Origin of the sequence: Asticcacaulis sp. AC460 (assembly GCF_000495795.1) — a bacterium.
Taxonomy (GTDB): Bacteria; Pseudomonadota; Alphaproteobacteria; order Caulobacterales; family Caulobacteraceae; genus Asticcacaulis.
On record NZ_AWGD01000021.1, the window covers coordinates 1 to 57671 of the forward strand.

General features: G+C 61.6%; 47 protein-coding genes and 1 pseudogene (1 of these 48 running past the window's edge). 31 read left to right on the forward strand and 17 right to left on the reverse strand.

Annotated elements, in window-relative coordinates:
* From ABAC460_RS36345 to rpoC, 3 genes are all read left to right on the forward strand, one after another.
* The coding region (locus ABAC460_RS36345) for an NAD-binding protein (protein WP_023453628.1) at positions 1–942 on the forward strand (942 nt) is incomplete at its 5' end.
* 412 nt (positions 943–1354) lie between these two features.
* A complete protein-coding gene (gene rpoB, locus ABAC460_RS36350; protein ID WP_023453629.1) occupies positions 1355–5431 on the forward strand; it encodes a DNA-directed RNA polymerase subunit beta in 4077 nt (1358 codons plus the stop codon).
* Positions 5432–5517: 86 nt separating this feature from the next.
* Positions 5518–9705, forward strand: coding sequence for a DNA-directed RNA polymerase subunit beta' (gene rpoC / locus ABAC460_RS36355; RefSeq protein WP_023453630.1), 4188 nt, complete (start codon positions 5518–5520; stop codon positions 9703–9705).
* Positions 9706–9988: 283 nt separating this feature from the next.
* On the opposite strand, the gene ABAC460_RS36360 is transcribed toward rpoC, so the two are convergent.
* Together ABAC460_RS36360 and ABAC460_RS36365 are read right to left on the reverse strand one after the other, a co-directional pair.
* Entirely contained in the window at positions 9989–11995 is a 2007-nt protein-coding gene (locus ABAC460_RS36360) for an AsmA family protein (protein ID WP_023453631.1), read from the reverse strand.
* 167 nt (positions 11996–12162) lie between these two features.
* Positions 12163–13347 carry an NAD(P)/FAD-dependent oxidoreductase gene (locus tag ABAC460_RS36365; protein ID WP_031236803.1) on the reverse strand — a complete coding sequence of 395 codons (1185 nt, stop codon included), beginning with the start codon at positions 13345–13347 and terminating at the stop codon, positions 12163–12165.
* A 106-nt stretch (positions 13348–13453) separates the two neighbouring features.
* Here ABAC460_RS36365 and ABAC460_RS36370 point away from each other — a divergent pair, with 106 nt between their 5' ends.
* On the forward strand, positions 13454–13759 hold the full coding sequence (locus tag ABAC460_RS36370; protein WP_023453633.1) for an SCP2 sterol-binding domain-containing protein: 306 nt from the start codon (positions 13454–13456) through the stop codon (positions 13757–13759).
* Positions 13760–13764: 5 nt separating this feature from the next.
* Here the strand turns inward: ABAC460_RS36370 and ABAC460_RS36375 are convergent, their stop codons facing one another.
* Positions 13765–14457: an MBL fold metallo-hydrolase gene (locus ABAC460_RS36375; RefSeq protein ID WP_023453634.1), complete on the reverse strand. Its 693-nt coding sequence runs from the start codon at positions 14455–14457 to the stop codon at positions 13765–13767.
* 277 nt (positions 14458–14734) lie between these two features.
* On the opposite strand from ABAC460_RS36375, the gene ABAC460_RS36380 reads away from it, so the two are divergent.
* The 3 genes from ABAC460_RS36380 (at position 14735) to ABAC460_RS36390 (ending at position 19664) form a co-directional block, all read left to right on the forward strand.
* Positions 14735–16309, forward strand: a complete 1575-nt coding sequence (locus ABAC460_RS36380) for an amino acid permease (RefSeq protein ID WP_023453635.1) — start codon at positions 14735–14737, stop codon at positions 16307–16309.
* Positions 16310–16373: 64 nt separating this feature from the next.
* Positions 16374–18833 carry an ATP-dependent helicase HrpB gene (hrpB, locus tag ABAC460_RS36385; protein WP_023453636.1) on the forward strand — a complete coding sequence of 820 codons (2460 nt, stop codon included), beginning with the start codon at positions 16374–16376 and terminating at the stop codon, positions 18831–18833.
* A gap of 174 nt (positions 18834–19007) precedes the next feature.
* Entirely contained in the window at positions 19008–19664 is a 657-nt protein-coding gene (locus ABAC460_RS36390; RefSeq protein WP_023453637.1) for a glutathione S-transferase family protein, read from the forward strand.
* A gap of 133 nt (positions 19665–19797) precedes the next feature.
* On the opposite strand, the gene ABAC460_RS49715 is transcribed toward ABAC460_RS36390, so the two are convergent.
* The 3 genes from ABAC460_RS49715 to ABAC460_RS36400 form a co-directional block, all read right to left on the reverse strand.
* Positions 19798–19974 (reverse strand): hypothetical protein, encoded by a 177-nt coding sequence (locus ABAC460_RS49715; RefSeq protein ID WP_023453639.1) that lies wholly within the window; start codon positions 19972–19974, stop codon positions 19798–19800.
* A 284-nt stretch (positions 19975–20258) separates the two neighbouring features.
* On the reverse strand, positions 20259–21050 hold the full coding sequence (locus ABAC460_RS36395) for a TrmH family RNA methyltransferase (protein WP_023453641.1): 792 nt from the start codon (positions 21048–21050) through the stop codon (positions 20259–20261).
* 4 nt (positions 21051–21054) lie between these two features.
* Positions 21055–21969: a class I SAM-dependent methyltransferase gene (locus tag ABAC460_RS36400; RefSeq protein WP_031236804.1), complete on the reverse strand. Its 915-nt coding sequence runs from the start codon at positions 21967–21969 to the stop codon at positions 21055–21057.
* Between the two features lie 121 nt (positions 21970–22090).
* Between ABAC460_RS36400 and ABAC460_RS36405 the strand changes: the two genes are divergently transcribed.
* From ABAC460_RS36405 to ABAC460_RS36415, 3 genes are read left to right on the forward strand one after another with little or no spacing between them, the layout of a single operon-like run.
* Positions 22091–22909, forward strand: coding sequence for an ABC transporter substrate-binding protein (locus tag ABAC460_RS36405; protein ID WP_031236805.1), 819 nt, complete (start codon positions 22091–22093; stop codon positions 22907–22909).
* Positions 22909–23904 (forward strand): FecCD family ABC transporter permease, encoded by a 996-nt coding sequence (locus tag ABAC460_RS36410; protein ID WP_023453644.1) that lies wholly within the window; start codon positions 22909–22911, stop codon positions 23902–23904. The genes ABAC460_RS36405 and ABAC460_RS36410 overlap by 1 nt, the downstream gene beginning before the upstream one ends.
* Positions 23889–24665, forward strand: a complete 777-nt coding sequence (locus ABAC460_RS36415; RefSeq protein ID WP_031236806.1) for an ABC transporter ATP-binding protein — start codon at positions 23889–23891, stop codon at positions 24663–24665. Before ABAC460_RS36410 ends, ABAC460_RS36415 begins: the two co-directional genes overlap by 16 nt.
* A gap of 58 nt (positions 24666–24723) precedes the next feature.
* Here the strand turns inward: ABAC460_RS36415 and ABAC460_RS36420 are convergent, their stop codons facing one another.
* Positions 24724–27102, reverse strand: a complete 2379-nt coding sequence (locus ABAC460_RS36420; RefSeq protein ID WP_023453646.1) for a lytic transglycosylase domain-containing protein — start codon at positions 27100–27102, stop codon at positions 24724–24726.
* Positions 27103–27261: 159 nt separating this feature from the next.
* Between ABAC460_RS36420 and dapA the strand changes: the two are divergent.
* Both dapA and smpB read left to right on the forward strand, forming a co-directional pair.
* A pseudogene (gene dapA / locus ABAC460_RS36425) lies at positions 27262–28152 on the forward strand (4-hydroxy-tetrahydrodipicolinate synthase); the annotation flags it as partial.
* 240 nt (positions 28153–28392) lie between these two features.
* Positions 28393–28866 carry an SsrA-binding protein SmpB gene (gene smpB, locus ABAC460_RS36430; protein ID WP_023453648.1) on the forward strand — a complete coding sequence of 158 codons (474 nt, stop codon included), beginning with the start codon at positions 28393–28395 and terminating at the stop codon, positions 28864–28866.
* Here smpB and ABAC460_RS36435 read toward each other — a convergent pair.
* Genes ABAC460_RS36435 through ABAC460_RS36445 form a run of 3 tightly spaced genes read right to left on the reverse strand, consistent with a single transcriptional unit; the run spans position 28849 to position 30454 of the window.
* Positions 28849–29478 carry a uracil-DNA glycosylase gene (locus ABAC460_RS36435; RefSeq protein WP_023453649.1) on the reverse strand — a complete coding sequence of 210 codons (630 nt, stop codon included), beginning with the start codon at positions 29476–29478 and terminating at the stop codon, positions 28849–28851. The two genes, smpB and ABAC460_RS36435, sit on opposite strands and share 18 nt — an antisense overlap.
* Positions 29465–29851 (reverse strand): VOC family protein, encoded by a 387-nt coding sequence (locus ABAC460_RS36440; RefSeq protein WP_023453650.1) that lies wholly within the window; start codon positions 29849–29851, stop codon positions 29465–29467. Before ABAC460_RS36440 ends, ABAC460_RS36435 begins: the two co-directional genes overlap by 14 nt.
* An 18-nt stretch (positions 29852–29869) precedes the next feature.
* A complete protein-coding gene (locus ABAC460_RS36445; protein WP_023453651.1) occupies positions 29870–30454 on the reverse strand; it encodes a LabA-like NYN domain-containing protein in 585 nt (194 codons plus the stop codon).
* A 31-nt stretch (positions 30455–30485) separates the two neighbouring features.
* On the opposite strand from ABAC460_RS36445, the gene folK reads away from it, so the two are divergent.
* On the forward strand, positions 30486–31016 hold the full coding sequence (folK, locus tag ABAC460_RS36450) for a 2-amino-4-hydroxy-6-hydroxymethyldihydropteridine diphosphokinase (protein WP_023453652.1): 531 nt from the start codon (positions 30486–30488) through the stop codon (positions 31014–31016).
* On the opposite strand, the gene ABAC460_RS36455 is transcribed toward folK, so the two are convergent.
* Positions 30998–31984 carry a DMT family transporter gene (locus ABAC460_RS36455; RefSeq protein WP_023453653.1) on the reverse strand — a complete coding sequence of 329 codons (987 nt, stop codon included), beginning with the start codon at positions 31982–31984 and terminating at the stop codon, positions 30998–31000. The two genes, folK and ABAC460_RS36455, sit on opposite strands and share 19 nt — an antisense overlap.
* 179 nt (positions 31985–32163) lie before the next feature.
* Between ABAC460_RS36455 and ABAC460_RS36460 the strand changes: the two genes are divergently transcribed.
* Positions 32164–32685: a thermonuclease family protein gene (locus ABAC460_RS36460; RefSeq protein WP_052012750.1), complete on the forward strand. Its 522-nt coding sequence runs from the start codon at positions 32164–32166 to the stop codon at positions 32683–32685.
* A gap of 106 nt (positions 32686–32791) precedes the next feature.
* Here ABAC460_RS36460 and ABAC460_RS36465 read toward each other — a convergent pair whose 3' ends face one another.
* The 3 genes from ABAC460_RS36465 to leuA all read right to left on the reverse strand — a co-directional run bounded on the left by ABAC460_RS36465 (position 32792) and on the right by leuA (position 35664).
* Positions 32792–33409, reverse strand: a complete 618-nt coding sequence (locus ABAC460_RS36465; protein ID WP_023453656.1) for a GNAT family N-acetyltransferase — start codon at positions 33407–33409, stop codon at positions 32792–32794.
* Positions 33410–33913: a hypothetical protein gene (locus ABAC460_RS36470; protein WP_023453657.1), complete on the reverse strand. Its 504-nt coding sequence runs from the start codon at positions 33911–33913 to the stop codon at positions 33410–33412. It lies immediately after the preceding gene.
* 77 nt (positions 33914–33990) lie between these two features.
* Complete coding sequence (gene leuA / locus ABAC460_RS36475) at positions 33991–35664, reverse strand: 2-isopropylmalate synthase (protein WP_023453658.1); 1674 nt, start codon at positions 35662–35664, stop codon at positions 33991–33993.
* Between the two features lie 179 nt (positions 35665–35843).
* On the opposite strand from leuA, the gene rpoZ reads away from it, so the two are divergent.
* From rpoZ to ABAC460_RS36545, 14 genes are all read left to right on the forward strand, one after another.
* On the forward strand, positions 35844–36203 hold the full coding sequence (gene rpoZ / locus ABAC460_RS36480; protein ID WP_023453659.1) for a DNA-directed RNA polymerase subunit omega: 360 nt from the start codon (positions 35844–35846) through the stop codon (positions 36201–36203).
* 123 nt (positions 36204–36326) lie between these two features.
* A complete protein-coding gene (locus ABAC460_RS36485; RefSeq protein ID WP_023453660.1) occupies positions 36327–38609 on the forward strand; it encodes a RelA/SpoT family protein in 2283 nt (760 codons plus the stop codon).
* Between the two features lie 189 nt (positions 38610–38798).
* Positions 38799–39386, forward strand: a complete 588-nt coding sequence (gene pyrE, locus ABAC460_RS36490) for an orotate phosphoribosyltransferase (RefSeq protein WP_023453661.1) — start codon at positions 38799–38801, stop codon at positions 39384–39386.
* 4 nt (positions 39387–39390) lie between these two features.
* Positions 39391–40152 (forward strand): pyridoxine 5'-phosphate synthase, encoded by a 762-nt coding sequence (locus tag ABAC460_RS36495; protein WP_023453662.1) that lies wholly within the window; start codon positions 39391–39393, stop codon positions 40150–40152.
* Positions 40149–40538 carry a holo-ACP synthase gene (acpS, locus tag ABAC460_RS36500; RefSeq protein ID WP_023453663.1) on the forward strand — a complete coding sequence of 130 codons (390 nt, stop codon included), beginning with the start codon at positions 40149–40151 and terminating at the stop codon, positions 40536–40538. The genes ABAC460_RS36495 and acpS overlap by 4 nt, the downstream gene beginning before the upstream one ends.
* A 176-nt stretch (positions 40539–40714) precedes the next feature.
* Positions 40715–41626 (forward strand): signal peptidase I, encoded by a 912-nt coding sequence (gene lepB, locus ABAC460_RS36505; RefSeq protein WP_031236809.1) that lies wholly within the window; start codon positions 40715–40717, stop codon positions 41624–41626.
* A gap of 60 nt (positions 41627–41686) precedes the next feature.
* Entirely contained in the window at positions 41687–42397 is a 711-nt protein-coding gene (gene rnc, locus ABAC460_RS36510; RefSeq protein WP_023453665.1) for a ribonuclease III, read from the forward strand.
* Positions 42394–43347 (forward strand): GTPase Era, encoded by a 954-nt coding sequence (gene era, locus ABAC460_RS36515; RefSeq protein WP_023453666.1) that lies wholly within the window; start codon positions 42394–42396, stop codon positions 43345–43347. Before rnc ends, era begins: the two co-directional genes overlap by 4 nt.
* Before the next feature lie 13 nt (positions 43348–43360).
* Positions 43361–44095 carry a DNA repair protein RecO gene (recO, locus tag ABAC460_RS36520; RefSeq protein WP_023453667.1) on the forward strand — a complete coding sequence of 245 codons (735 nt, stop codon included), beginning with the start codon at positions 43361–43363 and terminating at the stop codon, positions 44093–44095.
* 78 nt (positions 44096–44173) lie between these two features.
* The gene (locus ABAC460_RS36525) at positions 44174–44641 is read left to right on the forward strand and encodes a hypothetical protein (RefSeq protein WP_023453668.1); all 468 of its coding nucleotides are present in this window, start codon (positions 44174–44176) and stop codon (positions 44639–44641) included.
* Between the two features lie 60 nt (positions 44642–44701).
* On the forward strand, positions 44702–45103 hold the full coding sequence (locus ABAC460_RS36530) for a GFA family protein (RefSeq protein WP_023453669.1): 402 nt from the start codon (positions 44702–44704) through the stop codon (positions 45101–45103).
* A gap of 48 nt (positions 45104–45151) precedes the next feature.
* Positions 45152–47365 carry a DNA topoisomerase IV subunit A gene (gene parC, locus ABAC460_RS36535; RefSeq protein ID WP_031236810.1) on the forward strand — a complete coding sequence of 738 codons (2214 nt, stop codon included), beginning with the start codon at positions 45152–45154 and terminating at the stop codon, positions 47363–47365.
* 45 nt (positions 47366–47410) lie between these two features.
* The gene (locus ABAC460_RS36540; RefSeq protein WP_023453671.1) at positions 47411–48619 is read left to right on the forward strand and encodes an MFS transporter; all 1209 of its coding nucleotides are present in this window, start codon (positions 47411–47413) and stop codon (positions 48617–48619) included.
* A 151-nt stretch (positions 48620–48770) separates the two neighbouring features.
* Positions 48771–51908, forward strand: a complete 3138-nt coding sequence (locus tag ABAC460_RS36545) for a calcium-binding protein (protein WP_023453672.1) — start codon at positions 48771–48773, stop codon at positions 51906–51908.
* Positions 51909–52116: 208 nt separating this feature from the next.
* Here the strand turns inward: ABAC460_RS36545 and ABAC460_RS36550 are convergent, their stop codons facing one another.
* Both ABAC460_RS36550 and ABAC460_RS36555 read right to left on the reverse strand, forming a co-directional pair.
* Entirely contained in the window at positions 52117–52845 is a 729-nt protein-coding gene (locus ABAC460_RS36550; RefSeq protein WP_023453673.1) for an arginyltransferase, read from the reverse strand.
* 93 nt (positions 52846–52938) lie between these two features.
* Positions 52939–53847 (reverse strand): flagellar motor protein MotB, encoded by a 909-nt coding sequence (locus tag ABAC460_RS36555; RefSeq protein ID WP_023453674.1) that lies wholly within the window; start codon positions 53845–53847, stop codon positions 52939–52941.
* Positions 53848–53992: 145 nt separating this feature from the next.
* Here ABAC460_RS36555 and ABAC460_RS36560 point away from each other — a divergent pair, with 145 nt between their 5' ends.
* The 3 genes from ABAC460_RS36560 to ABAC460_RS36570 are packed head-to-tail and all read left to right on the forward strand — an operon-like array spanning position 53993 to position 57374.
* Entirely contained in the window at positions 53993–54478 is a 486-nt protein-coding gene (locus ABAC460_RS36560; protein ID WP_031236811.1) for a flavin reductase family protein, read from the forward strand.
* A complete protein-coding gene (locus ABAC460_RS36565; protein WP_023453676.1) occupies positions 54475–55341 on the forward strand; it encodes an NAD(P)-dependent oxidoreductase in 867 nt (288 codons plus the stop codon). The genes ABAC460_RS36560 and ABAC460_RS36565 overlap by 4 nt, the downstream gene beginning before the upstream one ends.
* Before the next feature lie 59 nt (positions 55342–55400).
* Positions 55401–57374 carry an ArnT family glycosyltransferase gene (locus tag ABAC460_RS36570; RefSeq protein ID WP_023453677.1) on the forward strand — a complete coding sequence of 658 codons (1974 nt, stop codon included), beginning with the start codon at positions 55401–55403 and terminating at the stop codon, positions 57372–57374.
* Here ABAC460_RS36570 and ABAC460_RS36575 read toward each other — a convergent pair whose 3' ends face one another.
* On the reverse strand, positions 57375–57671 hold the 3' end of the coding sequence (locus ABAC460_RS36575; protein WP_023453678.1) for an SEL1-like repeat protein. It continues 1185 nt past the right edge of the window; only the last 297 of its 1482 coding nucleotides appear in the window; its start codon lies off the right edge, out of view; it ends in the stop codon at positions 57375–57377. It lies immediately after the preceding gene.

Sequence of the window (57671 nt, forward strand, 5' to 3'; positions counted from 1 at the left end):
CTGGGCGCCTTCTTTGCCGGCATGGTGATGCGCGAGTCGAAGTTCGCGCACCGGGCAGCGGAAGAGTCGTTGCCGTTGCGCGATGCGTTTTCCGTGCTGTTCTTCGTATCGGTCGGGATGTTGTTCAATCCGATGGTGTTGGTCGAGGCGCCTGGTGCTGTGCTCGCCGTGGTGGCGATTATCATTCTGGGTAAGGGGTTGGCGGCGGCGGTTTTGGTGTTGGGCTTCCGCTATCCGCTGAAGACGGCGTTGATGGTCTCGGCTGGGTTGGCGCAGATCGGCGAATTCTCGTTTATTATGGCGGGCTTGGGCGTATCTCTTGGTCTGCTGCCTCAGGAGGGGATGAACCTGATCGTCGGCGGGGCTTTGATTTCCATCGCCATCAATCCGTTCCTGTTCAATGCGGTCGATCCGGCGCGCAACTGGCTGGGCCGGGTTGCGTTTTTCCGCAAGCTGGAGACGCGGGAGGAGCCCTTGGCGGAGCTGCCGCAGGTTACGGACGAGCGGTATCTGAAGGGCCAGGTGGTTTTGGTGGGGTATGGACGGGTCGGGCGGCTGATCGCTGATGTTTTGGCGGCGCAGGCCATTCCGTGTGTCGTCGTTGAGGAAAACCGCGAGCGGGTTGAGGATTTGCGCGGTGAGGGGAAGCCGGCGGTTTATGGTGACGCGTCGCAAGTCGAGGTGCTGCTCCAGGCCCATATCCTGAATGCGGCCATGCTGGTCGTGGCGACGCCGGACCTGCTGAATGTCCGCCAGATGGTCGAGGCGGCCCGCAGCGTCAATCCGGCGATCGAGATTGTACTTCGTACGCATAGCGAGGGTGAGGAAGAATTCCTGCGCAAGGAGAAGCTGGGGACGATCTTTTATGGTGAAGGGGAGTTGGCCAAGGGGATGACGGCTTTTATCCTGGAGCGATTCCACGCCAAGCCGGCAGCGGCGTAGTTCAGGGCATCCCGGCGACCGTAAGAATACCCCTCCACCCCTTCGGGGTCCCCCTCCCCACATGTGGGGAGGAGAAGATTTTCTGCCGCAATTTTGCCTTGATTCTCGCGGGTTTAGGCCGTCAAGAAAATTATTGATAAACGCTCTTTACGAACGGGGATAAGTGCGGTATGGCACGCTCCCCCTTAAGGCGTATTGCGTCTGAGTGGGACCCGCAGGCCGGCCTTATGCTCTTTCCGTCGGCGAAGGGTTTGGTTCCCAAAGAACCATAAACAATAGCGTCTTTGGCCAAAAGCCAAAAAAGAGCAGGCGCAAGGCAAGCTTTTGGTCCCTGGACGGGGCCTTCAACAAACCTCGCGCGCAGTCACAACTGCCTAACAATTTTCTCCAAGCGTTCACGCAAGGAACTGCAATGCCCTTAACCTTCACGCAGAAGAAGCGGATCCGGAAGTCTTTCGGCCGCATCCCCGAAGCCATTCAGATGCCGAACCTCATTGAGGTCCAGCGTTCGTCCTACGAGCAGTTCCTGCAACGCTTCGTCCGTGTCGCCGATCGCGTCGAAGACGGTCTCGAAGCGGTGTTCCGGTCGGTCTTCCCCGTGAAGGACTTCAACGAGCGCGCCACCCTGGAATATGTCTCGTACGAGTTCGAAGAGCCCAAGTACGACGTCGAGGAATGCATCCAGCGCGACATCACCTATGCCGCACCGCTGAAGGTCAAGCTGCGTCTGATCGTGTTCGAAACGGATGAGGACACCGGCGCCCGCTCCGTCAAGGACATCAAGGAGCAGGACGTCTATATGGGCGATATCCCGCTGATGACCGAGAAGGGGACCTTCGTTGTCAACGGCACCGAGCGCGTCATCGTCTCGCAGATGCACCGTTCGCCGGGCGTCTTCTTCGATCACGACAAGGGCAAGACCCACTCGTCGGGCAAGCTGCTTTTCGGTGCTCGCATCATTCCGTACCGCGGTTCGTGGCTCGACTTCGAGTTTGACGCCAAGGACATCCTCTATGTCCGTATCGACCGCCGCCGCAAGCTGCCGGCGACCTCCTTCCTGTTCGCCCTTGGCATGGACGGCGAAGAGATTCTGAAGACCTTCTACGAAGTCGTGCCCTACGAAAAGCGCGATGCCGGCTGGGTCACGCCGTACAAGTTCGAGCGCTGGCGCGGTGTGAAGCCGGAATTCGACCTGGTCGACGCCGATTCCGGTGAAGTGGTCGCGCCTGCCGGAACCAAGATCTCGGCGCGCAGCGCCAAGAAGCTGGGCGACACCGTCAAGTCGCTGCTGCTGTCGCAAGACGCCCTGATCGGCCGTTACCTGGCCGGCGATGCCGTCAACTATTCGACCGGCGAAATCTATGCCGAAGCCGGTGATGAGCTCGACGCCGCCTCGGTCAAGGCGCTGGAAGAGAACGGCTTTACCACAGTTGACGTTCTGGACATCGACCATGTCACGGTCGGGCCGTACATGCGTTCGACCCTGCGCGTCGACAAGAACAGCTCGCGCGAAGACGCCCTGTTCGACATCTACCGCGTCATGCGCCCGGGTGAGCCGCCCACGATCGAAGCCGCCGAGGCGATGTACAACTCGCTGTTCTTCGAACTGGAGCGCTACGACCTGTCGAGCGTCGGCCGCGTCAAGATGAACATGCGCCTTGAGCAGGACGTCGCCGACAGCGAGCGCGTGCTGCGCAAGGACGATATCCTGAAGATCCTCAAGATCCTGGTCGGCCTGCGCGATGGTCGTGGTGAAATCGACGACATCGACAACCTGGGCAACCGCCGGGTCCGTTCGGTCGGCGAACTGCTGGAAAACCAGTACCGTGTCGGCCTGCTGCGCATGGAACGCGCCATCAAGGAGCGCATGTCCAGCGTCGATATCGACACCGTCATGCCGCACGACCTGATCAACGCCAAGCCGGCTGCCGCCGCCGTGCGTGAATTCTTCGGTTCGTCGCAGCTGTCGCAGTTCATGGACCAGACCAACCCGCTGTCGGAAATCACCCACAAGCGCCGCCTGTCGGCCCTTGGGCCTGGTGGTCTGACCCGTGAGCGCGCCGGCTTCGAAGTCCGCGACGTTCACCCGACCCACTACGGCCGTATCTGCCCGATTGAAACGCCGGAAGGCCCGAACATCGGCCTGATCAATTCCCTGGCCACCCACGCCCGCGTCAACAAGTACGGCTTCATTGAAAGCCCGTACCGCAAGGTCGTCGACGGCGCCGCCCAGGAAGAGGTCGTCTACATGTCGGCCATGGAAGAATCCAAGCACGTCATCGCCCAGGCGAACATCGTACTTGATGGCGAGAAGAAGATCGTCGAGGACCTGGTCCAGGGCCGTGTCAACGGCGAACCGGGTCTGCAGCAAGCTTCTACCGTCGACTTCATGGACGTGTCGCCGAAGCAGGTCGTTTCGGTCGCCGCCGCCCTGATCCCGTTCCTGGAAAACGACGACGCCAACCGCGCCCTCATGGGTTCGAACATGCAGCGTCAGGCCGTGCCCCTGGTCAAGTCGGATGCGCCGTTCGTCGGTACCGGCATGGAAGAGGTCGTGGCCCGTGACTCCGGCGCTACCGTGGCCGCCCGCCGTTCGGGCGTCGTGGAACAGATCGACGGTACCCGTATCGTCGTGCGCGCCACCGAGGAAACCGATCCGACCAAGCCGGGCGTCGATATCTATCGCCTGTCGAAGTTCCAGCGTTCCAACCAGAACACCTGTATCAACCAGCGTCCGATCGTCAAGGTCGGCGACAAGGTGGCTTCGGGTGACATCATCGCCGACGGTCCGTCGACGGACCTGGGCGATCTGGCCCTGGGCCGCAACGTCCTGGTCGCCTTCATGCCGTGGAACGGCTACAACTTCGAAGACTCGATCCTGATCTCGGAACGCATCGTGCGCGACGACATCTTCACCTCGATCCACCTCGAGGAGTTCGAAGTCATGGCCCGCGACACCAAGCTGGGGCCGGAAGAAATCACCCGCGACATTCCCAACGTCGGCGAAGAAGCCCTGCGCAACCTCGACGAAGCCGGTATCGTCGCCATCGGCGCCGAAGTCCAGCCGGGTGACATCCTGGTCGGCAAGGTGACGCCGAAGGGCGAAAGCCCGATGACTCCGGAAGAAAAGCTGCTGCGCGCCATCTTCGGTGAAAAGGCCTCCGACGTCCGCGACACCTCCCTGCGCCTGCCGCCGGGGGTTGCCGGCACCGTGGTCGAAGTCCGCGTCTTCAACCGTCACGGCGTTGAAAAGGACGAACGCGCTCAAGCCATCGAGCGTGCCGAAATCGAACGTCTGGGCAAGGACCGCGACGACGAACTGTCGATCCTGGAACGCAACATCTACGGCCGCCTGAAGGAAATCCTGCTGGGCAAGAACGCCGTCTCGGGTCCGAAGGGCCTGGGCCGCGGTGAAGTCACCGAAGACAAGCTGGGCGAAATCTCGCGCGGCCTGTGGTGGCAGATCGCCCTGGAAGACGAAAAGATCATGTCCGAGATCGAGGCCATGAACCGTCAGTTCCAGGACGCCCGCAAGCGTCTGGACCGCCGCTTCGAGGACAAGGTCGAGAAGCTGCAGCGTGGTGACGAACTGCCGCCGGGCGTGATGAAGATGGTCAAGGTGTTCGTGGCGGTGAAGCGCAAGCTGCAGCCGGGCGACAAGATGGCCGGCCGTCACGGCAACAAGGGGGTTATTTCCAAGATCCTTCCGGTCGAGGACATGCCCTTCCTGGCCGACGGCGAGCACGTCGACATCGTTCTGAACCCGCTGGGCGTGCCGTCGCGCATGAACGTCGGTCAGATCTTCGAAACCCACCTCGGCTGGGCCTGCGCCAATATCGGCAAGCAGATCGGCCAGATGCTCGAAGACTGGCAGAACGGCGGTCAGCGCCAGGCCCTGATCGATCACCTGCAAACGGTGTACGGCAAGGACCAGGAACTGCCCGAGTCCGACGAAGACCTGATGGAACTGGCCCGCAACCTGACCCGCGGCGTGCCGATCGCCACTCCGGTGTTCGACGGCGCCCACATCAACGACATCGAAGACATGCTGGAACTGGCAGGTCTCAACCGTTCGGGCCAGTCGATCCTGTTCGACGGCCAGACCGGTGAGCAGTTCAAGCGTCCGGTCACCGTCGGCATCATCTACATGCTGAAGCTGCACCACCTGGTCGACGACAAGATCCACGCCCGCTCCATCGGGCCGTACTCGCTCGTCACCCAGCAGCCCCTGGGCGGCAAGGCCCAGTTCGGCGGACAGCGCTTCGGTGAAATGGAAGTCTGGGCGCTGGAAGCTTACGGCGCCGCCTACACCCTCCAGGAAATGCTCACCGTCAAGTCCGACGACGTGGCGGGCCGCACCAAGGTTTACGAGGCCATCGTCCGCGGTGACGACAGCTTCGAAGCCGGTATCCCGGAATCGTTCAACGTCCTTATCAAGGAAATGCGGTCCCTGGGCCTCAACGTCGAGCTGGAGAATGGGCAGTCGTAAGAAAAGGCAAGGGGCCGGAAGGCCCCTTGACCCCATGACTCGCCCGAACCGTTAAATTTAGTGCCAAGGCACATCGGAGTACTGGAATGAACCAGGAAGTCCTCAATATTTTCAATCCGGTCCAGGTCGCCCCGACCTTCGACCAGATCCGCATCACCCTCGCCAGCCCGGAGAAGATCCTCTCGTGGTCGTTCGGCGAGATCAAGAAGCCCGAAACCATCAACTACCGGACCTTCAAGCCGGAACGTGACGGCCTGTTCTGCGCCCGTATCTTTGGCCCGACCAAGGACTACGAATGCCTGTGCGGCAAGTACAAGCGCATGAAGTACAAGGGCATTATCTGCGAAAAGTGCGGCGTTGAAGTGACGCTGTCGCGGGTGCGTCGTGAGCGCATGGGCCACATCGAGCTGGCCTCGCCCGTCGCTCACATCTGGTTCCTGAAGTCGCTGCCGTCGCGGATCTCGATGATCCTCGACATGGCGCTGAAGGACGTCGAACGCGTTCTGTACTTCGAGAACTATATCGTTACGGAACCGGGACTTACCTCGCTGAAGCTCAACCAGCTTCTCACCGAGGATGAGTATTTCCGTTGCCAGGAAGAGTTCGGCGACGACAGCTTCACCGCCGAAATCGGCGCCGAAGCCGTCCGCAACATGCTGATGGCGATGGAGCTCAACGAGATCGCCGAAAAGCTGCGTGCCGACCTGGTCGACAACACGTCGGAAATGAAGGGCAAGAAGCTCTCCAAGCGTCTGAAGCTGATCGAAAGCTTCATCGAATCCGGCAACCGTCCGGAATGGATGATCCTGACCGTCGTGCCGGTCATCCCGCCGGAACTGCGTCCGCTGGTGCCGCTGGACGGTGGCCGTTTCGCCACCTCCGACCTGAACGACCTGTATCGCCGCGTCATCAACCGCAACAACCGTCTGAAGCGTCTGATGGAACTGCGCGCGCCGGACATCATCATCCGTAACGAAAAGCGGATGCTGCAGGAATCGGTCGACGCCCTGTTCGACAACGGCCGTCGCGGCCGTGTCATCACCGGCGCCAACAAGCGTCCGCTGAAGTCGCTCGCCGATATGCTGAAGGGTAAGCAGGGCCGCTTCCGCCAGAACCTGCTGGGCAAGCGCGTCGACTATTCCGGCCGTTCGGTTATCACCGTCGGTCCGGAACTGAAGCTGCACGAGTGCGGCATCCCCAAGAAGATGGCGCTGGAACTGTTCAAGCCGTTCATCTACGCCCGTCTCGACGCCAAGGGCCTGTCCGGCACCGTCAAGCAGTCGAAGCGCATGGTCGAGCGTGAACAGCCCCAGGTGTGGGATATCCTCGAAGAGGTCATCCGCGAACACCCGGTCATGCTGAACCGCGCCCCGACCCTCCACCGTCTCGGCATCCAGGCCTTCGAGCCCAAGCTGATCGAGGGCAAGGCCATCCAGCTGCACCCGTTGGTCTGTTCGGCCTTCAACGCCGACTTCGACGGCGACCAGATGGCCGTGCACGTTCCGCTCTCGCTGGAAGCCCAGCTGGAAGCGCGCGTCCTGATGATGTCGACCAACAACATCCTGTCGCCCGCCAACGGCCGCCCGATCATCGTACCGTCGCAGGACATCGTCCTGGGGCTGTACTATCTGTCGCTGACTAAGGAAGGCGAACAGGGCGAAGGCATGATCTTCTCGGACCTCAACGAGGTCCAGGCCGCGCTCGACGCCGGCGCCGTGTCCATGCACGCCAAGGTCAAGTGCCGCTTTACGCAGAAGGATCCGGACGGCATCGTGCGCACCAAGGTGGTCGACACCACCCCGGGCCGCATGAAGATCGGCGCCCTGCTGCCGTATAACGAAAACATCGGCCTGAAGGTCCTGGATCGCACCCTGACCAAGAAGGAAATCGGCAACCTGATCGACATCGTCTACCGCCACTGCGGTCAGAAGGCGACGGTGATCTTTGCCGACCAGATGATGGCGCTGGGCTTCAAGGAAGCTGCGCGCGCCGGCATCTCGTTCGGCAAGGACGACATCGTCATCCCCGACACCAAGAAGGGGATCGTCGAAGAAACCCGTCACCTGGTCGAGGAATACGAGCAGCAATACGCCGACGGCCTGATCACCAAGGGCGAAAAGTACAATAAGGTGGTCGACGCCTGGTCCAAGGCGACCGACCGCGTTTCCGACGAAATGATGAAGGAAATCTCGCGCAAGCATAAGGGTGCCGACGGCCGTGAACTGGAGATCAACTCGATCTACATGATGGCCAACTCGGGCGCCCGCGGCTCGCAGGCCCAGATGAAGCAGCTGGGCGGCATGCGCGGCCTGATGGCCAAGCCGGACGGTTCGATCATCGAGACCCCGATCATCTCGAACTTCAAGGAAGGTCTGTCGGTTCTCGAATACTTCAACTCGACCCACGGCGCCCGTAAGGGTCTGGCCGACACCGCGCTGAAGACCGCTAACTCCGGTTACTTGACCCGCCGCCTGGTCGACGTTGCCCAGGACTGCATCATCATGGAAACTGACTGCGGCACGACCCGGGGCATCACGCTCAAGGCCGTCGTCGAAGGCGGTGACGTGCTGGTCTCGCTGGGCAATCGCGTCCTGGGCCGCACCACGGCCGAGGACATCAAGGACACCGGTTCCGGCGAAGTTGTGGTCGATGCCGACACCTATATCGACGAAAACGTCGCCGAAGCCATCGAGGCGTCGGGCGTGCAGTCGGTGAAGGTCCGTTCGGTCCTGACCTGCGAAGCCGATCTCGGCACCTGCGCCTACTGCTATGGTCGTGACCTGGCCCGCGGCACCCGCGTCAACATGGGTGAAGCGGTCGGCGTCATCGCCGCCCAGTCGATCGGTGAGCCGGGCACCCAGCTGACCATGCGTACCTTCCACATCGGCGGCACCGCCACCGTTGCGGAACAGTCCTTCCACGAAACGACCTCGGACGGTGTCGTGAAGGTCTCGGGCGGCAACACCGTCCGCGGCACCCACGGCGATCTGATCTCGATGTCGCGGAACCTGATGATCACCATCCACCACGACGGCAAGGACCGCGAGACCTACAAAGTCGGCTACGGTTCGCGCCTGCGCGTCGAGGAAGGCTCCCAGGTCAAGAAGGGCCAGCGCCTGGCCGAGTGGGACCCGTACACCACCCCGATCATCACCGAAGTCGGCGGTAAGGTCCGTTATGAAGACCTGACCGACGGCCAGTCCGTCCGTGAAGAAACCGACGAAAGCACCGGCATCACCAACCGTGTGGTCGTCGACTGGCGCGGTTCGGCCAAGTCGGCCGACGTCCGTCCGGCCTTCGGCATCATCGACGACGCTTCGGCGTACAAGAAGATGTCGTCGGGCGCCGATGCCCGCTACATGCTGCCGGTCGGGGCCATTCTGTCGGTCGGTAACGGCGACGAGGTCCGGCCGGGCGACATTCTCGCCCGTATCCCGACCGAAGGCGCCAAGACCCGCGACATCACCGGCGGTCTGCCGCGCGTCGCCGAACTGTTCGAAGCCCGCCGTCCGAAGGATTGCGCCGTCATCGCCGAAATGGATGGCCGCGTCGAATTCGGTCGCGACTACAAGAACAAGCGCCGCATCAAGATCACGCCGGAGGACGGTTCGGAGCCGGTCGAGTTCCTGATCCCGAAGGGCAAGCATATCTCCGTCCATGACGGCGATATCATCCAGCGCGGCGACTACATCATCGACGGCAACCCGGATCCGCACGATATCCTGCGCATCCTGGGTGTCGAAGCCCTGGCCGAATACCTGGTCAACGAGATCCAGGAAGTCTATCGCCTGCAGGGCGTGCCGATCAACGATAAGCATATCGAAGTGATCGTGCGCCAGATGCTGCAGAAGGTGGAAATCCTCGACGCCGGCGACACCGGTCTGATCAAGGGCGACCACCTCGACAAGACCGAAGTCGATGCCGAAAACATCAAGGCGGAAAAGCGTGGCGGCCGTGCGGCCCTCACCCAGGCCGTCCTGCTGGGCATCACCAAGGCGTCGCTGCAAACCCGCAGCTTCATCTCGGCGGCATCGTTCCAGGAAACCACCCGCGTCCTCACCGAGGCTTCGGTCCAGGGCAAGATCGATACCCTGGATGGCCTGAAGGAAAACGTCATCGTCGGCCGTCTGATCCCGGCCGGCACCGGCGCCTATCTGCGCTCGCTGCAACGTATCGCTACCAAGCGCGACGAGCAGCTGTCGCATCAGCGCGAAGAGTCCATGGAGCCCCTGCCGGCGGAAGTTCTGCTGGAAGGCCCGGTCGCCGGCGAGTAATCGCAGGCATTGGCTTTGGATACACAGAACCCCCGGTTCCGGCCGGGGGTTTTTTGTTGCCGTACCTTGAAGAATATGGGGGTAGGCAATGGAAACACCGGCGGGCCAAATCCCCCACCGTCTCATTTGCTTCCAGCAAATGATCCACCTCCCCGCATAGCGGGGAGGGATAAGTTATTTATAATGCTCAATTTTTAGGTTTACGTCATCTCCATCACTCAGGGGAAATGGCCGTTGAAGTGTATGGAGCAGTAGGCCCATGGTGAGGAGAGCGGTGAGGCAGTTACCGTGCACCTTTGGCGCGGGCGGTGCCTTCCAGGGCAGCGCAGTTGGCGTTTTTGGCGTAGTCGAGATTGACGAACGGCAGGACCGTCTGGAACACGACCGCCAGACCGCCCTGGACGATGGCCGGCTTGGGGTCGATGCCGAACTTGGGTGCCGCCAGGTTGCCGCCGATGATGATCGGCGCATTGACGTGGGTCAGGCGGAACTTCTTCGGCTTGCCTTTCAGCACCAGGTCCAGGCGTTCATTGGCCAGGTTGATCGTGCCCTTGCCCGTTACCTGGACGACTTCGGTATCGAGGACCAGTTGCTGCGATTGCAGCACGCCGTTGGTCAGCTTGAAATTGGCCACGCCGCAGCGGATAGGCGTTTCCTTCTTCGACTTCGACAGCAGAAGGAAGACGCCCTTGGTGGGGTTGACGCCCATCAGCTCGGCCAGGCTTTGGCGCACCGTGCCATCTGGCATGACGATGGCAACCTGGCCATTGGCGGTCGAGGCGGCCTTATGGACCGAGTTGCCGGTGCCGGTCGCCTGGACACGGGCGCTCAAAGAGCCTTCGGCCGGCGGGCGGCCGCGGAAATAGGGCACGAAATCCTGAAGGCGGACATTTGTCAGGCGCAGGTCGATCGTATTGGTCTGGGTGTCGGTGCGGGCGTCGATCTTCGCCGTGCCTTGCAGGCGCCCTTGCGGGAAGGAAATATCGATCGGGTTGAGGTTCAGCAGACCCTTTTTCAGGTCGACGCCGAGGCTGACCGCGCGCATGGGCAGGTTGGGTGTGGCGCGGACGGATATGGCTTTGTAGGTGACGTCGGCGTCCATGCCGCGAACGCGGGCGACGTCCAGCGGCGCATCGGGCAGCAGGCGGCGCGAGGTGCTGGCGCCCGACGGGGTGGCTGTGACGTCGGCGCCTTGCGGTGTATTCGCGGCGGTCGCCCCAAAAACGGCGCCCAGGTCTTGGAAGTCCAGGCTTTTTGAGGCGAGTTCGCCGATCAGGTAAGGACGGCCGTCCTTCTGCAGTTCGACCTTGAGCGCGCCGTGCAGGTCGCTGCCGCCGACTTTGCCGTTGATGCCGTTGATATGGTAGATGCGTTCGTCGCGCGTGACCTTGGCCGAGATGCGGTAGGCCGGGGTGTTGGGCAGGGTCAGGCCGGTCAGGTAGTACAGGTCGGCCAGGTTGCCGCCATTGACCGCGACATTACCTGTCAATTGGCCCAGGTTGAACGGCCGGGTAACCTGGCCCGTTGCCGTGAGATAGGTGTTGCCGGCGCGGGCCTTGATTTCGAGCGGGTAGGGGCGATCGGTGCGGATATTGAGCAGCGGCCCGCCGGCGGCTTCCAGCTCGAAGACCTTGCCGTTGAGATTGCCGTCGCCTGTCAGTTGGAAGGCCTGACGGTTGGCGGTGGCTGTTTCATGGGCGTTGACCGTGCCTTTGAAGGTGATGCCGCGCTGCATACTGTTGAATACGATCGTACCGTCGCGGATGATGAAGTTCTTGATCGGCGGCAGCTTGGTCGGCTCGCCCTTCTTCGTGCCGTCGCTGAAGTCCCAGTTCGCGCGGCCTTGGGCGTCCTGGTAGAGAAAGACATTGGGTTTCGTGACTTCCAACCGCGGCAGGACAAGCCGGCCGATGAATAGCGGCAACAATTCGGTCTGAACGGCCAGGTTTTGGATGTCGGCGACGTGCTGGGTCTTTCCGGTTTTCAGCGCCCAGTCGGGTTCTGCGATCTTCAGGCCGCCCACCGTGGCCGACGGGGTGAAGCTGAACAGGTGGACGCGGAGATTGCCTTCGATGGCAACTGGGCGGTGCAGTTTGCCGGACGCAATCGACGACACGATGCCGCGCGCCCAGTTCCAGTTGGGGTTGGCCAGGGTAATGATGATCGCGATCAGGATAAGGACGATGGCGCCGAGGATGATACGCGTCAGCATCGGCATGCGCTTCAAGGCCGCGACGATGGCGTGGGGAAGGGCCTTGAGCCATTTCCAGAACCCTTTTGCCCAGGCCATGACCAAATTGCGGCCTTGTCTTAGCCGGTCGGACATACTGGTGGGATGGTCCTTGTGTGGCCCTAAGGACGTGTTTCTGCTGCTCATGACACAAGCAGGTTGGGCGAGGGGGTGTCAGGAATCGATCCGAAAAGTGCGGGAGATTCCTTGGCAATGCGTAGGGAGGATTATACGGCTTGCCCGGCGGCCCAGCCCGATGACCAGGCCCATTGGAAATTATATCCACCTAACCAACCGGTTACGTCGACACATTCACCTATGAAGTAAAGTCCGGGGACCAGCTTGCTTTCCATGGTCTGGGAGGAAAGGCCATCGGTGTTGACGCCGCCCAGGGTGACTTCCGCCGTGCGGTAGCCTTCGGTGCCCATGGGCGTCAACGTCCAGCGGTTAATCGCGCCGGCCAGGGTTTGGAGCTCGACTTTCGACAGGTCGGCCATGCGCTTTTCGGCAGGCAGGGCGAAAATCTGCAACCATTGTTCGGCCAGGCGCTTGGGCAGGATTTCGCTGGCGATGGTGGTCAGCATCGCCTTGGGACGGTCGCGTTTTTTCTCCAGCAAGACCGCCATGGCGTCCTGGCCGGGCAGCAGGTCGACGATCACCGGTTCGCCCAGGTTCCAGTAACTGGAGATTTGCAGGACCGATGGCCCGGACAGGCCGCGGTGGGTGAACAGGAAGCCGTCATTGAACTTCGTCTTGCCTGCCGTGATAGAGGCTTCCAGCGAAACGCCGGAGAGGCCGCCCAGGGTGGCGAGTTTGTCGTCGCCCAGGGTAAAGGGCACCAGGCCAGCGCGGGTGTCGACGATGTCGTGGCCGAACTGGCGGGCGATTTCATAGGCCAGTCCGGTGGCGCCCATCTTGGGTATGGACAGGCCGCCGGTGGCGATCACCAGACGCGAACCGGCGAGGGTGGTCCGCGAGGTTTTGACTTCGAAACCGTGGTCAGTCTGCGTGACGCCGGTAATCTCGGTCTTCAACCACAATTCTCCGCCGGCTGATTCGAGGTCGTCCAGCAGCATGTTGATGATATCGCCAGCGCCGTTTTCGCAGAACAACTGGCCTTCGGTCTTTTCGTAATAGGGGATGCCGCGTTTGATCACCCGGTCGAGAAAGTGCCACGGCGTGAACCGTTTCAGCGCCGAGATGCAGAAATGCGGGTTCTGCGACAGGAAGTTCTTCGGCGTCGTCTTCAGGTGCGTGAAGTTGCACTTGCCGCCGCCGGAGATGCGAATCTTCTCAGCCGGTTTGGCGGCGTGGTCCAGTACGACCACCTTGCGGCCGCGGCGGGCGGCTTCGATCCCGCACATCAAGCCCGCGGCGCCTGCGCCAAGAATAATAACATCATAAGATTTCACGTAACGACTCCGGAATCACGGCCTGTTGACCTTGCGTCTATCTTGCCGTGCACGGAAATTTCGCTAAGGTCGCGCGCATCAATAGGCCTTCACCAGGAGAAACGCCATGTCCGATCTCGAAACCATCACGCAAAAAATCGCTTCGGCCGTCGGCGAGAACTCGGGCCTGGGTAAGGTCGTCAAGTTCGACTTCGGCGATGACGGCAAGATCCTGATCAATGCGGCCAACGTCCCGAACGTGGTCAGCAATGAGGATGGGCCGGCGGATACCACGATCCAGATCAGCATCGACGACCTGAAGTCCATGGCGGCCGGCGCGCTGGACCCCATGATGGCTTTCATGATGGGCAAGATGAAGGTTCACGGCGATATGTCGGTGGCTCAGAAGCTGGCGCCGCTGTTGAAGGGGTAAGGGGTTTAGCCCGGGCCCTGGGTATTGGGCCCGGCTTTTCCCACGACGCGGTCGGCGACGTAAGGGTTGCGTTGCCGTTCCTGGTGGAAACTCGACATCGGGCCGTGGCCGGGCACAAAGCGGACATCGCCCAGGGGCCATAGTTTCTGCGTGATCGAATGGATCAGGTCGGCGTGGTTGCCGCGCGGAAAGTCCGTACGGCCGATCGAGCCGGCGAACAGCACGTCGCCGACCTGGGCGAACTGTGACGGCGCGTGATAGAAGATGACGTGACCCGGCGTATGGCCCGGGCAGTGGATCACGTCCCAGGTGGTTTCGCCCAGTGTTACCGTGTCGCCGTCCTTCAGCCAGCGGTCGGTGACGAAACTGCGCATGTTGGAAATGCCGTAGCGCGCGCCCATGCTCGGGATGCTGTCGATCCAGAACTGGTCGTCCTCGTGCGGGCCTTCGATGGCGACGCCGGTGCGTTCCTTCAGTTCCGCCGCGCCGCCGGCATGGTCGGCATGGCCGTGGGTGATCCAGATCTTGTCCACCGTCAGGCCGCGTGCGGCGATTTCCTGAAGGATCGGATCAAGATCGCCGCCCGGATCGATGATGGCCGCCTTGTTGGTCCGGGTGCACCAGACGACCGTGCAGTTCTGCTGCAAGGGCGTCACGGGAGCGATGAACAGGCGGATGGGCGGTTCGGTCTGGGTCATAAGGTCACTCATTCAGGGCCATTCGCTTATGCCGTGCCGACAGTGCGGAATCAAATCATGTAGGTAGGCGTGCGCGATTTTCCAGTCGCCGCCTGTGGGCAAGTTCTGCTACGATCAGGCGAAAATGCGGGAATGTTTTTATGTTTTCAAAGTCTTGAGTGGAAATTTTGACCCTCCGCAAAGATGGTTGCGGTTCCAACTTTTGCGTTATAGTCTCGATTACCAAACATGCGCCCGGGGGCGTTATGTCGCACGATAAAAATCACAAAGGTGAAGAATGAATAGTTGGCGCATCAAGTCGCTGGACGCGATCCTCGCGACAGCGGAGAAAAAGTCGCTACACCGCTCACTAGGGGCATTCCAACTGACCATGCTGGGGATCGGGGCCATTATCGGCACCGGTATCTTCGTCCTCACTGCCGCCGCCGCGCAAAAGGCCGGTCCGGGCATGATGCTGTCCTTCGTCGTCGCAGGCTTCGTCTGCGCCGTCGCCGCCCTGTGCTACTCCGAACTGGCGTCGATGGTGCCGGTGTCGGGTTCGGCCTATACCTATACCTATGCCGTGATGGGCGAACTGATGGCGTGGATGGTCGGCTGGGCGCTGATCCTGGAATATGCCGTTGCCGCTTCGGCCGTTTGCGTCGGCTGGTCCGGATACATTATGGGCCTGGTTCAGAATTCGACGGGGTTTGCGTTACCGGAATTCCTGAGCGCCGGTCCGACCTGGTCGATGAATGGTTTCATTCCGGCCGCTGATTTCACCCACGGTTTCATCAACCTGCCCGCCGTCGTGGTGGCTGCGGCCGTAACCTGGCTGCTGGTCATCGGTACCAGCGAAAGCGCCATGGTCAATGCCGTCCTGGTCTGCATCAAGATTGTCGCCCTGACCACCTTCATCGTGCTCAGCCTGCCGATGATCAATGGCCAGAACTTCACCCCCCTGATGCCAACCGGTCTGTTCGGGCATGATGGTCTGGGGGTTATCGGCGCCGCCGCTTCGATCTTCTTCGCCTATGTCGGTTTCGACGCCGTCTCCACGGCCGCCGAAGAAACCAAGAACCCGCAAAAGAACGTCCCGATCGGCCTGATCGGCTCGCTGGGTATCTGCACCATCTTCTATCTGCTGGTCGCCGCCGGCGTCATCGGCACGGTCGGGGCCCAGCCGGTCTCAGTCAACGGGATTGTCCTGTCGCCCGACTCCGCCGAGTTCACCGCAACCTGCCGCGCGCTGACCGAGGCCGGCAACGCGCCGATCGTCTGCTCGCGTGAAGCCCTGGCCGAAGTGTTGCGTAAGATCGGCTTCGAGCAGATCGGCAACCTGATCGGCCTGGCCGCTTCGATTGCTCTGCCCAGCGTTATCCTGATGATGATCTACGGCCAGACCCGTATCTTCTTCGTCATGGCCCGTGATGGACTGCTGCCTGAGAAGCTCTCGGACGTTCATCCGAAGTGGAAGACGCCGTGGAAGGTGACCATCTTCACCGGTATCTTCGTCGCCATCGCCGGCGCCTTCTTCCCGGTCGGGCAACTGGCGGATATTTCCAACTCCGGTACGTTGTTCGCCTTCTTCATGGTCGCGATTGCCGTGCTGGTGTTGCGTAAGACCGATCCGAACCGTGTGCGCCCGTTCAAGACGCCGCTGGTCTGGATCGTTGCACCGCTGGCTATTGTCGGGACCTTGGGCCTGTACCTGAACCTGCCCATGGTCGCCAAGCTGGTGTTGCCGATCTGGGGCGCTATCGGTCTGCTGATCTACTTTGCCTATAGCCGTGGCCACAGCCATGTCGGGCGGGGGCTGACCGAAGTCCATGAGGATGATGCGGATCTGCCGCCCCCTCCGGGCACCACGTAATAAGGAAGAGGCGCCCTTCACCGGGCGCCTTTTTTCTTGGGCGGATGTCTGCTAGGTCAACGCCATGCTGCCCGTCGAAGAGATATTTCCGGACCTCAAGGCCTTCCTGGGCGATAACACCACGGCGGTGATCATCGCGCGGCCCGGCGCCGGCAAGACCACGGGCGTGCCTTTGGCCTTGTTGAACGAACCGTGGCTGGAGGGACAGTCCATCGTCCTGCTGGAGCCGCGGCGATTGGCGGCGCGAGCGGCGGCGGCGCGCATGGCTGAGACTCTGGGCGAACAGGTGGGGCAGACGGTCGGTTTCCGGGTCCGCGGCGAATCGAAGATGAGCGCCAAGACCCGCATCGAGGTGGTGACCGAAGGTATCTTCTCGCGCCGTATTCTCGATGATCCCGGATTGGACGGCGTCGGCTGCGTTATCTTCGATGAGTTTCACGAGCGGAGCCTGGATGCCGACCTGGGCCTGGCCTTTGCCCGCGACAGCCAGACGGTGTTGCGCGACGATCTGCGGCTGCTTATCATGTCGGCGACCCTGGATGGGGAGCGCATATTGGGCTTGCTGCCCGATGCCCGTAGCTTCCAGTCGGTTGGACGCAGTTTTCCGATCACCACCCACTATCTCGGCCGAGACCAGGGCAAGATGATGGAGGCCGATATCGCCCGGCACGTAGCGCGTCTGAGCCAGAAGCTGGCGGCGGACCGCGCCGAGACGATGTTGGTGTTTTTGCCGGGGCAGGGCGAGATTCATCGCGTCGGGCGGTTTCTGGATGAAGCCGGGGTGGCGCCGGATATCGAGGTTCACAAGCTGTTCGGCGCCATGGATTTCCGCGATCAGGCACGAGTGTTGGGGCGTAACAATGCCGGGCACCCCAAGATTGTGTTGGCAAGCGCCATCGCCGAGACCTCGCTGACCCTGGACAAGGTCAGCATGGTGGTCGATTGCGGGCTGTCGCGGTTGGGGCGGTTCGACCCGGCGCGCGGGGTGACACGGTTTGTCACCGAGCGCGTGTCCAAGGCCTCGGCCGATCAGCGCCGTGGCCGTGCCGGACGGACACAGGCCGGGGATGCGTACCGGTTATGGGACGAGGAACAGGACCGGTCGCTGATTCCGTTCGCCAAGCCGGAAATCCTCGAAACCGACCTGTCGCAGTTGGCGCTTTCGTTGCGGCTTTGGGGAGCGAAGTCGACGGAAGGTCTGACGCTTTTGGATCATCCGCCCAAGGCTGCCATGGCCGAGGCGGTCAAGCTGTTGCAGGCGCTGGGGGCGCTGGACGGGCAGGGCGATATTACGCCCCACGGCCGCCGGGTGGCGCAGCTGCCCATGGCGCCCAGACTGGCCAATATGTTGTTGAAGGCGGCCGAGAACGGGGCAGCGGAAGCGGGCGCGAACCTAGCGGTGTTGTTGTCGGAAAACGGCCTTGGTGGCAACATGACCGATCTCGATCTGCGGCTGGAAGGGCTGGCGCGGGATCGCACGCCCAAGGTGGTCCAGGCGCGGCAACTGGCCCAGGGATGGGCACGACAGGCGCAAGCGTTGGTAAAGCGGAATCAAAAGGTTACGGTGCATATCTCACACCTGTTGTTAGCCGAGGCCTTTCCGGAGCGGATCGCCAAGGCGCGCGGCAAACCCGGTGAATTCGTCATGGCCAATGGCCGTGGCGTCTATGTCGACGAGCATGATCCGCTGGCGCGGCAGGCCTATGTTGCGGTCGGCGATGCGGGGGGCGGCAAGGACCGCGACCGTATCCTGCTGGGGGCGGGATTGTCAGAGCAGGATATACTGAGCCTGTTCGGTGATCGGCTGGAGCGCGGGACGGTGCTGGATAAGAGCAGCGGCCGGTTCCGGGCGTTCGAACAGTTGCGCTTTGGGGCTTTGGTTTTGTCTTCCAAGCCGCTGGAAAAGGTGCCGGCGGAGTTGTTGCTTCATGCGGAAGCTGAGGAGATCCAGGCCAAGGGATTGAAGGCGCTGAATTTGTCGGAAGGTGGTCAGAGTTTTCGGGCGCGGGTGGAGTTTGTACGCAGCCAGGATGAGTCGTGGCCAGACCTGTCGGACGAAGCGCTGTTGGCGGGTTTGGAGACGTGGCTTGGGCCCTATGCCGCCGGAAAGTCGATGCTGTCGCTGTCGGGCCAGCAGGTCTCTGAGGCGTTGCGGGCGATTCTGACGCATGAGCAGCAGCGCGGTCTGGACAAGCTGGCGCCGGAAACCTTGCGAATGCCGACGGGATCGAACATGCGGATCGATTACGAGGCGGAGGGCGGGCCGCGGGTCGAGGTCCGGGTTCAGGAGCTTTACGGGACCGCGGTGCATCCGACGGTGGGGCCATCGAAGATTCCGGTGACGTTGGCGCTGTTGTCGCCGGCGCATCGGCCTATCCAGATCACCAAGGATCTGCCGGCTTTCTGGAACGGGTCGTGGAGCGATGTGCGCAGCGATATGAAGGGGCGGTATCCGCGTCACGTCTGGCCGGAAAATCCGCGCGAGGCCGATCCGACGACAAGGGCTAAGCCCAGGGGGACGTGAACCGGTTGGCGGGAATCGCGTATAAGGTTTCAGGTGTCGGTGATTGGCCGCTAAGAGGACCCCTCCGTCTCGACGCGTTTCGCCCCAAAAGGGGGCTCACTTGCTCGCCACCTCCCCATCTACGATAGGGAGGAGAAGGAAGTAAGGATTCAGCTGTTTTCGACGGGAGCCTTTATGATCACTGTGCACCATCTCGACAATTCGCGTTCGCAACGGGTGTTGTGGCTCCTGGAAGAGCTGAACCTGCCGTATGAGATCAAGTTCTATAAGCGCGATCAGCGCATGATGGCGCCGCCGGAGTTGAAGGCTGTGCATCCTTTGGGAAAGTCGCCGGTGATCACGGATGTCCCCGGAACGATCGCCGAAAGCGGCGCGATCATCGACTATCTGGTCGGCGCCTATGGGCCGCAACTGGCGCCACCGCCGGGGATGCCGGAACGGTTGCGCTATAATTACTGGATGTATGCCGCCGAAGGCAGTTTCATGCAGCCGCTGGTTTTGAAGCTGATTACGATGCAGATTCGGAAAAGGGTGCCGTTCTTTATCCGGCCGATTGCGTCGGGAATTGCTTCAGCGATCGAGAAGCAGATGGTCAATCCGAATATCGCCGCCAATGCGGCGCTTTGGGAAAGCACACTGGCGTCGTCGCCGTGGTTCGTCGGCGACTCGTTTACCGCTGCAGATATCATGATGAGCTTCCCACTGGAAACGGCCACCAGCCGGGGCGGGTTGGGCGACAAGCCGTACATCAAGGCCTGGCTGGAGACCATTCACGCCCGGCCGGCTTACCGCCGCGCTTTGGAACGCGGCGGGGCCTATGCCTACGCGTGATTAGCGGCTCTGGGTGAAGTTGTCGGGGCCGCTGTCGTCGATGATGATACAGGCTGAAAGGCTGGAAGCCAGCAGAGCGGCGACGACAAGGCGGATGGCGATGGATTTCATGATAATACCCCTGAGTTGGTGATTAGAAGCTGCCGGTTTCGGCGGGTTTTTCGTCGGTCGCCGGGGCATCCCGGTGATGGCCGTGATGGAAGTCGCCATCGTCGTCAGCAACGACGATCAGGCAGCCGGACAGGCTGAGCGCCGCCGCCGCAACGAGCGTAAGTTTAACGGCAAGGGCCGTCGTCTTCGAGAGTGTCATGGTTTAGCCCCTTAGGTCAAAATGCCCCGCATGAGATGACGGTAGGGTTCTATCGATGAACCGGACATGAACCGATTTCACCTTAAATCTTTTTAATTTTCCAGAGGTTATGCGACTATGTTTAAGACGGAAAGTCGCCGGATTGGGGAATTTGTCGGGAAATTGGGGTGTATGCAGCGCAAGATGACGGCGGGACAAATCCCCCACCGTCTCATTTGCTTCCAGCAAATGATCCACCTCCCCGTATAATGGGGAGGGATAAGTAGTTGGTAGTACTCGCCTTTTTACAGGCCGGCGGCGGCGTAGATCATGATGCCCGTCGCGACCGACAGGTTCAGGCTGTCGGCGCGGCCCTTCATCGGAATCTTTACATGCGTGTCGCAGGCCGCCGCGATCTCCGGCGTCAGCCCAGACTGTTCCGTCCCCATCAGGATCAGGGTCGGGCGGCGATAGTCGGCCGTGCGGTGATTATGGGTGGCGCTCAGCAAGGTACCGACGACTGAACCTGTCCAGCGCGCACGGTCGGCCAGGAACTCCTCGCGCGTGCACTTCACCACCGGCAGGGCGAAGACCGAACCCATGGTCGCGCGAACGGTTTCGACGCTGAACGGGTCGACACAGTCGCCGATCAGGATGACCCCACCGATGCCAGCTGCGTCGGCTGTGCGGATGATGGTGCCGAGGTTGCCCGGGTCGCGGACCTGTTCCAACGCCACCCAGACATCATTGGTGTTCGGGTCGATGTCCTTCAGCGATTTAATCTGCTGGGCAAAGACCGCGACGACCATTTGCGGGTTGTCCTTACGCGAAATCTTTTCGAGAATTTCGCGGGTTACCTCCAGAACTTCACCATTCGCTGCAAGCGTTTCGCGGATGGCGCGGTCCAGCATGGGGTGGCGGTCGTCCGACTTGCCGAACACCAGGACTTCCGGCGCGAAGCCCTGGTCCAGGGCGTCGATGATGATCTTCAGGCCCTCGGCCAGGAAACGGCCGGTCTCTTCGCGTTCCTTGCGCATATGCAGGGCGCGGATGTCCTTGACGGTCTGGTTGGTCAGGGAGGTGATCGGCTTGATCATGAGGTCAGCCCTGCCAGCGCGCAAAGAACGAAAGGCCGATTTCGCGCGGCGCCACGTCGGCTGGTTTCTGCCCCTTGGGCGGCTTGGCGTCTTCGCGCAGGGTCAGTTCACCGAAATCGACTTGACCGTTGCGAGGGCCTACCGCTTCGGCGACCAGGTGCGCCAGGGCCGGGCCGGAAACCCGGGCGGCATAGGCGTTGAGCAGCAGGAAGGCGGCATCGTCGCTCAACAGTTGAGCGCACATGTCGACCATTTCGGGCAGGTCCTCGAACAGGCGCCAGACTTCGCCGGTCGGGCCGCGGCCGTATTTCGGCGGGTCGAGGATGATGCCTTCGTACTTGGAGCCGCGTTTGACTTCGCGCTGGACGTATTTGCGGGCGTCCTCGCAGATCCAGCGGATCGGGGCTTCGGCCAGGCCTGAGAGCGCGGCATTGTCGCGCGCCCAGCCGATGGCTTTTTTCGAAGCGTCGACATGGGTGACCTTCGCGCCGGCCGAGGCGGCGACCAGGCTGGCGACGCCGGTATAGCCGAACAGGTTCAGCACGCGCATACCCGGGCGGGCGGCGACGGCCTGTTTCTGCCACGCCCAGTTGGCGGCCTGTTCCGGGAAGAAGGCGAGGTGGCGGAAATTGGTGAAGCGGCCATGGAACTTGACGCCGTCCCAGCCCAGCGGCCATTGTTCCGGCGGTTTACGCGAAAAGGTCCAGCGGCCTTCGTCTTCATCGCCGGCGGGGTCGAAATCGGCGTCGGCGCGCTCCCAAAGTTCCGGGTATTTCGGCGTCCACCAGCATTGCGGTTCAGGGCGAACCACCAGGAAGTCGCCATAGCGTTCCAGCTTGCGGCCAAACCCTGAGTCGACCAGGGCATAGTCGCTCCAGGCTTCGGTGCGCAGCAGGGTTGGTGTGTCGGAAATGTTCATGGCTTCGCCATACGGCCAAGGGCGCGTGGTCGCAAGATACAAAAAACACGTGTAAGAGTTCGCGTCTGCGAAGAATCCTTGTAGACGCCGTAATGGGGCAGTCGGGAGCGGCACAGAGACAATGCGAATCAGGTGGTTACAGCATGTTCTCGCCGGCATAAGCGCTGGCCTGATGCTGGGCGCCGGTGTGGCTCAGGCCGCCAATCCGCCCCGGGTCGTGTCTTTGGACGGCTGCGCCGACCAGTATGTCCTGGGGCTGGTGCCGCAAGCCGATATCGTAGCGGTTTCTGATCGCGCCGCCTTGCCGGACTCCTATTTTCGCGACCGCGTCGGGACGATCCGTCGGGTCAAGCCGTATCTTGAGACCATCCTGGCGCTGGAGCCTGATATCGTCGTGCGCACCTGGGGTGGGGATCTCAGGCTGTTGCAGCGGCTGCAGCATCACGGCATCAAGGTCGTCAATATCAACGATGTCTACAATTACGACCAGGCGCGCGAAGAGCTGTTCCGGGTCGGCGACGAGGTCGGACAGCCGGCCAGCGCCCGCATCGAGGCGCACCGGTTCGAGGAAGCGTTGGACAACATCCATAATATCGGCCGCGGCCGCTCTGTCCTCTACTACAGCCCGTCCGGTTACAGCGCCGGGCCTGACACCATGGTCGGCGATATCCTGACGCGGCTGGGGTTCCGGCTGGAGACCCAGACAAAGGGCTTTTTCTTCCTGTCGCCCGAAGTGATGTTGACCAAGAAGCCGGACGTGTTTGCCCTGGCGTTTTTTGACGACAAGGTGTCGATGCGACGCGTGCCCGGCCGCAGCCCGGTCGTGCGCAAGGTCATCGCTGACCGGCCAAACCTGGTTTTGCCGTCGCGCGCCATGGCCTGCAGCGGCTGGTTCACCGCCTACGATATCGAAAGCCTGTCTCTGGTGGGGTTCCGTTGATGCACGTTTCGACCTCCGCCCTGAATATCGGACTGGCCGTGACCACCGGCGTGCTGGTGATCGCCCTGATGCTGTTGGGGGATGTGCCGCTGAGCCTGCATGCCTGGGGCGATGCCCTGATCCATCCCGGTTCGCTGGGCGCCGAGGTGGTGTGGGGTATTCGCCTGCCGCGCAACCTGACCGCCGTTGGAGTCGGCGCCATGCTGGGGATGAGTGGCGCGCTGATGCAGGGCCTGCTGCGTAATCCGCTGGCCGAGCCGGGCTTGCTGGGGGTTTCGGCCGGGGCCGGTCTGGCGGCGTCGATCGCCATCGTCTTCGGGCTGGGCCTGGTGCCGTTTGCCGTCGAAGGCTTCGCCATGGTCGGCGCTACTGGGGTCGCGGTGCTGCTGCTGCTGTTCGTACAGCGTTTTCCGCAGCGCCAGGCCTTGATCCTGCTGGGCGTTGGGCTGTCGGCCCTGTGCGGGGCTCTGATGGCGCTGGTATTCAACCTGTCGCCATCGCCGGTGACCACGGCGGAAATCCTGAGCTGGACCATGGGCAGCGTACAGAACCGGAGTTGGTTCGATGTGTTGCTGACGGTCTTCGGTTTGGTGGTGGTCAGCGCGCTGAGCCTGCATCTGGGGCGGGGTTTGCGGTTTTTGACCTTAGGTGAGGAGACCGCGCGGTCGATGGGCATCGACATGACGCGTTTGACCCAGGTGATCGTCGTTGGTTCCTCCTTGCTGGCCGGGCTGGCCGTGGCGGTGGCGGGGGTTATAGGCTTTGTCGGGTTGGCGTCGCCGCACCTGATCCGGGCCTTGGGGATCAAGGATCCGTATCGCCTGATCTGGCCGTCGGCCCTGGCCGGTGGGCTGATGGTGCTGATTGCCGATGGCTGTGTGCGGTTGATTCCGGCGTCGGGTGAGTTGCGTTTAGGGGTTCTGACCTCGCTGATCGGCGCGCCTCTGTTTGCCGTCCTGGCCTACCGGTCGGCCCGTTCATGGATGCAGGACTGATGGCGACGCTCGATCTCAACGATGTCAGTGTGGTACTGGGCGCCGAAACGGTTGTCCGGTCGGTCAGCGCGCATCTGGAACCGGGAAAGCTCTATGTCGTCGTCGGGCCCAACGGCGCCGGCAAGACCACCCTGTTGAAGGCAATGGCGTCGTTGCTGCGGCTGAGCGGCGGGGCGATCCGGCTGAACGATGAAGACGTTATCGCCATGCCGCCGATGCGCCGCGCGGCGCACATGGCCTACCTGCCGCAGGAGCGCAGCGTCGCCTGGGATTTGCCGAGCGTCGATATCGCGGCGCTGGGCTGTCCGCATCTGACGCCGGAACTGGCGCGGCAGAAGGCCTTCTCTGAGCTTCAGGCTTTGGGGTTACAGGAGGTCAGCGACCGCGGCGTCTTTGGTTTGTCGGGGGGGCAGAGGGCGCGGGTACTGTTGGCGCGCGTGCTGGTGTCGTCGGCGGAGATCTATCTGCTGGACGAACCCTTGATCGCTTTGGATCCGGCCTGGCAGCGGCACGTGTTGATCCGACTGCGGGAACGGGCAGCCGAGGGCAAGACGGTCGTGCTCAGCCTGCACGACCTGCATCTGGCGGCGCAGTTTGCCGATGAAATCCTGTTGATGCACCGGGGTGAACTGGTGAAGTTGGCGGGGCCAGAAATTGTGTTTTCGGCCAAGTACCTGTCGGAGGTATTTAACCTGAAAGGCGAGCTGACCAACGTGCAAGGACAGCGGACCTTGCGGTTGGAATCGCTGCCGCTCCTGTAAGGCGGTTAAGAGGACCCCTCGCTCCCCATCGACGATGGGGAGGAGAAGTGCGGAAAACCTAATTCCGTTTCTTCTTTTTCGTCGCCGTCTTCTTGGTGCTCGCCTTGGTCGAGGCCGCCTTCTTTTTTGTCGGCTTGACCGCGGCGGGCTTGGGGTCGGCGATCGGCTTCATGGTCGCCACACTCGCGCCGGCAGCAAGGGCTGCTGCGCCCGGAGCCTGGCCATTCTGATAGTCGCCATAGGCGATCGGCCCGTTCGGCATGTCACCGCCAAATTCGTCCGGATCGATGCGGCCGATCGGCGCCGGCGTGCCGCGGGAAACGTCGGCATGGGCGGTCAGAGGCGCACGGCCGCCGTTCAGACGGGCGCGGTAGACGCGGGTGTTTTCGGTAACCCGCATCATGTAGTTGCGGGTTTCGCTGAACGGATGGCATTCGATGAAGCTGAGGGCGTCGGCATTTTCGCCGCGCGGATCGCCACAATTGCCGATCCAGGTGCCCATGCGGCTGGGGCCGGCATTGTAGCCGGCAGCCGCCAGTATGTACGACCCGTTGAACATATCGACCAGTTCACCAAGGTGATAGGAGCCGAGCGTCATATTGTATTCGGGCTCATACAGCTTGGATTCGGTGTAGCCGAGCGACAGGCGGCGAGATACGGCGCGGGCCGTCGAGGGGATCAGCTGCATCATGCCGCGGGCATTGGCGTGCGATCGGACGGACGGGTCGAAGCCGCTTTCCTGGCGCGCAATGGCCAGGACGAAGGCCTTTTCGGCCGAGGACGGATTGCCCGGAATGCTGCGGACCGGATAGGCGCGTTCAGGCAGGTAGAAACCGCGCTGCATCGACTGGCGCGCCACCTTCATGGTGTTGATCGGGGTGTCGTACATGGAGGACAGGTCGACCAGCAGGGCCTGTTCCTCGGCATTGGGCAGGGTGGTGCCGATATGCAGGACCAGGACGCGGAACAGGTCGGTTTCACCGATAGCGCCCAGAATGCGGGCCGCCTGGACCTGGTCGCGGCCGTTGAAACGGGCGCGGTCGGCTTCGCTGGGGACCGGATCCTTGCCCAGGACGATCTCCTTCTGGCCGGCCTTTTCGGCGGCGAGCTGGCCGTAGAAGGCGTAGATGTACTGGCCGCCCTTGGTGTAATAGGTCTGGGCCGTGGCAGCGTCGTTCTTCGATGCGTCGTTGCGGGCCTCATAGGCGCGGCCCAGCCAGTAGTTGGCGCGGCCCATGGTGATCGGCGAGGTGCCGGCCGTGGCCAGGGCGTGGAAGTGGCGCAGGGCCTCTTCCTTGTCGTTCAGTTTCACCAGGGCGATCCAGCCGGCGAAGAACTCGGCCTCGGCCATGCTTTCGCCGGGTGAGAAGCCGCCGCCGTTCATGGCGTCGTAGGCGGCGCGGTAGTTGCGCTCCTTGATGGCCGTCTTGAAATAGGTCAGGCGCAGGTCGTAGATCTGCTTGGCGGCGTCCGGGCTCATCGAGGCCGGCGGCAGGTTGGGCAGGATGCCGTAGCCCAGCGCTTCAAGGTCGCGGCCGGCCAGGTATTTGGCGCGGGCAAAGGCCAGGACCTGGTTGTTGGGATCGCCGGCCAGGGCCGTCTGGTACAGGCCGTCATTGCCGGCCGCGCCGGTGCGCATGGCGATGACCGCCTGGCCGATGTCGCGCTGATGCTGGTCGACGTAGGGGTACAGGTCGCGGATGGCCTGGGACGCGCCGCTTTGTGTATTGAGCGACAGGCAGGCGATGCGGGCCTTGTGGTCGGCCTGGTCGAGATACTTGCCGAAGGCCTGGTAAAAGTTGGCCTGGGCGCCAGCGTCGAAGACCTTGGTCGTCCACCATGTCTTGGTCAGGGTTTGGGCTTCGTTGGTGCGCCCCAGAAGGCCATAGGCGGTGATCAGGGCCGAGGCGCCTTCGACGGTTTGCGGCGGCGAGCCGTTGAACCATTCCACCGTCTGCTGCGGCGTCATGCCCGACAGGCCGATCATCTTTTCGGCGGCAATCTGGCGCTTGGACTCACGCGGCCAGCCCCACAGGTCGCGGCGGGCGGCGTCCAGGGCGGCGAAGCTGTAGATGCCCTGGCCGTCATTGTTAATGATGAACCAGGTGACGAGCTTGCGCGCCGCCGGATCGGAGATGGTGCGGCCCAGGCTGTCGGCCTGGGCGTAGTTCCGGGTACGCACATACTGGAGGGACGAGGCCAGGGTTTGGCGGTCCGAATCGGACAGGCTGCCCGGGATATAGGCGCCGGGTTGCGTCGCCGTTGTTGCCGTGGGCGAGGTCAGCGGCATGCCCTGGGTGCTCATCGGCGCGGCGGCGTCCGGATCCTCCTGGGCAGCCACCGGCTGCAGCAGCATCAGGCTGATGGCGCAGACGCCGGAAATCAGCAGGGCTTTGCGTGAAAAACGGGTGAGGGGGCGGCGTTGCAGCGTCGTCATCAAATCATCCGATGGTGAGGTATATTATGACTATAGGGCATAGTTTCTTTTTATAAAGACCATTGCAGCGCAAGCCCGGCTTATCTATGGCTATTTTCTCGACAATCTTTCGTGTGCGGGCGTGAAAACCACAGTTTTCCCCGCTCTCAGGTGCCTTCCATGACCGATACCGCTCTTCGTCCTGCTTTTTCCGGCGTCATTACCGCTCTGGTGACCCCGTTTAAAAACGGCGAGGTCGATTACGATGCCTTTGCCAAGCACATCGAGCGCCAGATCGTCGCCGGTGTGCATGGGCTGGTGCCGGTCGGCACCACGGGTGAGACCTCGACCCTGTCGCTGGATGAGCATCGGGAAGTTGTCCGGTTCTGCGTCGAAAAGGCCGCCGGGCGGGTCAAGGTGATCGCCGGCGCCGGTTCGAACAACACCTCCGAAGCGGTCGAACTGGCGCAGCACGCCAAGGCCGTCGGCGCCGATGCCGTGCTGGTGGTCGCGCCCTACTACAACAAGCCGTCGCAGGAGGGTTTGTATCAACATTTCAAGGCGATCAACGATTCGGTTCAGATTCCGGTTATGCTGTACAACGTGCCGGGACGTACCGTCGTCGATATGAGCAATGACACGGTCGTCCGGCTGGCGAAGCTGCCGAATGTCGTCGGCATCAAGGACGCGACTGGTGACCTGGAGCGGATCAGCCAGATGCGCATCGAGATCGAGGGGAACTTCTCGTATATCTCAGGCGATGATCCGACCTTGCTTGGCTATATGGCGCACGGCGGGCATGGCGTGATTTCGGTGACGTCGAACGTGGCGCCGGACGCCATGGTGGCTCTGTATTCGGCGGCCCAGCAGGGCGCTTTCGAGACGGCCCGGCAGTGGCAGGACAAGCTGATCAAGCTGCACAAGGTGCTGTTCGCCGATTCGTCGCCGTCGCCGACCAAGTATGCCTTGAGCCGTTTGGGGATTTGCACCGACGAGGTGCGTTTGCCGATCACGCCGTGCAGCGAGGCGGTGCGGCCTCTGGTTGACGACGCCATGACGCGGGCGGGGCTGGAGTTATCGACTCAAGAGTCTGGGACTCTTCGACCCCGTGACGAAGTTATTGATTATGTTCTGGAACAGTTATTGGCCGGTAAGGTGATAGATGTTGCTGACGTGGCGCGCGAACTCCATGCAGACACTTACGATGTTCGTGGTGGTATCGATCGCGCTAGAGCTAGAAATTGGAATGTTCAGAACATTGGAAAACTGAAATTTCAACTTAAGCCTGGCGTGTATCAAGGCAACTAGGCCATGGCAGAAGAACAGAACAACTATAAGGTCATCGCCGATAACCGGCGGGCGCGGTTTGACTATTTCCTCGAGAACCCAGTCGAGGCGGGCCTGGTGCTGACCGGCACCGAGGTCAAGTCGCTGCGCCAGGGGCGGGCGAACATCGCGGAGTCGTACGTCAGCGTCGAGAAGAACGGCGAGCTGTATCTGATCAACGCCGATTTTCCGATCTATATGCAGGCCAACCGGTTCAATCATGAGCCGCGCCGCCATCGCAAGCTGCTGCTTCACCGCAAGGAAATCGTGCGCATGCTGAATGCCATCCAGCGCGAGGGCATGACGTTGATCGCGACCAAGCTCTATTTCAACGACAAGGGCCGGGTGAAGTTGGAAGTCTGTACCGCCAAGGGCAAGAAGAACCACGACAAGCGTGAAGCGTCGGCGGAGCGCGACTGGAATCGCGATAAGGCGCGGCTTCTACGCGAAAAGGGCTAACCTCTTTTTCGCGTCTTCGAAGATCGCTGCGAACATTCCCGCTGTCAGGCGGCCGGTGTTCAGGTTCAGCCGGGAACAGTGAAAGCTGTTGATCACTGTGATGCCGTCGAACTCGGCCGTGACGCCGTGGCCGCCGGTCATGGCGGAGGCCGGTTTGCCCAGGGCTTTCAGCAGATTGCGCCGGGCGACGTCACCCAGGGTGACGATGACCTGCAATCGCGGCATGGATTTGATCAGGTCGGTAAGGTGTGGGCGGCAGGTGGTTTCTTCTACCGGCAAAGGTTTGTTGCCGGGGGGCGCGCACAGCACGGCATTGGTGATCAGGCAGTCGCGAAGTTCGACATCGTCACGACCGTCGTCGCGATAGGTCCCGGTCGCAAAGCCGGTCGTGATCAGGGTTTCAAACAGCATCCGGCCGGCCGCATCGCCGGTAAACACCCGGCCCGTACGGTTGGCGCCCATACGCCCTGGCGCCAGGCCGACGATGAGCAGGCGTCCGTTGATATCGCCGAAAGGCGGCGCCGGCGCATTGTGCCAGGACGGTTCGGCCCGTCGATTGGCGTTACGGTAGGTGACGAGCCGGGGGCATAAGGCGCAGTCAGGGATCGACATGTTCGCTGAGTGACAGCAGGTTGCCGAACGGATCCTTGAACCAAGCCACCTTGTCGCCCGTGGGTGTCGTCCAGACGCCGGAGTCGTCCTGGTCGTCGCCCAGGAAGCCGTAGCGCTCGAACGTCACGCCGCGCGCCGTCAGGTCTGCCACCTGGGTTTCGATGTCCATGACTTCCCAGCCGAAGACCGAGTAGGCGACGGGTACGAACTCCGGTGGCACGCTCAGGCGTAGCATGATCTGGCCGGTGCGCATGACCACGGCGAAGCCGTCATTGCGCACGAACTCCAGGCCCAGGACACGTTCGTAGAAGTCGCGGGCTTGCGCGAAATCCCGGACGGCAATGTGCCCGATGGGCCTGGCGATACGCAGCATTAGAACCTCCCAGGGAGATCAGGCGTCGTCGAAATCCTCGGCATTGACGAACTTCGGATTGTTCTGCTGGTTCTGGCGCGGACGCCCGACCACCGAAGCCAGGTCGGCCAGGTCGACAAAGGTATCGGCCTGGCGGCGCAGTTCGTCCGAGGTCATCGGCGGCTGCGATTTCACGGTCGAGACGACGGTGACGCGGCAGCCCTTGCGCTGGACGGCTTCGATCAGGCGGCGGAAATCGCCGTCGCCCGAAAACAGCACCAGATGGTCGGCATTGCCGGCCATTTCCATCATGTCGCAGGCGATTTCGATGTCCATGTCGCCGCGCCAGCGCTTGCGGCCCTGGCTGTCGGTATATTCCTTGGCGGTCTTGGTGACCAGGGCAAAGCCGTTATAGTCCAGCCAGTCGACGAGAGGGCGAATGGGGGAGTAGTCATCGCCTTCGACGAGAGCGGTATAATAGTAAGCGCGGATCAGGATGCCGCGCTTGCGGAATTCGTCGAGAAGCTTACGATAGTCTATGTCAAAATTCAGCGCCTTGGCGGCCGAATAAAGGTTGGCGCCGTCTATAAAAAGGGCGATCTTGTCAGTCGGATAAAAGCTCATTTTAAATACTCTCTCAAAATAAGCGGTGAAAATGACGGGTGAAGCGGTGAGCGACAACACTCAGGCAGTTTTAATTGCCTACGGGTCCAACCTGTCGTCGGGCACGGAGACTGCATCGCAAGCTTTCGACCGGCTTGTCAAGACTTTGCGAATGCGCGGACTTTTCATTAACAAAATTTCACGTTTGTGGCAGTCGCAGGCCTGGCCAAATGCTCAGGACCCGGCCTATGTGAATGCTATCCTGTCTGTGAAGACACGACTGCAACCTACAGAATTGCTAAAACTTCTTCATGATGTAGAGTGTGAATTCGGACGGGTGAGGGGGCTCAAAAAAAACGCACCCAGGGTCATCGATCTGGACCTGATTGCCTATGAACGGGTGATTCTCGACGGTGCGGACGGCATTATCGTGCCGCATCCGCGGGCGGCGGATCGCGGCTTCGTGATGGGGCCGCTGACGGATATCCTGCCCGGGTGGGTTCATCCGCTGTCCGGACGGACGGCGACGGAGCTTTTCGCCGCCGTCACCGTCGCCCGGGATGCTCATCCGCTGGCCGGCTGAGCGGCGTTTTTCGCCGCGCGTTGGTCCAGCCAGGTGTAGAGCCCGACCCCCAACAGAACCAGAAGCGTGCCGATGATATCGGCGAAGCTGGCCGGCAGGCGCAGGATCAGAACACTCATGCCTAAGGTGAAGATCGGGTTGATGAAACTGATCACGGCATTGGCCTGGGAGGAAATCCGGCTGAGCGCGAAGTTGGTCAGGTAGCTGGGGGCGACCGTCGCGCCGATGGCGAGGCCCAGGGTCAGCCAGAACAGGCTGGGGCTCCAGTGGATATCACTCAGGCGGTGGACGTTGAGGAAGTGGATGAAGGTGGCGATGGCGGCGCCAGACATGGCCCACGAGGTGAACAGAGACGGTCCCATGCGCGCGATCAGCGGCTTGGCCAGCAACAGATACAGGGCGAAGGACAGGGACGACGCCAGGCACCACAGGGCGCCGGTGAAGATGACCGAGCCCTGGATACGCAGGTCGGTGACGAAGATGAAGGCGATGCCGGCATAGGCTATGGCGAAGGTCCACAGCGCCGAGACGCGCATCTTCTGTTGGAAAAACATTGCGCCGAAGACGATGACGAACAGCGGGTAGGTGAAGATGATCAGCCGCTCGAACTGCGGCGTCAGGGTGACCAGGCTTTCGAAGTCGGTATAGCTGGCGAACCAGTAGCCCAGGGCGCCGACGGCCAGGGTTTTCAGGTACAGATCCGGCCGGGTGGCGATGGGGGGCGGGCCTTCCTGACCGCGCGATTTCATTCGCCAGTAGGTGGCGAGGCCGCCGATCACGAAGAAGGGTGTTGCGAACAGCAGGCGTACGGCCAGAAGGGATGAGGCGTCGATGTCATACTGATAGGCGACCTTGATCCAGATGCCCTTGCTGGCGAACAGGAAGGCGCCGAGGCCTGCAAAGATATAACCGCCCCAGGTGGCGAGCCACGTGGGTGAAGGCTTTGGAGATTCTGCGGAGGCGGACATCGGCGGAGACTTTCATCTGGCGCCGGTTTGGTTTTGCGGCGCCGGGAGGGGGCGCTGCAAAACGGGAAGGGGACCGGATCTACAGAGCCTTGGGTTTGAACAGTTGGCGCACGGCCCAAATCAGCTTGGACAGAATATCCAGCTGGACAGTGGCGCGTGTGGTGGCAAGGTTGTTGATCATGGCCGCCGCCTTAGACAATGTTTGCGGTCTTGGCAATGTCAGGAAGGGTGGAATGCTGTCACGTCTTGTTTCGGTAGTGATGTTGCTGGTGATTGCCGGGTCGGCCGAAGCGAAGCCGCGCGTGCTGTCGGGCCAGGCCTGGGCGATCGACGGTGATACGATTGTCATCAAAGGGAAACATATCCGGCTGTTTGGAATTGACGCCTTCGAGGAAGGGCAGATGTGCGGGCGGATGGCTTGCGGCGGGAAAGCGACCGTGGCGATGGAGGGTCTTATCGGTAAGGGGGTTATCACTTGCGAACAGCAAGACGTTGATAGCTATGGTCGGGTGGTTGCGATTTGCAAGTTATCTTCCGGTGTCGATCTGGGCAAGGAGATGGTGCGGCGCGGGCTGGCCGTTGCGTATCGTAATTATTCGACGCGGTATCTGGCGGATGAGCAGTGGGCCAAGGCCAACAAGCGGGGGGCGTGGGCGCATGGGTTTGACAGTCCGTTGCATTGGCGGCGGACACATCAGTAGCTGGTCCCGTAGCTGGCGTTCTTGTCGACGCCGACAGCAGTACCCCTCCACCGCTTCGCGGTCCCCCTCCCCACAAGTGGAGAGGAGAAGCTTGCCCATCACCTTTTCAGGGAATCAAGGGCAGGGCGGCGGGGCCGGAACCGTGGGCGTGGATGCCGGTCAGGCGCGGGTCGTCGGCGATCTCGATGCCGCGGGCATAGGGAACGAAGCCCATTTTCTGGTAGAATGGAAGGGCCTTTGGATCGTCCGCCGAGCAAGTGTGGACCCAGACTCTTGTGGTGGTTTCATCCGCCCAGGCCAGGCGCTGGGCCTGGTCCATCAGCCAACTGCCGAGGCCCTTGCCGGTTTGGCCTGGGGTAAAGCCGAAATAGGCGACTTCGACATTGCCTTCGTCTTGCCAGTCCAGTTCCAGCAGCCCGATCTTTTGGCTGTCGCGGATCACCGTCCACGTCTTGTGGTTAGGGTTGTAGAAGAGGGCTTCCAGTTCGGCACGGGATTTGAGCAGCCGGCCGAACCACAGCCACGGCGCGCCGATCGCCTTGAACAGGTCGAGATAGGCGTCGACATCGACTTGCGGCCAGGATTCGAGACGGATGCCGTCGGGCGCCGCGATCGGCTCGCGATCCGGCGGTATCAGTTGTTCGAGAAAGGTGATGACCATGGCAATCTTGCCGGCCGGCAGCGTGTATTCGCCGCTGGCGAGGTCGAGGACGGGAGCAGACATCTATTTTCCGTTGCGAACGGCCCGGAAGGCCTTCAGCCAGAGGTGTTCCGGCACCGAAGGCGTGATATCGCTCAAACGGGTCAGTTCTTCAAGGATATGCGTCAGTTCCTCGGCGGACTCCGGCAGGTTCAGTTCCATGATTTCCAGGCGCCGGCGGGTATTGGTGTAGTGACTGGCGGCGATACGGTGCGATTGGGCTCGCTCGCTCCAGCGGAAGATGGCCTGGAAGGTCGAGACGATCGAGGTCAGGCCGCCCAGCACGAAGATGCTCAGATTGATGGGCAGGCTGTAGGTGGTGTAAAGGCCTTCGAAGGCGATCGGCAACGCGACCACCAGGGACACCAGTCCGCCACCCGCAATCGTCACGAAGGTCGAAACACGGGCATAGCTTTCGAGGATGTTGGTGGTGGTCCAGTGGGCCCGGGCGCTGGTCTTTATGCGCAGGTCGGTTTCCCGCAGGATGCGATGGAAGTCTTCCGTCAAGTTTGACGATGCGTTGTCCACCCTTGCCCCCGGCTTTGCTCCGTTAACCTTTTACGGTGCGCGGGCCGGGTTCGCAAGTCTTGCCGCGTATCTGGCGATTACAGACTGTTGGCCGCCGACAGCACGGCCTTGACCGAAGCGGTGGCGATGTCGTCGTCGATACCGATACCGAAGACCCGCCCATCGTCGGAAGTCTTGCATTCGATATAGGCCACGGCCTGGCTGAGGCTGCCCTTGGTCAGGGCGTGCTGGCCGTAGTCCATGACTTCCAGTTCCAGGCCATAGTGGTCATTTAGCGCTTCGATGGCGCTGGAGATCAGGCCGTTGCCGTGACCGATGACCGAGGCCTCGACGCCTTCCTTGACGATGCGGCCGACAAAGGTGCGCTGGGTGCCGGAATGGACCGCTGCCGCCTGTTCGTAAGCGATGAGGCCGTAGCGTCCGCCATTCAGGTGGTAGGCGTCCTGGAAGGCGTTCCAGATTTCCGCCGAGGACAGTTCGCGCGACGTGGAGTCGGTGATTTCCTGGACCTTGCGCGAGAAGTCGATCTGCAGGCGGCGGGGGAGCTTCAGGCCGTGGGCCTGTTCCAGGATCCAGGCGATGCCGCCCTTGCCCGATTGGGAATTGACGCGGATGACGGCTTCGTAGCTTTCGCCCAGGTCGGCCGGGTCGATCGGCAGGTAGGGCATGTCCCATATGCCGTCATTGCGCTGTTCGTGGGCGGCGAAACCCTTGCGGATGGCGTCCTGGTGGGAGCCCGAAAAGGCCGTGAAGACCAGTTCGCCGGCATAGGGGTGGCGCGGATGAACCGGGATGTTGTTGCAGTGTTCGACCGTGCGGACAATTTCGCGCATGTTGGAGAAGTCGAGGTCCGGCGCGATGCCCTGGGTATAGAGGTTCAGGCCCAGGGTGATCAGGTCGACATTGCCGGTGCGTTCGCCATTGCCGAACAGGCAGCCTTCGATGCGGTCGCCGCCGGCCAGCAGGCCCAGCTCGGCCGCCGCCGTACCGGTGCCGCGGTCGTTGTGCGGGTGCAGGCTGATGACCACGCTGTCGCGGCAGGAAACGTTGCGGCAGAACCATTCGATCTGGTCGGCATAGGTGTGCGGACCGGCAACTTCAACCGTAGCCGGCAGGTTCAGGATCAGCGGCTTTTGCGGCGTCGGCTGGAGGACCTTGATGACCGCTTCGCAGACTTCGAGGGCGAATTCCGGCTCGGTGGCGGTGAAGGTTTCGGGGCTATATTCGAACGACCAGTCGGTGTCGGGCTGTTTGGCGGCTTCATCGCGCAGCAGGGTGGCGCCCTTGACGGCCAGGGCCAGAACGTCGGCGCGGTCGAGACCGAACACGACGCGGCGGAACAAGGGGGAAGTGGCGTTGTACAGGTGGACGATGGCCTGTTTGGCGCCGCGCAGCGATTCGAACGAGCGCTTGATCAGGTCTTCGCGCGATTGCGTCAGGACCTGAATGGTGACGTCGTCGGGGATCAGGTTTTCTTCGATCAGCTTGCGGACGAAGTCGAACTCGGTCTGTCCCGCCGAGGGAAAACCGACTTCAATCTCTTTGAGACCAACCTTGAGCAACATGTTGAAGAAGATCATCTTCTTCTCGACATCCATGGGGTCGGCCAGGGCCTGGTTGCCGTCGCGAAGGTCGGTCGACAGCCAGCGCGGCGCCTTAGCGATCGTCTTCGACGGCCAGGTGCGGTCGGACATGTCGACGCCCAGCGAAAATGGGCGATACTTGGTTTCGGGATTGGGCAACATCGGCATGGCGCGGGAATTAGGCTGTGAAGGCTTTCAAGTCAATGCACTTGGGACGTTCGGGAAGGTCAGGAATGTGTTGTTTTCGCGTATCAGACGCTATATAGAGGCCACAACCTGTTTCGAGCGCCGGACGCGGATGGTAAATCCCGGCCGATGGCGCTCTTTTCCTATTGCTGAGGTCGCCTATGGCTCGCGTTACCGTCGAAGATTGCGTCGAACAGATCGACAACCGTTTCAACCTCGTCCTGCTGGCCGCGCATCGCGCCCGCGCCATCTCGTCCGGTTCCGCCATCCTGGTCGACCGCGACAACGATAAGAACCCGGTCGTGTCGCTGCGCGAAATCGCCGACAAGGCCATCGAGCCGAGCGTCCTGACCGAAAGCCTGATCGCTTCGCTGCAACGCGTTGACGAGCGTACCGAGGCCGAGGAAGAGGCCGAAACCCTGGCCCTGCTGGCCGATCCGCAGCACCAGCAAATGTCGGAAAGCGAACTGATCCGCGCGCTGCAGTCCGATCGCGACGGTGGCCAGGAAGAGCGCTACTAGAACCCGGCGATAAAAAAGCCATATGGAAAAGGTCCGGATCGTCTCCGGGCCTTTTTTCGTGCTTGCCATAATCGCAAGTCATGCGACACTTTTTGTTTATAGTCTTAGGATTCAATCGACGCGATGTCCGCAGAAGGTGAACAGGCCAACATTCTGGAAACGCCCGGGACGGGTGAGGGCGGTGCTGTTTCGGCGGCAGACGTTGCTGCCCCTAAGGAGGCTGCAAAGCCGGCCGCGCGGCCGAAGTTCCTGCGCCAGGTTGAGCTGATCGACCGTGTCGCCGCGTATGATCCGACGGTCGACGAGGCCATGCTGAATCGGGCCTATGTCTACGCCATGCGGATGCATGGGGCGCAATTGCGGGCTTCGGGCGATCCGTATTTTGCCCATCCGATTGAGGTGGCGGGGATTCTGACCGACTACAAGCTGGACGCGGCCACGATCGCGACGGCGTTGCTGCACGATACCATCGAGGACACGCCGGCGACGCGCGAGGAGATCGCGGCCAAGTTCAGCGACGAGATCGCCAACATGGTCGAAGGGGTCACCAAGCTGACCCAACTGGAACTGCAGTCGGAATATACCAAGCAGTCGGAAAACCTGCGTAAATTCATTCTGGCGATTTCCCGTGATATCCGTGTGTTGCTGGTTAAACTGGCTGACCGGCTGCACAATATGCGGACGCTGCAGTATGTGAAGCCGGAAAAGCGTGAGCGGATTTCGCGCGAGACCCTGGAAGTGTACGCGCCGCTGGCCCGGTCGATCGGCTGTAACCGGTTCGCGACTGAGCTGGAGGACCTGGCGTTTTCCCACATCAATCCGAAGGCCCATGCCGCCATTGTGCGGCGGCTGGAGGAGATGCGGACCGAGAAGGGCGATGCGATTCGCGCCATTGCCAAGGATGTCGCCGCCAAGCTGGAAAAACAGGGCATGTTCGCCCGGGTATCCGGCCGGGAAAAGTCGCCCTATTCGATCTGGAAGAAGCTGCAGCGCAAGTCGATGGGCTTTTCGCAGCTTTCAGACATCTTCGCGTTCCGCGTGGTGGTGAACAGCGCCGACGATTGTTATCGCGGTTTGGGCATCATCCATCGCGCCTGGCCGATCGTTCAGGATAGGTTCAAGGATTTCATTTCGACGCCGAAGAGCAATAACTACAAGTCGCTGCATACGACGGTTGTGGGTCACAAGGGCCTGCGCATCGAGCTGCAGATCCGGACCGAGGAGATGGACCGGGTGGCCGAAGAGGGCGTCGCGGCCCATTGGGGTTATAAGAACCAGAGCTACGGCTTCGATGAAGAAGCAGCGACGGCCAATGGCGGTCGCAATCCGATCGCGGCCTTGCGCGACATCGTCAGCATCGTGGAGAGCGGCGGCGATTCGGAAGACTGGGTCGAGCACGCCAAGATGGAGATGTTCACCGACCAGGTGTTCGTCTTCTCGCCCAAGGGTAAGTTGGTTTCGCTGCCGCGTGGCGCGATGCCGCTGGATTTTGCCTTTGCGGTGCATACCGAGATCGGTGAAAAGGCGATCGGCGCCATCATCAATGGTGAGCACCGGCCGTTGCGGACGGTGCTGCAGAATGGCGATCAGGTGGAAATCCTGACGGGCCAGGAAGCACGGGTGACGCAGGACTGGTTCTCGCTGACAGTGACCGGCAAGGCGCGGTCGGCGATCCGCCGGCATATCCGGCAGAGGGAGCGCGACGATTTCATCACGGTCGGGCGTACGGCGGTGGAGCGTGCGGCGGCCCAGGTCGATAAACGGCTGAACGATATCAGCTGGCGGCCGGCGTTCGAACGTTTCCATGTGACCAGCGAGGATGAGCTGTTCGAGCTGTGCGGACGGGGGAAGATTTTCCCGGCGAAGATTCTTGAGGCGATTTTTCCGGGATTGAAGCTACCGCTACTGCTGTCCGCGGATACTCTGACGCGAGTCAAGGACGGAGAGGGCGGGTTGGCCTTCGTGCGGGGATCGGCGCTGCGGGCTTCGCAGACGGTGATCTTTTCGGGATGCTGCCATCCGGTTCCGGGCGATCGCATTATCGGCATTGTCGAAGGTGAAGATGTCCATGTCCATTCGATCGACTGTGAGCGTCTCGAAGCTCTGGACGATGACAAGGATGCCTGGATTGATCTGCACTGGACGCTGAACGCTGAAAAGAACACCTTAAGTGTGACGCGTATCCGTGTGAATATGCAGAACAAACCCGGCGCCTTGGGACAGGCCTGCACGTTGATCGGTGAGGCGCGTGGCAATATCGTCAAGATCGATATCAAGCCCAATGCGGTGGACTTCCTGGATATCGATTTCGATATCGAGGTGATGGATGCGCGTCACATCACCAATATCTCGGCGGCTTTGCGGACGTCGCCGATGATTGAGAGCGTGGATCGCGTTCGGGGTTAGCGCTGTCAACGAATGGGGTTTGGGGCTTGAGGCCCCAAGACTTCCTTTTTCTTTCCTCGACCTCGCCCTCAAAGGGGAGAAGGTCAAGGAAAGAAAGAAGAAAAGACGTGGGGTCGCTGACCCCACACCCCATAAGTTTACAGGGCTATCCGAAAGCGCTACAGCACCTCGACCCTTAGCGAGACTCACATGACTTCCGAAGACGTAATCAACGAATTCCGCGCCGCCAACGCCCTGCGCGAGGGCCATTTCGTCCTGTCCAGCGGGCTGCATTCTCCGATGTTCCTGCAAAAGAACCTGGTCTTTATGCACGCCGATCGCTGCGAGCGTCTCTGCAAAGCGCTGGCCGAGAAGATAACGGCGCAAGTCGGCCCGGTCGATGTGGTCATTTCGCCGGCCGTCGGTGGCATCATCCCCGGCTACGAAACGGCACGCCACCTGAAGGTCGCTTCGCTTTATGTTGAACGCGAAGGCGGCGAGTTCAAGCTCCGCCGCGGCTTCAGCATCGAACCTGGCGACAAGGTGGTCATGGTGGAGGATATCGTCACCACGGGCCTGTCGTCGCGCGAATGTATTGAAGCCATCCGCAAGGCCGGCGGGGATGTCGTTGCCGCGGCCTGTATCGTCGATCGTTCCGGCGGCGAAGCCGATGTCGGCGTGCCGCTGATCGCTTTGGCCTCGCTGAAAATTCCGGCCTATCCCGCCGACAACCTGCCGCCGGAACTGGCCGACATTCCGGTCCAGGATCCCGGTTCGCGCCGCCTGGCCAAGGTCTAGCCCCATGCGCGAGCGGATCCGCCTGGGGCTGAATGTCGATCACGTCGCCACGGTGCGCAATGCCCGTGGCGGCCATGCACCCGATCCGATCCGGGCCTCGCGTCTGGCGCTGCAGGCTGGGGTCGACGGCATCACAGCGCACCTGCGCGAAGACCGCCGTCATATCGTCGACAAAGATGTCTGGGCGATCAAGGAGGTCTGCGATACCTTCGGCAAGCCGCTGAACTTCGAAATGGCCGTGACCGATGAAATGGTCGCCATGGCACTGAAGCTGAAACCCCACGCCGCCTGCCTGGTGCCGGAACGGCGTCAGGAACGCACCACCGAGGGCGGGCTGGACGTCGCAGGCCAGATCGATCATGTCGGTGAGGCCGTACGCCTGTTCAACAAGGCCGGTATCCGCGCCTCGCTGTTCATCGCCGCCGATCCGGTCCAGGTGGCCGCCGCCGCCCAGGTCCAGGCGCCGGTCATCGAATTCCATACCGGCGCCCTGTGTGATGCCTTTCGCGAGCAGGAACGCGTTACATTCGACAATGAATTGAAGCGGTTGCAGGCCGCGGTTGCCCAGGCGCATGAATTGGGGATCGAGGTCCATGCCGGCCATGGTATCGACTTTGACACTGTGCCGTTCATCGCCAATATCGCCCATGTCCGCGAACTCAATATCGGCCACTTCCTGATCGGTGAAGCCATCTTCATCGGGCTTGAAGCCGCCGTAGCGAAGATGCGCGGGCTGATGGACGACGCCGTCAGGAGCCTGGGATGATCCTGGGGATCGGCGTGGATCTGGTCGATGCCCGGCGTATTGAAGCGTCGGTGACCCGGTTCGAGCGCCGGTTCCTCGATCGCATCTTTACGGCCGACGAACAGAAACACGCGTTCGCCGCTGCCCGGCCGCACCTGAGCTTTGCCAAGCGCTTCGCCGCCAAGGAAGCCGTGGCCAAGGCGCTGGGGACAGGCGTGCGGGGGTTCCTGTTCATCGATATCGAGGTGACGTCGGATGCCCTGGGTAAGCCGCATGTCCTTCTGCATGGCGGCGCGGCGGAGCGGCTTCGCGCGATCGTGCCCGATGGCAGGACGGCCCATGTTCATCTGTCGCTAAGCGATGAGGACCCCTATGCCAGCGCCTATGCGATCATAGAGGCCGTTTGAAACATGTCGATTTTGTCACCCGTGTATCCAACAAAATACAGCCTTGCGCTTGCCATATTCTGTGGTTAGGTCACTATCAACCAAACCAGGGCCGAAGAACTTGGACGTCCCTGACCACCACATCTACGGCAGGGTCACCCCTGCCGTAACTCATGAAGGACCAGGGGCAAATCCTTATGAATAAAGACGAAAACATCACGCCGGAGCCGGCGGATCAGCCGATTGCCGCCGCCGCGGCCGTGAAGGACGCCCCGCCGCAGGTCGATGCGGCCACGGCCCAGGACAGCGAAGCCGAGGTGGAAATGGCGCAGATCGAGCCGCGTTCGGCGAAGGATATCGCGCTTGCCGAGATCAAAGAGATCGGCACCGTGGTCGGCGTTGCCGTCCTGTTGGTGCTGTTCCTGCGCACCCTGTTCTTCCAGCCCTTCACCATCCCGTCGGCGTCGATGGAGCCCAACCTGTACCAGGGCGACTACATCATCGTGTCGAAGTGGGATTACGGCTATTCCAAGCATTCGATCCAGTTCTCGCCGCCGCTGTTCAACGGACGCATCTTCGGCCGTGACCCGAAGCGTGGCGACATCGTCGTCTTCAAGCTGCCTGTCGACAACAAGACGGACTATATCAAGCGCGTGATCGGCCTGCCGGGCGATACGATTCAGGTCAAGGACGACCAGCTCTATGTGAACGGCGCGGCGGTCCCGACCTCCAACCTGGGCACGGTCGCCGGAACCGAACCCAGTGTAGACGGGGCATTCCGCGGCGCGACGGCGACCCTGCAGCGCGAGGAGCTGCCCGGCGCGCGCAGCCAAAGCCATATGATGCAGGATTTCGTCCGTGATGGCTCGGTCGACAATACCGACGTCTACACCGTGCCCGAAGGCCACTATTTCATGATGGGCGACAACCGCGACAACTCGCTGGATAGCCGCTATCCCAAGGGCTACGGCGTTGGTTTTGTGCCGGCGGAAAACGTTGAAGGTCGCGCCGTCCTTGTCCTGATGTCGTGGAAGGAAGGCTCGTCGCTGTGGAAGCCGTGGACGTGGCTGAACTTTAACTGGGACCGGTTCTTCAAGTCCTTGCACTGATTATGAGAGGGGCCTTCGGGCTCCTTTCTTTTTGGGCCAACCTAAGCTAAAGCGTGCCGGATGAGCGCGCGTTTGCAAAATACCCGTCATGTCGCCATCGAAGCCGTCCAGGACAAGCTGGGCTACCGGTTCAGCGACAAGCAACTGCTGGAGGTGGCATTGACCCACGCCAGCGTTGCCGAAGGTGCGCGCCGAATCGCCGATAACGAACGGCTGGAATTCCTGGGTGACCGGGTGTTGGGCCTGATGATCGCCGAAGCCTTGATGAACAATTTCCCGGAGGCGGAGGAAGGTGAATTGTCGCGCCGCTTCCACGCCCTGGTGTCGCGGGAAGCCTGCGCCGACGTTGCCCGCCAGTTAGGCCTGGGCGAGGCGGTACGGCTGGCGGCCGGTGAGACCAAGAGCGGTGGGCGCAGCAATCCGACCATTCTCGGTGATGCCTGCGAAGCCGTGATGGCAGCTGTTTACGTCGACGGCGGATATGACGCGGTCGTCAAGAGTTTCGCGCCGCTGTGGAGCCAGTTGCTGCTGGACAGCGGCAATGCCTCGCGCAGCAATCCCAAATCCTTCCTGCAGGAATGGGCGGTGGCCAATGCCAAGAAGCCGCCGGCTTACAACCTGATCGAACGGCGTGGCCCCGACCACGCGCCCGTCTTCACCATGGAGGTCGTCATCGACGGCCTGCAACCGCAATCCGCCACCGGCAAGTCTCGGCAGGAAGCCGAAAAGACTGCCGCCTTGGCGCTAATCGAACGAGAACAACTGAATTGACCGAACATTCCACACGTTGCGGCTTTGTCGCTATCATCGGCGCGCCCAATGCCGGCAAATCGACCCTGGTCAACCAGTTGGTCGGCACCAAGGTATCGATCGTCACCCAGAAGGTGCAGACGACGCGCTTTCCGGTACGCGGCATTGCCTTGGATGACGAGGTCCAGATGGTGCTTGTCGACACGCCGGGCATCTTCAAGCCCCGCCGGCGCCTGGATCGCGCTATGGTGGCTTCGGCCTGGGGCGGGGCCGAGGATGCTGACTGCGTGGTGTTGCTGGTCGATGCGGCCGCGCAACTGGCCGTCAAGGGCGGTGGCGAGGTCAAGGCCACCGGCGCGGATCACAAGGCCGTCGAAGACGTCAACATGATCATTGATGGCCTGAAAGCCGCCGATCGCAAGGCGATCTTGGCGCTGAACAAGATCGACCTGATGAAGAGCGAGAACCTGCTGGCCATTGCGGACGATCTGTACAAGACCGGCGTGGTCGAGGATGTGCTGATGATCTCGGCCGAAAAGGGCCACGGCGTCAAGGATCTGAAGAAGCTGCTGTCCAAGCGGATGCCGGAAAGTCCATGGCTCTATCCGGAAGACCAGGCCGCCGACGCACCGGTGCGTATCCTGGCGGCGGAGATCACGCGCGAAAAGCTGTTCCTGCGTGTGCATGAGGAGCTACCCTATGCTGCGGCCGTGGTGACGACGGAGTTCGTCGACAAGCCGGACGGTTCGGTGCGGATGGAGCAGACCATCTTCGTCGAACGCGACGGCCAGCGCGCCATCGTCTTGGGCAAGGGCGGCCAGACCCTGAAATGGATCGGTCAGAAGTCGCGAGAAGAACTGGCCAAGCTGCTGGACCGGCCGGTTCACCTGTTCCTGACGGTCAAGGTCGACGAAAAATGGAGCGACGACCGTGCGCTCTACGCCCAGTTCGGGCTTGATTACAATTCTTAAGTTTACCGGGTAAATGACGGAATTTGAAGACGAAGCGATCGTTCTGAGTGCCAAGTCGCACGGCGAAAGCGGTGCCATTGTTCATGTCCTGACGCAGAGCCAGGGTGTCTATGCCGCCCATGTCGCCGGCGGGGCTTCGCGGCGGATGAGAGCCGCGCTGCAGCCCGGGGCGGGTGTGCTTTTCCGGTTTCGCGCCCGTCATGCCGAGCAGTTGGGCGCGGCCTCGGTCGAATCGTCAGGTGCGGGACCGGATGTACTGGACGATCCTGTCGCGCTTTTGGGGCTGCAATGCGCCTGCCTGATGACGCGTCAGGTCTTGCCTGAGCGCGAACCCCATGCCGGCGCCTATTACGCCCTGTCGGCCTTGTTGGGCGCCTTTGCGATTCCGGAGATCTGGCCGGCCATCTATGTGCGCTACGAGGCCGGGTTGCTGGAAGAACTGGGCTATGGCCTGGACTTGAGCGCCTGTGCGGTCAGTGGATCGCGCGATGATCTGGTCTATGTCAGCCCCAAATCGGCTCGGGCCGTCAGCCGCGGCGCCGGTGAAGCCTATAGGGATAAATTGTTGGTTTTGCCGCAGTTTCTGCTGTCGAGCCAGGGGGGACTGCGCGATGGCGACATCGCCCGGGGCCTGACCCTGACCGGGTTTTTCCTGGAGCGGCATGTCTTTCACCCGCACAACAAACCCTTGCCGGATGTGCGTCTGCGCCTCGCCGAAGCGCTTGCCGACTCAGCGCAAGCTAAGTAGGTTCCGCAAACGATTGAACAGCTTAAGCCTTTTGGTAACGCCTGTATGTCATAACGGGGTTATAGAGCGTGAGAGTGCATGACCGTCTATAGCGAACAGGAATTGTTAGCCGCCAACGTCAATCCGGCCACTGGACTGGCGACGGACTATCTCAACCTGTTCAACGAAGCCATCATGCTGTTCGAAATGGGGCTCGACATGCCGGACATGGCCGAGGAGCTGGCCGACTGGCACAAGCGCGACTATGTGCACCATTTCGAGAATTCCGGATTTGAGATGAAGGACGTCGTGATCTGGGCCTATCGTCATGCCCCGGCTGACATCCGGTGCGCTTTCGATGAGTGCTGCGAGAAGGCGCTGGTCAGCTTCGATTCGTCGATCAATATCCTTCTGAGCTCAAATCTGGATGACGAGGCGGCCCGGGCCGACCTGGCCGAGCGTTTGCGTGACATGAAGGGGCTTGTAGTCGAGATGGATTCGCATATCCACGGCCGTGCCGAGCGCATCGAGACCAACCTGCAGAACGAAGTCGACGCCCTGTTCTGATTGCTGACAAATTTTGGCAGCAGGTCCATGCTAAGCCTCCGTCACAAGGAGGAACTTGCCATGACCATCATCGTTTCCTGTCATTGCGGCAGCAGCCGTATCCGGTTGTCGAGCGCGCCTGATACCGCCAAGTCGTGCAACTGCACCCTCTGTTCGCGGGTTGGCGCCCTGCGCAGCTATTTCGCGCCGGAAGAGGTCGAGGTCCTGACAGCCGAACACGATACCGTTTATACGGCCAGCGGGATGAACCTGCACCACTTTTGCGGCAAGTGCGGCAACCACCTCTATGCCGATACGCCGGACTGGGCGTCGGCCTATAACAATGACGGCACGCCCAAGGAGGGCACGGTGCCGGGCCAGATGCCGGCCAAGCGGACCTGGGGCGTCAATATGCGTCTGGCCGAGGATTTCGACCTCGCCAGCCTGACGGTGATCGAGGTCGACGGACGCAACAGTTGGTAACTCCGTGACTCCCTTGTATTCCTTTCGTTCCCGTTCTAATGACGGGCTATGAGTGACGTAGTGATTCCTGACGCCGGCGGCCGGATTGTCGACGAGCCCATGAGTGATGCGCTGTCCAAGCGCTACCTGGCCTATGCCCTGTCCACCATCATGCACCGGGCGTTGCCCGACGTCCGCGACGGGTTGAAGCCTGTCCACCGTCGCGTGCTCTACGCCATGAGCAATATGCGCCTCAATCCCGAAGCCGCCGCGCGTAAATGCGCCAAGGTGGTCGGGGAGGTCATGGGTAACTTCCACCCGCACGGCGACCAGGCCATCTATGACGCCCTGGTCCGCATGGCGCAGAACTTCGCCCAGCGCTACGAACTTGTCGAAGGCCAGGGCAATTTCGGCAATATCGACGGCGATAACGCCGCCGCCATGCGTTACACCGAATGCCGGTTGACGGCGGCGGCCATGCTGCTGCTGGACGGGATCAACGAGGATGCCGTCGATTTCCGCGCCACCTATGACGACCAGGACCAGGAGCCGGTCGTGCTGCCGGGCGGATATCCCAACCTGTTGGCCAACGGCGCCATCGGGATTGCGGTGGGCATGGCCACCTCCGTGCCGCCGCACAATGTCGTCGAACTTGTCGATGCCTGCCGCAAGCTGCTGCAGAACCACGCCGTCACGACAGCCGAATTGATGGAGTTCATCCCCGGGCCGGATTTCCCGACCGGCGGGGTCTGTGTCGAGACGCGCAAGGGCATCCAGGACGCCTACGAGACCGGCCGTGGTTCCGTGCGGGTACGTTCGCGTTATGAGGTTGAGGATGCCGGCCGCGGCCAGTGGCGCATCATTGTCCGCGAGATCCCTTACCAGGTCCAGAAGTCGCGTCTGATCGAACAACTGGCCGACCTGATCGAGGCTAAGAAGGCGCCGCTGCTGGGTGATGTCCGCGACGAGTCGGACGAGAATATCCGCCTGGTGCTGGAACCCAAGTCGCGTAACATCGAGCCCGAAGTGCTGATGGAGAGCCTGTTCAAGATCTCCGATCTGGAAACGCGCTTCGCCATCAATATGAACGTGCTGGACGGCACGGGTACGCCGCGGGTGCTGGGGCTGCGCGCCTGTCTGATCGCCTGGCTGGATCACCGCCGCGTGGTTTTGCTGCGCATGTCGAACTGGCGGCTGGAGAAGATCGAGAAGCGGCTCCATCTGCTCGACGGTTTGATGATCGCCTTCCTGAACCTGGATGAGGTGATCCGCATCGTCCGTGAGGAGGAAAAGCCGAAGGACGTCCTGATGTCCCGGTTTGCCCTGTCCGACGTACAGGCCGACTACATCCTGGACACACGGCTGCGGCAACTGGCGCGGCTGGAAGAAATGGTCATCCAGGACGAGCACAAGAAGCTTGCCGAGGAGCGGGAAGGGCTGCTGGCCCTGCTGGGCAGCGAGAAACTGCAGTGGAAGCGCATCGATCAGCAACTGGTCGAGGTGCGCAAGAAGCTGCCGTCGCCGCGCCGCACCACCTTCGCTGATGCGCCGGTGGGTATCGAGGTCGCGGCCATCGAATCCTATATGCCGAAGGAAGCCATTACGGTCATCCTGTCGAAGCGCGGCTGGATTCGCGCCGCCAAGGGCAAGGTCGAGGATCCGTCCGAACTGAAGTTCAAGGAAGGCGATGAGCTCAGCTTCTTGGTGCCGGGCTACAATACCGACAAGTTCCTCATCCTGACGACGGACGGCCGTTTCCTCACCCTGTCGGGCGACAAGCTGCCGTCAGCGCGTGGTCATGGTGAGCCGCTGCGGCTGATGCTAGATATCGAAGAATCGGCCAAGATCGTCACGGTGTTCCCGTACGCCGCAGGCGCCAAGCGGGTCATGGTGGCGAAGAACGGCTATGGCTTCGTGATGAACGAGGAAGATGCTCTCGCCAACAAGCGGGCCGGCAAGCAGACCATGACGGTTGATGGCACCGAGGCTTTGGCGGCTTTGCCGGTCAATGGTGATCTCATCTGCGTGCTGGGTGAGAACAATAAGGTCCTGGTCTATCCGGTTGCGGAGCTGCCGGAAATGGCGCGCGGCAAGGGAGTCAAGCTGCAGGCCTATAAGGACGGTGGCGTGAAGGACATCGCCGTCTACGACTCGAACGGTTCGCCGCAATGGTTCGACGGTTCGGGTAAGGCGCGTGATTTCAAGGACATCAAGGATTACATCGGGCGCCGCGCGACTGCGGGCAAGATGGCGCCGCGCGGATTGCGCAAACTGCGGCTTTAATAGACGGCGCCCCTGGCACCGTCGCAACGCGAAGGAGGCAAGGGGATGCGGGTTTTGGAGGGGCTGGATGTCCGGCGATTGACCGTGGTGTCGGGGCTAGGCCTGGGGCAACTTATTGCTTTTGGGACCTCGCTTTACCTGCTGACCGCCCTGTCTGCGCCCATCGTCGCCGATACCGGCTGGCCGTTGGAATGGGTCGTTGGCGGCTATTCCCTGGGCATACTCGTTTCCGCTGCCGTTTCTGTGGTCGTCGGGCGCTATGTCGGCGCCGGATGGGGCCACCGGGTGTTGGCATTTTCCTCTCTGGTGTTCGCGACCGGCCTGGCTGTTGTGGCTGCGGCGCCGAACCTGTGGGTCTATGTTGCCGGCTGGTGTCTGATGGGCGTCGCCATGGCCATGGGGCTGTATGATGTCGCCTTCGGGACCGCCGGGCGGTTGTTCGGCCAGTCGGCGCGGGCCTCGATCATCCAGATCGCCCTGTGGGGCGGGTTTGCTTCCACCGTGTTCTGGCCGATGAGCCATGCCCTCGAAGGTGCGGTCGGGTGGCGTTGGACCTTGGCGGTGTTCGCCGGCATCCATCTGGCGGTCAACCTGCCGGTTTATCTGTTCGTCATTCCCAAACCTGCCGACGCCACCGCCGTGGGGGAGGTCCGCCATTTGCCGCCCGTGAGGCCCCACGGGCTGGAGGTGCCGATCTATCTGGCGCTTGGGTTGGTTATTACCCTTGAAATGGCGCTGGTTGCCGTGATGTCGGTCTATATGCACACTCTGTTGAGTAGCCGCGGGCTGACGCTGGAAGTCGCGGTCGGTTTGAGCGTCCTGGTCGGGCCGTCGCAGGTTGTGGCGCGGTTGACCGAACTGACCATCGGGCGGCGGTGGCCGGCTTATCTGTCGCTGTGTCTCGGTGTCGTTGGCGTGACGATCGGACTGGTTCTGATTTCCCTGGGGGCGATGTTCAGTGCGCCGGCCCTGGTAATCTATGGCGCCGGGTTGGGGGTTGTGTCGGTAACGTCGGGGACTGTGCCGCTACTGGTGTTCGGGCCGGAGCGTTATCCGCCGCTGATGGGGCGTTTGCGCAGAGTGTCGCTGGTGTTCCAGGCTTTGGCGCCGGCCGGGGCGGCCTGGGTCCTAACCGGGTACGGCGCAGGGATTTTGTTGTACGGGTTACTGGTTACAGCCGTGGTGTGCCTGATGGCGGCGGTTCTGCTGGCGCGGTGGAGTCACAGGGTCGTGGTCGCGCGGTCTGGGTCATGAGCTCGTGTTTTGGCGCGACAGAGTTTCGAAAGAGGACTTGTTAAGCCCTTCGGACATGGTAGATTTCCGCCGCCGCCGCGTTTCGGGCGGGTGTGATGTCACCCATGCGCCCGACGGCCGACGCCTGGGCACTCCTGCAGGAGCCTGACCCATGACCACTATCCTGACCGTCGATCCCGAACTGCTGGTGCCCAGCTATTACTTTACCGACCAGGACGAGGTGGTTTCAACCACGCTGAGCGACGGAAGCTACGTGCTGGTGTGGAAGTCCTCGACCCAGGAAGGCGGCAATGGCGCGGTTTATGCCCAGCGCTTTGACGCCAGCGGCCACAAGGTGGGCGGCGAGTTCAAGATCAACACCTATGCGACGAGCCTCCAAAGCCAGCCTTCCGTCACCGCGACCCTGGACGGCGGGTTTGTCGTGACCTGGAGCAGTTACGGCCAGGACGGCAGCTACTATGGCATCTACGGACAGAAATATACCTATGCCGGTGTCGCCAGCGGCGGCGAATTCCATGTCAGTACCTTCACCGACAATGATCAAATGGACAGCCATGTCACCGCACTGGCCGGCGGCGGTTTCCTGGTTGTGTGGACGAGTGTCGGCCAGGACGATCCGGTGGACGAGCCTATCGGAGAGGGCGTGTATGCCCAGCGTTACACGGCCTCCGGCTTGGCCAACGGCGCCGAGTTCCGGGTGAACACGGTCGGGGAATCCGAACAGAACCTGCCGGTTTCTCTCGGTCTGGCGGACGGAGGTTTCATTGTCGCGTGGAGCGCCTATTCGATCACGGATGCGACGGGCTGGAACGTGGTCATGAAGCGCTACAATGTCGCGGGTACGGCCATTACGGGCGAAATCATCGTGAATTCGACGACGGCGGGAACCCAGCTGGCTCCGGCCATTTCGGCACTGGAGGACGGCGGATTTGTCGTCGCATGGAGTGGCGCTGATGGATTGGGGTATCACGACGTCTTTGCCCAGCGCTACGATGCCGACGGCGTGGCGGCGGGCGCGGAAATCCATATCAACACCACCGTGGCCGGCACGCAAAGCGCGGCCCAGGTGACGGGACTGAGCGACGGCGGCTTCGTCGTTACCTGGATGAGTTCTCCGGCCGGCGATTTCATGGCCGACGTCTATACCCAGCGGTTCGACGCTGAGGGCAATGCCATCGGCATCGAAACCCGCGTCAACACTTACACGGTCAATACCCAGGAGCTTCCCACCGTCACAGCCCTGGCGGACGGCGGCTATACCGTGGCCTGGAGCAGCTTCGGCCAGGATGGCAGCGGCGACGGCGTCTATCAGCGCACCTTCCGCGTGGCGACCAGTCTGGCGGGTGCGCAAACCCTCTACGGTTCTGTCGACAATGACATCCTGGATGGTGGCAGTGGCGCCGACAAGATGTATGGCGGGCTGGGCGACGATACCTATTATGTCAACAGCGCGTCCGACGTGGTCTCCGAACGTAGCGGGCAAGGGACCGATACGGTGATCTCGTCGCTGTCGTTCAACCTGAATTCGATCGCTTTTGTCGAAAATCTGGTGCTGACCGGTTTCAGCGACATTACCGGCAGTGGCAACGCGCAGAACAACGTCATTGTCGGCAATGCCGGCTGGAATACGATCAATGCCGGCAACGGCAATGACCAGGTGTACGGCGAAGGCGGCAATGACGAGTTGATCGGCCTGTTCGGCGACGATTCGCTGTACGGTGGCGCCGGTAATGACGAGTTGTCCGGCTATGACGATAACGACCATCTGGACGGCGGCGACGGCAACGACATCATCGACGGTGGCAATGGTGACGACTTTGCCGCGGGCGGTGAAGGCGGCGACCTGTTCTACCTGTCGATGGGCAATGACCATGTCGATGGCGGCGGGGGCGGCGACTACGTCAGCGCCAGCGCCTTCAGCTGGGCCAATATCAACCTGAACGAAGGCTGGGCGATGGCCTCGACCGGCGACGTTACCGAACTGCTTGACATTGAAAATGCGATCGGCTCCGCCGGCAATGACTCGATTACTGGCAGCAGCGGCGCCAATCTGCTGATCGGCGGCGGCGGGGCGGACAAGCTGAACGGTGGAAGCGGGAACGACACCTATGTCGTCGATGGCGATGACGTCATCACCGAAGCCACCGACGGCGGGATAGACCTGGTGCGCTCCTCGGTCAATTTCGTGATGACCGGGATCGCGGTGGAGAACCTGAAGCTGCTGGACGGGGCGGTCAGCGGCACGGGCAACAACGGCAACAACACCATCCTGGGCAATAATGGTAACAACCTGCTGAATGGCGGGATCGGCGCCGACGTGCTGGAGGGCGGAGCTGGCTTCGACACCTATGTGGTCGATAATGCCGGCGATATTGCCCGCGAATATACCCTTGGCGGCGGGCACGACCTGGTCCAGTCCAGCGTTACCTTCACGCTGGGGACCTATATCGAGGATCTGCAACTGACCGGCAGCGCGGCGATCAACGGCACCGGCAATGAATCGGACAACTACATCATCGGCAACAGCGCGGCGAATGTCCTGACCGGCGGGCTGGGCGCCGACACCTATATCATCCAGAATACGGACGACAATGTCGTGGAGACCGATGCCAACGCGTCCTATGACGTCCTGTATTCTTTCGTTACGTACACGCTTTCAGGCCGTTCTATTGAAGTGGGTTGGCTGCAGGGCAGCGACAATATAAATCTAACCGGCAATGGCAGCGCCAACTCCCTGATTGGGAACATCGGAAATAATCTGCTGTCCGGGGCGGGGGGGCATGACTATCTTGACGGCGATGCCGGCGCCGATACCATGGATGGCGGATCGGGCAACGATACCTTCATTGTCGACAGTAGCGGCGACTCGGTCGTCGAGGCCTCCGGGGGCGGCACCGATATCGTCTATTCGAACGCGACTTTCAGTCTGAATGGACTGAATGTCGAAAACCTGGTTCTGACCGGAAGCAACAATATCAATGGCACGGGCGGCAGCGGGAACAACATAATCACCGGCAATTACGGCCTGAATACGCTGAACGGCGGTGGCGGTAATGACGTCCTGACCGGTGGGGCGCTGGCGGATATCTTCCTGTTCCAGGCCGGGTTCAAGCTGGATACCATCATGGACTTCAACTCCGCCGAGGGCGACAAGATCCAACTTAGCGGATTGGGCAGCTATACGGTGACACAGTCGGGGACGGACGTCCTGGTCGATTTCGGCAGCGGCAATGTCATCACGGTGATCACGGATGCGGCGGCCAATGTGAGTGCGAACATCATAGCTTAACCGCACGTAGCGGTCGGGACGGCGCACATAGACGCCGTCCGTATGGCCTGTAGATGGATACAAGAAACGACGCTTCAGAAGCTCATGTGTCGAGTGAGGATTTTAGCGGCCATCGTTGCTTTACCAGGGTAAATTTCATCGCCTAACGTGCTGAAGACGGTGTTGGGTTCCGGCTTCCGCCGCCCATGGACGTGACATGGAGGCTAAACTATTTCGCGATGGGGGTTATGGTCTGCCAGCCGAGGTCGGTCAGGCCTTCCAGAGGCTGGTAGCGCGCCTTGTAATCCATCTTGGGCGAACCCTTCACCCAGTAGCCGAGATAGACATAGTCATAGCCGGCGCGGGCCGCCTGGTCGACATGGTCCAGGATGATGTAGCGGCCCAGCGACCGGGTCATCAGGTCGGGATCGTAGAAGCTGTAGACCAGGGAGAGGCCATCGTTCAGGGCGTCGACCAGCACACAGGCGACCAGGCGGCCGTCCATGCGATATTCGATCAGGTGGGTGCGGACCAGGGTGTCTTCGACCATGGCCACCAGGTCGGGCCAGGTCATGTCCATCATGCCGCCATCGGGATGGCGCGCCTTCAGGTATTTCTGCAGCAGGTCGAACTGTTCGCGGCTGGCCTCGGCCTCGACAAAGGTCTTGGTCAGGTCGGCATTGGCCTTCATCACGCGCTTGTCGGACTTGGAAAAGTCATACCGCCGCACAGGGATACGCACGCTCTGGCAGGCGCGGCAGGTCTGGCAGGCCGGACGATAGGCGATGTTCTGCGAGCGGCGGAAACCGATGGCCGAGAGCTGGTCGTTGACGCTGATGGCTTCCAGCGGCGGCAGGTGGACGAAGACCTTACGTTCCTCCTGACCCGGCAGGTAGGGGCAGGGACCGGGAATGGTCAGATAGTATCTGAGTTTTCGCCCTGGAAAATGCTCACTCATGGCCCTGTTACTCTACTGCCCTGCGCTGGGACTCGTGGTCCTTCAGTTGAACCCAAATCCTAGCACGGGGCAAGATCATTGTCGAAGCGCCTTCTACAAACCCGTGTTTTGCGGCAGGACCGGTGCTTCGCGCAGGAGAACAATGGCGATGCGACGGTTGCCTGCCAGGGACGGGTCGTCTGGATAAAGCGGTTCCTTGGCGGCCTTTCCCTGGATCTGGGCGATGCGGTCCTGGTCGACGCCGGCCGATTGCAGCAGGCCGCGGGCGACGTCGGCGCGCTGGGTCGACAGGCCCCAGTCCTTCGGGTTCTGTGTACCCGAGCCGGCGACGCCCGAGGTGTGGCCAGTGATCGAGACACGGTTGGGCAGGGTGTTGATGACCTTGGCCACCGCACGCAGCAGGACCTTGGCGCGATCATTGGGGACGGCCGAGTTTTCACCGAACATCGAGCGGCCTTCCTGATCAACCAGCTGGATACGCAGGCCTTCCGGAGTCTGGTCGACGAGGATGTTTTTCGACAGTTCAGCGAGTTCAGGCATGTCCTGAAGTGCCTGACGTAAGGACTCAGCTGCCGACTGGAAGGAATTGTTTTCCTTCTTTTGCTGGTCATCCAAAGTCTCTGAAGGCGAACCCGTTGTCGACTGCTGGCCGGCATCCTTGGACTGACCGTCGCGATCCTGGGTGTCGGGCGGCTTGGGCGCCATCTGCTCAATAAAGGACATGGTGCCTTCGTTCTTGTCACCGTCTGTGCCGAGCGCGTTGCCGCCCAGGATACCGCCGGAGCCCGAGGTCGATTGCGACACATTGGCCGGGGCGAAATAGTCGGCGACACCGCGTTTTTGTTCCGGCGAAGTCGTGTTGATCAGCCACATCAGCAGGAAGAAGGCCATCATGGCGGTCACGAAGTCGGCATAGGCGACCTTCCAGGCGCCGCCGTGGTGACCGCCGCCACCGCCTTTCTTGATCTTCTTGATGATAATCGGAGCGTCGCGGCTAGCCATTCTCGGTCCCGGTAGATAGAGATTCGCCGACCTTAGCCGGAGTAAGGTTAAGAGGCGGTTGAGGCCATAAGCTTGGCACGGATTTTCCGTTGTTTTGGCCGGCGACCTGGGCTACCCGTGAGTGACGGCTTCAGGTGGGAAGATGATGGATAGCAAGAGCTTACGGCATACGTTGGGAACGTTCGCTACCGGGGTGTGCGTGATGACGACGCCCGATCCCGACATGGCGTCCGGCCAGGTGTTGGGGATCACGGCCAATTCGTTCAGCTCGGTGTCGCTGGATCCGCCGCTGATCCAGTGGTGTATCGACGTCAAGGCGCACCGCTATCAGATCTATGCCGACGCCACGGTGTTCGGTGTCAATATATTGAGCGCGGGCCAGGAGGCGCTGTCCCGGCGATTCGCCAAGCAGAATGCCCACATCGTCCCAGATGATATGCTGATGAGTGACGAGCATCCGCTTCGGATGCGCGAGGTCATCGGTTTTCTGGCCTGCGAGGTCTTCGATACACGGATTGTGGGCGACCATCTGGTGATTGTCGGCCAGGTGACGTCGTTTGACATGGACGAGGGACATGAGGGGCTGACCTTCTTCCGCGGCAGGTATGGCCAGATAGGAACCGTATCGTGAAACTCTGTTTTGCCGGTCTGGGCATTATGGGCGGGCCGATGGCCGGGCATCTGGTCAAGGCCGGTCATGAGGTGGTGGGCTTCAATCGCACCCATGCCAAGGCCTTTGACTGGGCGGCGGCGCATGGGGCGAGTGCGACCGAGACCATCGAAGCGGCGGTCGCCGGCGTCGACGCCTTGGTGCTGTGCGTCGGGCGTGACGAGGATGTGCGCGAGACGGTGACAGCGGCGTTTCCAGCCATGAAAACGGGCGCTCTGATCATCGATCACACGACGATTTCGGCGAAACTGACGCGTGAACTATCGGACATAGCTAGCGGAAAAGGCTTAGCTTTTTATGACGCGCCGGTGTCCGGCGGGCAGGCGGGGGCGGTGAACGGCCAGTTGTCGATCATGGTCGGCGGCGGGACGGACCGGTTCGGCGAGGTCGAGGCGCTGGTCAAGCCCTATACCAAGTCGATCACCCATATCGGACCCGCGGGCGCCGGCCAGACCACCAAGATGGCCAATCAGATCGCCATTGCCGGTGTCGTCCAGGGTGTCGCCGAGGCTTTGCATTTCAGCAAGTGCGCTGGGCTGGATCCGGAGCTGGTGCTGCAGGCGATTTCGGCCGGCGCCGCCGGGTCGTGGCAGATGTCCAACCGCTGGCCGACGATGAATGAAGGCAAATACGACTTCGGCTTTGCCGTCGACTGGATGCGCAAGGATCTGGGGATCGCTCTGGACGAGGCGCGGTCGAACGGTGCGCATCTGGTCCTGGCGGCGCTGGTCGACCAGTTCTACAGCGAAGTCCAGGCCATGGGCGGCGCGCGATGGGATACGTCCAGCCTGCACGCCCGGCTGGAAGCGCGGCGCGGGAAATAACGGCGGCTGGACAATGCCAGGGATTCGTTTTTAGTAAGGAATGCTGTTGCGGGGGCACCATGACGCAATTCTATGAGCTGTCGGCCGATAAGCCGGCTATGGGCCCTGGTGGCCAGATCATCGGGGATGACCGGCTGCTGATCCGCGCCGGCCTGATCTTGTTGGCCGTCATGACGGTGTGGAAGCTCTACATCGCCCTCGTCACCAATGTCCTGTGGGACGAGGCGCATTTCGTCATGTCCGGCGCCCATCCCGATCTGGCCTATCCCGATATTCCCGCGGGCTATCCGTGGCTGGCCTGGCTGGTCACCAGCGTTGGCGGGTGGAGCGTGGTGCCGCTGCGTCTGGTGGCGCTGGTGATCGCGGCGGCAATTCCATTCGCGGTCTGGTTTATGGCCCGGCCCGTGACCTCCCAGCGTAACGCTGTCTGGGCGGCGATCATCGCCCTGCTGTGTCCGGCGGTAACGATGAACGGGCCGATCTTCTATCCGGAAGGCGGGTTGCAGCTTCTGCTGGCGCTGATGGCCGGGTGCTTGTTGCGCGCCATCAGCGATAACGGGCTGAAGTGGTGGATAGGCGCCGGGGTGTGTGCCGGGCTGGGGCTATTGGCGCACTACCGATTCGTTGTTCCGGGCCTCGCGGTGTTCGCGTTTCTGCTGGCGCATCCGCTGGGACGCCGGCAGTGGCGCCAGCCGGGATTGTATATATCCGCCGGGCTGGCGGCCCTGGGCGTATTGCCGGCGATCATCTACAACGTCGCCAATGACTGGCCGGCGCTGCAGTTCCATGTGGTGCAGCGACCGCGGCTGGGGCTGGACCTGCAATTCGTCGTCACCTTGATCGTGACCCAGATATTCTTCGCCAACCCGCTCTTCTTCTTTGCCATGGCCGTCGGCGCCAAAAAGGCGCTGTGGGATGAACGCGACAAACCGGCCGCGCTGCTGGGTTATATAGGCGTGGGCATATTCGGCTTCTATGTCGTGCAGGCGCTGTTCAACAAGACCGTCATGATCCACTGGCCGTTGATGGCGTTCGTGCCGTTGCTGGCCTTTGTGCCAGGGGTGCTGATCGGATATGTTGACCGGGCGGCGTCCGACCGGGTGCGCCGTTTCCGCACCCTTCTGGTCGCGCTGGGGCCGGCGATTACCGTCGTGGCGGGCGTGGTGTTCAGCGTCATGGCCTATGTCAGCGCCAATCAGATGCAGATACCTTACAGCCTGCGCGAGCTCGATTCGTCGGAAACCGAAAACTGGACGCTGGCGGAAGGCGACCTGACCGCCGCCCTGGCGCGGGCGAGGACGCGGTTCGGGTACGATGTCTCTATCGCCGCCAATGGTCACAACAGCGCGGTGCGGCTGGAATTTCCGGCGGTCAAGGGGCGGCAGGTCTATGCGTTGAACGATCCGGATGACCTGAAAACGCGGTTTGTCCAGGCGCGGACCAAGTGGGGGTTGGACCGCGATTCCCTGGTCCGCGATCACGCCGGCAAGGGCGTGGTGCTGGTGCTGAACGCGCCGGACTATGTCTATCACGAAGGCAAGGCCGAGATCGATTTTTACAAGGATATCTGTGGTTTATTCGATGATGTTGAACCGTTCGGCGTGACCGAGCTGCCGCCCGGGCGCGTGGCGCTGCAGATGTATACGGCGCGGGTGAGGGCGACGCCTAAGCCGTTTGCCGGACCGTGCCCGCTGTTGCCATCGCTCTATATCGGCCAGCCGACGCGCGGTGCGTTCCTGACGACGGATGACAAGAGCAACTATTTCGGCGTCGCTGCCGATCCAATCGGCATCACCAGAGTCGATGTCCTGATCGACGGCAGGGTTGTCGCGCCAACACGCTATGGTCTCGACGACGAGCGGGCGCGGATGCCGGATGTGCTCGCGTTTGATCCCAACTATCCCAAGGTCCAGTTCGACTTCAAATTCCCCGATGGCGCGCTGACGCCCGGCGATCACAAGCTGTCGATTCGGGCCACGCGCAGCGACGGTACCACCGTTGATGGTCCGGCGCGCAGGCTCTACGTCAAGTGATCAGGCGGCGGGTGGGTTGAGGATGGCGTCGGCTTTGGCACGGTCTTCGGGTGACAGTTTCGCGCCCATCTGGGCCGCCGGCGCCACTGCCTTTTCCAGGCCAGACAATTCGGACAGTTTGAACCAGACATAGGCCAGGGCCAGGTCTTTTTCCCCGCCTTCGCCGGTCATCAGCATGGCTGCCAGGTTGAACATGGCGTCGGCGTCGCCGTTATTGGCAGCGACCTCGAACCACTTGCGCGCCATCACCAGGTCCTTATCCAGGAGTTCGCCGGTGTAGAAATAGGTACCGAGCGC

Bases quoted from the DNA above. Each gene is read 5' to 3' on its own strand.
- rpoB (WP_023453629.1), top strand. From the start codon at position 1,355: ATGCCCTTAACCTTCACGCAGAAGAAGCGGATCCGGAAGTCTTTCGGC.
- rpoC (WP_023453630.1), top strand. From the start codon at position 5,518: ATGAACCAGGAAGTCCTCAATATTTTCAATCCGGTCCAGGTCGCCCCG.
- ABAC460_RS36360 (WP_023453631.1), bottom strand. From the start codon at position 11,995: ATGGCCTGGGCAAAAGGGTTCTGGAAATGGCTCAAGGCCCTTCCCCAC.
- ABAC460_RS36370 (WP_023453633.1), top strand. From the start codon at position 13,454: ATGTCCGATCTCGAAACCATCACGCAAAAAATCGCTTCGGCCGTCGGC.
- ABAC460_RS36375 (WP_023453634.1), bottom strand. From the start codon at position 14,457: ATGACCCAGACCGAACCGCCCATCCGCCTGTTCATCGCTCCCGTGACG.
- ABAC460_RS36380 (WP_023453635.1), top strand. From the start codon at position 14,735: ATGAATAGTTGGCGCATCAAGTCGCTGGACGCGATCCTCGCGACAGCG.
- hrpB (WP_023453636.1), top strand. From the start codon at position 16,374: ATGCTGCCCGTCGAAGAGATATTTCCGGACCTCAAGGCCTTCCTGGGC.
- ABAC460_RS36390 (WP_023453637.1), top strand. From the start codon at position 19,008: ATGATCACTGTGCACCATCTCGACAATTCGCGTTCGCAACGGGTGTTG.
- ABAC460_RS49715 (WP_023453639.1), bottom strand. From the start codon at position 19,974: ATGACACTCTCGAAGACGACGGCCCTTGCCGTTAAACTTACGCTCGTT.
- ABAC460_RS36395 (WP_023453641.1), bottom strand. From the start codon at position 21,050: ATGATCAAGCCGATCACCTCCCTGACCAACCAGACCGTCAAGGACATC.
- ABAC460_RS36400 (WP_031236804.1), bottom strand. From the start codon at position 21,969: ATGAACATTTCCGACACACCAACCCTGCTGCGCACCGAAGCCTGGAGC.
- ABAC460_RS36405 (WP_031236805.1), top strand. From the start codon at position 22,091: ATGCGAATCAGGTGGTTACAGCATGTTCTCGCCGGCATAAGCGCTGGC.
- ABAC460_RS36410 (WP_023453644.1), top strand. From the start codon at position 22,909: ATGCACGTTTCGACCTCCGCCCTGAATATCGGACTGGCCGTGACCACC.
- ABAC460_RS36415 (WP_031236806.1), top strand. From the start codon at position 23,889: ATGGATGCAGGACTGATGGCGACGCTCGATCTCAACGATGTCAGTGTG.
- ABAC460_RS36420 (WP_023453646.1), bottom strand. From the start codon at position 27,102: ATGACGACGCTGCAACGCCGCCCCCTCACCCGTTTTTCACGCAAAGCC.
- smpB (WP_023453648.1), top strand. From the start codon at position 28,393: ATGGCAGAAGAACAGAACAACTATAAGGTCATCGCCGATAACCGGCGG.
- ABAC460_RS36435 (WP_023453649.1), bottom strand. From the start codon at position 29,478: ATGTCGATCCCTGACTGCGCCTTATGCCCCCGGCTCGTCACCTACCGT.
- ABAC460_RS36440 (WP_023453650.1), bottom strand. From the start codon at position 29,851: ATGCTGCGTATCGCCAGGCCCATCGGGCACATTGCCGTCCGGGATTTC.
- ABAC460_RS36445 (WP_023453651.1), bottom strand. From the start codon at position 30,454: ATGAGCTTTTATCCGACTGACAAGATCGCCCTTTTTATAGACGGCGCC.
- folK (WP_023453652.1), top strand. From the start codon at position 30,486: ATGACGGGTGAAGCGGTGAGCGACAACACTCAGGCAGTTTTAATTGCC.
- ABAC460_RS36455 (WP_023453653.1), bottom strand. From the start codon at position 31,984: ATGTCCGCCTCCGCAGAATCTCCAAAGCCTTCACCCACGTGGCTCGCC.
- ABAC460_RS36460 (WP_052012750.1), top strand. From the start codon at position 32,164: ATGGCCGCCGCCTTAGACAATGTTTGCGGTCTTGGCAATGTCAGGAAG.
- ABAC460_RS36465 (WP_023453656.1), bottom strand. From the start codon at position 33,409: ATGTCTGCTCCCGTCCTCGACCTCGCCAGCGGCGAATACACGCTGCCG.
- leuA (WP_023453658.1), bottom strand. From the start codon at position 35,664: ATGCCGATGTTGCCCAATCCCGAAACCAAGTATCGCCCATTTTCGCTG.
- rpoZ (WP_023453659.1), top strand. From the start codon at position 35,844: ATGGCTCGCGTTACCGTCGAAGATTGCGTCGAACAGATCGACAACCGT.
- ABAC460_RS36485 (WP_023453660.1), top strand. From the start codon at position 36,327: ATGTCCGCAGAAGGTGAACAGGCCAACATTCTGGAAACGCCCGGGACG.
- pyrE (WP_023453661.1), top strand. From the start codon at position 38,799: ATGACTTCCGAAGACGTAATCAACGAATTCCGCGCCGCCAACGCCCTG.
- ABAC460_RS36495 (WP_023453662.1), top strand. From the start codon at position 39,391: ATGCGCGAGCGGATCCGCCTGGGGCTGAATGTCGATCACGTCGCCACG.
- acpS (WP_023453663.1), top strand. From the start codon at position 40,149: ATGATCCTGGGGATCGGCGTGGATCTGGTCGATGCCCGGCGTATTGAA.
- lepB (WP_031236809.1), top strand. From the start codon at position 40,715: ATGAATAAAGACGAAAACATCACGCCGGAGCCGGCGGATCAGCCGATT.
- rnc (WP_023453665.1), top strand. From the start codon at position 41,687: ATGAGCGCGCGTTTGCAAAATACCCGTCATGTCGCCATCGAAGCCGTC.
- recO (WP_023453667.1), top strand. From the start codon at position 43,361: ATGACGGAATTTGAAGACGAAGCGATCGTTCTGAGTGCCAAGTCGCAC.
- ABAC460_RS36525 (WP_023453668.1), top strand. From the start codon at position 44,174: ATGACCGTCTATAGCGAACAGGAATTGTTAGCCGCCAACGTCAATCCG.
- ABAC460_RS36530 (WP_023453669.1), top strand. From the start codon at position 44,702: ATGACCATCATCGTTTCCTGTCATTGCGGCAGCAGCCGTATCCGGTTG.
- parC (WP_031236810.1), top strand. From the start codon at position 45,152: ATGAGTGACGTAGTGATTCCTGACGCCGGCGGCCGGATTGTCGACGAG.
- ABAC460_RS36540 (WP_023453671.1), top strand. From the start codon at position 47,411: ATGCGGGTTTTGGAGGGGCTGGATGTCCGGCGATTGACCGTGGTGTCG.
- ABAC460_RS36545 (WP_023453672.1), top strand. From the start codon at position 48,771: ATGACCACTATCCTGACCGTCGATCCCGAACTGCTGGTGCCCAGCTAT.
- ABAC460_RS36550 (WP_023453673.1), bottom strand. From the start codon at position 52,845: ATGAGTGAGCATTTTCCAGGGCGAAAACTCAGATACTATCTGACCATT.
- ABAC460_RS36555 (WP_023453674.1), bottom strand. From the start codon at position 53,847: ATGGCTAGCCGCGACGCTCCGATTATCATCAAGAAGATCAAGAAAGGC.
- ABAC460_RS36560 (WP_031236811.1), top strand. From the start codon at position 53,993: ATGGATAGCAAGAGCTTACGGCATACGTTGGGAACGTTCGCTACCGGG.
- ABAC460_RS36570 (WP_023453677.1), top strand. From the start codon at position 55,401: ATGACGCAATTCTATGAGCTGTCGGCCGATAAGCCGGCTATGGGCCCT.